Here is a 57,671-nt window from a genome sequence, read left to right on the forward strand (position 1 = left end):
TACCGCCTCCGCATCGGCTGGTGCTTCACGCAGAGTTGGCGATAGCAATTGGCTTTGTCTCATTCGAAATCTCTCCTTTATGTCAAATGTGAAGCGTATCGCTGTATTCAGATGAAAACAAAAAAACACATTCGTCAGGGACGAATGTGCTCGTGGTACCACCCTATTTTCACCGGCGTACCCAAATACTCCGGCTCTCGACGTTATAACGGAAACGTTCCGGCGATGAGTACTCGTTTGCTTACTGGATAAAAAGCGCATCACGCCTATGGCATAATGCCCTATCCCTTTCCTCGTCGCAGCTACAAAGTAGGAAGTCGCACATCATCTGCAGGAACCTCCCAACCTATGGGTTCCCTCTCTGGATCAGCCAAACATGCGCTTATGTCCTTGATCATCGCTGTTAATTATAAAATTAAAAGCCAGTGTATCATTAATGACCTGTACTTATCAAGCAAGAAATAAAGTTAACATGTTATTAACCTGAGCGCTTAAACAACAGCAAGTTAGACACAAGATAAACAAAAAAATGAATGGACCAGACAATCGCCCGGGGAGACGATTGCTGATCCATTCAAAGAGTGGGGTTGGGTAAACATATATGTCATAAGAAGCGGGGGCTTCTTCTATGACTGCTCTCCTGTCGCAGCTGCGACAGATTCTTCGGACTCTGCCGGAAGATGGTGATGCACGATATCATAGATCGTGACTTTGAATTCAATAATGCTGTCATCCGCTTTCTCACGGCGGGCATGACCTTCCTTGAACTGTTGGCTATTGACCCAACCTTCAAAGGATTCCCGATCCTGCCAGACGGTACGCACGACATATTCGTCGTACTCTTCGGATTGAGTGCTCGTCATAAGCTCCAGACTAACAAAGCCTGGCATATGATGAACACGCTTGGGCTTCGCAAAGCGCTGCTTCAGATGATTCCCTTCACCCTTACGGGTACGGAGTCGGTTAGTAACGGCGATCATGTTGGGTTCCTCCTTCACAAGATGAGATTATACAGACGAGACGGCTATTGGAAATATATAAGGACGTGTTTGTTCTTGATGGATACGAACTCGTATACGAAATACTTGCTCAAACATCTCGGCCGTCATCACTTCATTCGGCGTGCCGCTCTGAACGATGCGGCCGTCCTGCATCACAATCATGCGATCACTATATTGGGCCGCTTGATTCATGTCGTGCAGCACCATGATAATCGTCATGTTGAGCTGCTCATTTAAGCGATTCATCAGCTCGAGTACCTCCAACTGATGCGCAATATCCAAATAAGTCGTCGGCTCGTCAAGGAGCAGCACTTTCGGTTTCTGGGCAAGCGCCATTGCAATCCAAGCGCGCTGCCGCTCTCCGCCTGACAAGGAGTCCAACTGGCGATCTGCCAACTGTGCAAGCCGTGTCTCATGTATCGCCCATTCAACGATGGTCTGATCAGCCTCCGAGGAGCCTGCCAGCAGACTCCTGTAAGGATGTCTGCCATACTGTACAAGATCACGTACCGTCATTTCCGATAAATCAGGCTGGATTTGGGTAAGCATGGACAACATTCTTGCAGCGTCCCGCCCCTTCATCTTTGCAATATCTCTCCCATTCAACATGACGCTTCCCTGATGGGGAGTCATAAGCCGAGCCATAATCTTAAGCAAGGTGGACTTGCCGGAACCGTTTGGTCCGATAATGCTTATCCTTTCACCTTGTTCTGCCTGCAGCGAGACCTCGTGAAGTCCAAATTTCTCAGACAGCCTATAACCAAGCTGATTGACATTAAGTACGCCCAAGGATGCCGCCTCCCCGTCTCAATAAATATAAGAAGAACGGTGCGCCGACAACAGCCAGCAAAATACCAACCGGCAGTTCGAGCGGATCAAACCAGCTTCGTGCCGCCGTATCTGCAAACACGACCAATGCCGCTCCGCCTAGAGCCGACACCGGCAGCAAGTAACTGTAGTTGTTGCCTACGATGAGCCGCACCATATGCGGTACAACTAGGCCAACAAATCCGATAAGACCAGACACGCTTACCGCAATACCTGCTAACAACGTGCTGATAAAAATCAGGAAGAGGCGGCTCCGCTCCGTCTTCTGACCAAGCAGCTTAGCTGCATCATCACCAAGTATCAGTATATTGGCATGACGCACCGCGAATATTGACAGCACGATTGCGACTGCAAAGTATGGAAGAATCATCTGAAGATGATACCAACTTACACCGCCCAATCCACCAGACAGCCATGGCAATACAGCCTGAACTCTGTCGCTGTACAATTGCATTACACCGGAAGTCACCGCACCTGCCAACGCATTGACAGCTACACCGGCCAGAATGATGCGCAGCGGTGAAGCACCACGCTTCCACGCCAAGCTGTATGTCACCATAACGGCGATAAATGCACCTATGAAAGCCGCCGCTGGCACCAAATATATCATTTCAGGTAATATCAACATAATAATGACAGCCATTAATCCTGCTCCAGCCGACACACCGATAATTCCCGGATCAGCTAGCGGATTACGCATTACACCTTGCATAAATGCACCCGATACAGACAGTGCCATTCCAACCACAACTGCAAGCAGTGTACGCGGCAAACGGAAATTCCATATGATCTGTTCCTCTGTAGACGGTTCTCTATTCACCAGCACGGCCCATATGGTACGTACCGGAATGGAAACCGCGCCGGTCGACATGCCGTACAAGAACGCCGCAATCAGAAGCAGCAGCGCGACTATAATTGCTACTAATCGCTTCCACCTGCGTGGATCTTGACCAAGGGCACTTGTTCCGGAAGCTTTACTCGCTTCCAGTTCGGCATTCATCGTAAATCACTCCGCTTCTTTTAAATGAGTCGCCAGCACTTGCAAGGAGTCAAAAATCTTGGTACCTGGGTTCGTGCCAAACAAGTGAGAAGGAAGGATGACAATATGATCTTTCTTCACCGCAGTCAGGCTGCTCCATGAAGCATTTTTGCTAATCTCTGCATCAAATGCTTTCTTCACCGCTTCAGGATCGCCATGTGTGATCAAGAAAACGACATCCGGATTGGAAGCGATGACACGCTCTGCGCTCAACTGTGCATATCCCGACATCTTCTCCATTTTAGGAAAATCAGAAGCTACATTTTTGCCACCCGCTCTTGTAAGCAGATCACCAGGCAAAGAATCCGGCATAGCAGCAAGCAGTGTACCTGGAGCACCATAGACGATCAAAGCTTTCTTGGGATTGTCTTTGTTAATCTTGCCTGCAAGCTGCAGCTTCACATCCATCGCTTGTGCGGTCGCTTTGGCTCTCTCGGACTTGCCTAACAATTGGCCAATCTTCAGCACGCTTTCCTTAATCTCATTAACCGATTCGGAATTAGTTAGGAACACTTTAGCCCCTGTCGCTTCGAGCGCCTTCACGTCCTTCACGTTTAGGCTCTTGCTGCCGATAATAAGCTCGGGTTTCAAGGCTGTAATTAGCTCATAGTTAGGCGTGTGTGCCGATCCGATTACAGCTGCATCAAGTACAGCTTTTGGAAGCTTAGTATTAGAAGTTTTCGGACGTCCGACCAGATTGCCGCCAAGTGCAGCTACGATCTGTGCATCTCCTGCCGCGAGCGTGACAACGCTTTTTACAGGCTTATCAAATGTTATTGATCGCCCTGCAAAGTCTGTTACTGTAATCTTCGATACCGTTGTTGTTGGCGCTGCAACTGCAGCCGTGCTTAAAGAAGAAAATACAAGAATCGCAGCAAGTGCGAGCTTAGAAGCTGAGCGATTAAATACACGTAACATAAATGACCCCTCCTAGAAATATGAAATAAGGAATAGCGGTAAAAAAAAATGAAGCTGCTTGTTCGATTCGCTCTCGTGCAGAGGCTAAAATTACAAAGTTTGTTTATCGATTCGTATTCGAATCATAACCTGCTGCTTATGTAAAATGCCTATTAACTATAATGACAATCATTCTCATTTACAAGCTTGATCATAAATGATAATGAATATCATTGTCAATAAAAATAGTTAAACACTTTTTATTTTTATGGGTGCCTCATCGACACTTTCACCGAATCACTAGTCCCCTCTGTCCATGTACGAACACGATGTATAGTAATGCGGCGGATACCATTATGAGAAGTGTAGGCACTTCCCCCTTGAATAATAGGTTAATAATGAGCTATACTACTACTCAACTAAATGATAATTAAACGGCCTATGAAGAGCATCCAACTCGGAGGCGTTTTCGTCAAGGAATCTCATTCCCTAAGTTTACCGGCACCGCCCGTTACCGCGGAACCAAAGTGGATTGAATGCATTTGCATTCGGTCAAGTTGGGTGGCACCGCGAGCAAGCGCTCCTCGTCCCATACGGATGAGGGCGCTTTTTGTATTTTTTTAGACAAAGGAGTGCGGTGCAGAATGTTAAGCATGGATTGGATCAAGGAATATCAAGACGAGGTACAAGCGGTGGCCCTTCATAAAGGAATCGATGTATCAATATCGGAAGTGCTAGCGGTGTATGAGCAGCGGAAACAGCTGCAGATTGAGGTAGATGATCTGCGTCAAGTGAGAAATCAATCGTCGCGGGAAGTTGGAGCCTATATGCAAGCAGGAAGACAGGAAAAAGCCGAGGATGTCAAACGGCAGGTTGTCCGTATTAATGATCAGTTAGCTGGACTAGAAGTCGCCTTGCAAGAGGCCGAACAGCAATTGTCGGCACTGATGCTGCTTGTACCAAACATCGTATCACCAGATACACCGATTGGGCGCTCAGACGCCGACAATGTGCCTGTGCGTCATGTCGGCATTCGCCCTGAGTTCGACTTCGCGGTACGGGATCACGTGGAACTCGGTAATCTCCACGACATCGTAGATATTCCAAGAGGCGTCAACACAGCGGGAAGCCGCAACTATTATTTAAAAGGTACAGGGGTGATGCTTCATCGCGCCGTGCAGCAGCTTGCGCTCGATTATTTGGTGCAGCGCGGCTTTACCTTGATGGACGTGCCGCTGATGGTTCGCGGGGAAGCTCTGGTGAGTACGGGATTCTTCCCATTGGGCAAGGATCAAGTATATCGGATTGCCAATGAAGACAAGTGGCTGGTAGGCACATCGGAAGTACCACTCGTCTCTTGCTATGCTGACGAGGTCATTGAGATGAACAAGCCGCTTAAGCTTGCGGCAGCTTCCACCTGTTTCCGCAGCGAAGTGGGCTCTGCAGGCAAAGACGTCAGCGGGCTGTACCGCGTGCATCAATTCGCCAAAGTGGAACAGGTTGTGCTCTGCGAAGCCGATCCCGAGCTTTCCGAGCAGCTGCTGCAGGACATCACGCGGCATGCTGAGGAGATTCTTCAGCTGCTGGAGCTGCCATATCGTGTGATGGCCGTCTGTACAGGCGATATGGCGCAGAAGACGTATAAACAGTACGACATCGAAACCTGGATGCCAAGTCGGCAATCGTATGGCGAGACACATTCAGCGTCGAATTTGCATGACTTTCAAGCACGGCGAGCCAACATCCGCTACCGGGATGCCAAAGGGAAGCTGACATTTTGCCACACCCTGAACAATACAGCGGTAGCGACACCGCGCATTCTGATCCCGTTGCTTGAAAATCATCAGCAGGAAGACGGCTCAATCCGGATTCCGGATGCCTTGCAGCCCTATATGCACGGCTTAAAAACGTTAGTTCCTACTCTCTAAATACAAACTAACAAGCCTTTCACCTTATTTGTTGGCAGATGCTCCGATGTAGTGGCCACAGAGCGTTCAAATGATCGTATCTCTGGCCCTTCACGTGCGGCAGCTCCGCGATGGAGGGAAGGGCTTGTTAACCACTCATATCAAATTACTTGACACTTGCAGGTTCCTTAAACGCAAGCAGCTGCTTGCTATACGGTTCGTGCCAACCCGCAGCTATTTTTCAGACGTCCATGATCTTAAAATGTTACTTCTATTCTTAGTTTTTTGGGAGATCTTGTTTAAGCACCTTTTATGCTCTGTTTCATCGGGATGGGGTTACATATAGTAGATTATAGGGAGTTGGGAAACGGGAATAAACAGAAAGAAACTACAAAAAAAGGCCTCGATAATTATCGAGACCTTATTCAACATCCTAACAGAACGGAAATTATAAGTCTATATTTTTCTGATTCGGCGTGGCACAATGTCATTACGTTGCGCAACGGAAATGACAACAAAACATAGGAGACAGTCAACATGTCAATTCCGGAAAAATGTAAACACTATATCCAAAACACGTCAATTGGTGATCAGATTACACAATGGCAGCTCTTGCGTCACTGGTCTTTATCTGAAGTATATCGGATCAAGCTGGCGTCAGGCGGTTCGCGGATTATAAAATGGGGAGGCAGTGAAATGGCCCGTGAGGCTGATGTCTATATTCAACTGCTGGCACCGCTGCATATCCGAGTTCCTCATCTATATGATCATTGGAGCAATACCTCCGGTGGCCTCATCCTTATAGAAGATGCTGGCACGTATGACCTGGAAAAGCAGCCTGAGTCCGAGCTGTTCCTGGAAGCCGCAAGAGAGTTAGCCAGACTTCGTGTATCCTCCATCAAGCATCTGGAGCTAGGCGCCGTTCCGCTGCACGTTCGCCAGAAGTACGATATATCAGCGCAAGCTTTTATCGATCAATTATTCGAATTGCAAACATATGATGATTTCCAATATAATCCATCTCTTGAGTGGGCTGCCAATACATTTCCCACTAAAGTGAAAGAGCTATATGCTTGCATGCCTTATGCTCTTGTTCACCACGATTATTTTCCAAAAAATCTGATTGTTCAACATAACAGAATTCTCGTAATCGATTGGTCTAATGCCTATCTCAGTCCTCATCTTGGCGATCTGCATGGGCTCATTCAAGAAGCACAATCACGATCAGGTGTGAGCAGAGACCACATGCTTCATGCCTATACACATGAACTACAGCAAGGTGGCTCAAACTATGCTTGCTCGCACATTAGCATCGATGAACAGGTTGACCTCGGTGGCTTATGTTGGTATATTCGAACACTGCATTGGCTGATCCATAGGGGGAAGGACATCATCCCCGGTTCTATCGAATGGATTCCTCCACTTCTCGACGATCTGTCACTGTTAGTCCAACGGATGCAGTTAAAGTGATGGTTTTACGTAACATGTAAATCACGACGAGAATTACGACTTCGTAATTGAGTAGATCAGCATAAACCATCTCAATCTACTCAATTACGTTCTCTCAACTACCACTATTGCAGTAACAGAAGCCAAATTTAATGTGCACGATTACAATTGTTGTATCCTTAGGATTTTCCTAATGCCGTCTGAGTGATAAGACAAGTCAATACATAGGTTGTATTCAAATTGTTTCAATGCTTAACATCGTATTGTATTTTGATAACGAGTGACTAAGTATGCTTATAACAGATTAGCAGATGTCATACTTCAATAATTAATTCTACTCTATTCACCAACTATACTGTCTCATTCAGAACCAGTTCAATCACGGTGTCGTGCTTATCTGGAAGCTGGGTCGACGGCAAATTTATAAACAAGCAGTCTTGAAATACTGCCTGATTCGTTCCGTTCCACGGAGTGGTAATGTTTACTTCGGAACCGTCAGCCAGTATGCGGGCCGTACGGACTCTGCCTGCAAGCCCAGGCAGTGCGATCGGGCCTATGCCGCGTTCTAAAATGTGCGCGTAAAGCTTGTTGCCACACTGCGTATACCGCCCCCACTCCGGCTTCTCGATTGAAGATGCTGCGCAGCCATAGATGCTGTCACTATTATGCGCCATCCATTTTCCTACTTCCGACAGAACAACTAGCGACTCCTGTGGAATCTCGCCGTTCGCATTCGGACCTACATTAAGCAGCAGATTGCCGTTCTTGCTGACGCATTCCACCAGACCGCGAATAACTTGGCATGGCTGCTTATAATTATGGTCATGCGCATGGTATCCCCAGTGATCATTTAATGTGATGCAAGCTTCCCATGGTACTACTTCCCCTGCTTCATTCCGAATGCCTTTAGCTGGCAGGATCTGTTCTGGCGAGAAAAAGTCACCCGCATACATTTCTGGGTTCGCTGATAATAGATTGCCGCCTAATCTGTTATCGATAACGATATCAGGCTGAATGGAACGCATCATGGTCACTAATTCTGTAGCGCGCCATTTCTCGCCTGTCATCTGCTCATAGGAAAAATCAAACCACATAATATCGACTGTACCGTAATTGGTCAACAACTCTCTCACCTGGCCATGCATATAAGTCGTATAGCGGTCAAAATCTTTCTGCGCTTCAGTCGCCTTATACGCCTCATTGCCGCGCAGCGGATGGTGCAGATCATCATAAGCAGGATAATCAGGGTGATGCCAATCGATGAGTGAATAATAAAGGCCTACCTTTAAGTCCTCGGCGCGGAATGCATCCACATATTCACGGATCAGGTCACGGCCCGCTGGCGTATTGGTTGCTTTATAGTCCGTTAGCTGAGAATCGAACAAACAGAAGCCGTCATGGTGCTTCGTTGTCATGACGGCATACTTCATGCCCGCTTGCTTCGCCGCCCGTGCCCACGCTCGCGGATTGTATCGTACCGGATTAAACTCTTTAAAATACGGCTCATAGTCCTCATTTGTTGTGCGTTCATTGTTCCGTACCCATTCGCCGCGCGCCGGAATCGCGTACAATCCCCAATGAATAAATAGGCCAAAGCGGTCATGTGTGAACCATTGTGTACGCTTCAGATGTTCTGTTGTCATTATTAGGCACCTCTTTAAGTGGATGTTGTTTTCTCTATTGTAGGGGGAAACGTTTATAATACAGATAGAGAGAACTAACTCCTTTTTGCACAATACTAACTTGTAACGGGCGGTGGGTCTTATCATGAACAGCGGGCAACAGCAAAATTCATTTTCTCCATCTGCATCTAAGCAGGTCGATAAACGGCTTCCAACAACATCATGCCAAGATAGGAAGCGTGTCGATTCCTCCAACAAATTTGCGCTGCTGAACAGTTATATGACCAACGTAAACGTGTCCGTACTGGAAGCCCTGTACACAACTTGTACGAATGACTGGCAAGAGTTGAACTTTATACCTGCCTTTAATCGACTTTATCTGATCTGCGAAGGAGAAGGCAGAATCGAGATCGGGGATAGAAGTTACTGGCCTGTTCCCGGGCAGCTCGTTATCATGCCAGCACATGTCAACCAGTCTTACACGACGATTAATGAGCATCCTTATAGCAAGTATTGGTGCCATTTCCAGGCACTCGTCGGTGATCGTCACCTGTTTCAGCTTATGCAGGTTCCCTACTGCATAACGTTAGCACCTGAACGTTGGCAGCAGGCATTGCACACATTTCAGATGCTAACGCATGTACATCGTACTGCTGGCTGGACAGCTGCATTCCGTACACAAGGACTCCTGATGGAGCTGCTCAGCCTATATTTAGAGGAGGCAGGCTTTGAACAAGTTTCCCTGCCCGTTTCCGCTGCCGTAGAAAAGATTAACGAAGTGCTCCATTACATCGAGAATCATCTTAACGAGAAGATTAGCGTACAGCAGCTGGCTTCGCTGCTGCATCTGCATCCGAATTACTTTATTACTTTTTTCCGAGAGCAAATGGGAGAATCCCCAATCCAATACATAAATCGGGTGAAGGTGTCACGAGCCCAGCAGTTATTGCTGACATCGGATCTGAATGTGTCAGAGGTCGCAGATTTGATTGGTATGGATGTGTATTATTTCTCCCGATTGTTTAAACAAAACACCGGCTTCACACCAACGGCTTACAAACAGCAGCATGTAATATTCAGCTCAGATACGGTGCGATAACTACATGCATCGGTATAGTCTTATGCTAGAAGAGTGGACTTTTATATACTTGTAGACACATTCAGGGGAATCGGATATACTTGGCTACAATTAGCATATTATAGTTTCAAATTTTGCTATCTCTTATTTATAGAGTTATCCTCTGCTTGAAACACTATATATAAGTCCCTTCCCTACAGTAATCTCCCAAAATATATCCTGTTGAACTCTAACTATCCCAACTATCCGATCATATACGTCCTGAATTGGAGATCAACTTCATTCAATATTCCCTAAACTTATTATGAATTTCTTTATAACCCTAAGGTTATTTGTTCAACGCCCAAGACTAGACTGACATGTCCTCTCGATTCCTGTACACGCCTTTTCACGTTTGATATGTTGAATATTTATTCTCCTACTACTTGTACAATCATCCCACTTTACATTGTTACGTCACAGCATTAAAGAATCGTAGCCTTACACTCACTTCATGTCGAACTAGCTTTTTTTTTGCAAGATCATGTTGACCATTTGTCAATTTGGAATAGGTAAATAGAACCAATTTAATGTAATCCACACCATTTTGATAGTAATATATGGATTACTAAAAAACACGGTGGTAGAATAAGATTGAATTTTAAACATCTTGTAAATTAAAGGAAGGAGGGTCATAATAGCTTTCGTTTTACATAAGTGTGCGATAACAATTAAATAACTAGAAAAGAGGAATGCAGATTTGAAAAACAAACCGATCTGGAAAAAGACGCTTCTTTCTCTCTCTGCTACACTGTTGGCAGCATCGCTGTTCCTGCAGCAATTTGCATTAGCAGCCCCATCAAGTACTTCCGGCAGCTTATCCATTCCACTTGACTTGGCGAACCGCCTGGATACCTCGGCTCTCTCCGGTCAACCATCCGTGTATGTCTCACCCAAATTGAACACTGGTTCAGACAAGCCTGTTCGTGTCATCGTTCAATTAAGCGGACAACCCGTGTCGGTCGGCAAGTATGCCGCTGCTGAGGGGGTAAAGAATCTTGCTGCTGAATCGACGGAAGCCGCTATTAATCATCAGCAGCAGTCGTTGGTCGCCACAGCCAAGACTAACGGCATCGACCTCAAAGTCAACTACACTTACAACACCGTGCTAAACGGAATGGAAATTACCATTCCCGCATCTCAGATTCCAGCACTGGCCAAGCTGCCAGGCATCAAATCCATCCATGAGAACCGTACATACTACTCGATTCCTGTACAAGAACCTCTCAACTTTGATATTAACAATCCTAAGTTTGAAATCCTCCCACTAAAACATATTGGCGCTGATGTAGCCTGGTCACAAGGTTTGACAGGCAAGAAGTTAAAGGTCGGCGTTATTGACACCGGTGTCGATTATTTACATCCTGATCTAGCCGCTGCCTACAAAGGCGGCTACGATTCGATTGACAATGACAACGATCCGTACGAGGGAATCCCAATAAGCCCACAAGATGATCCAAAACATATTGGTTATAGTGGCAGTTACCACGGTACACATGTAGCTGGTACGATTGTCGGCCGTGCTGCCAACAAAACATCGGATATTGTACAACGTGGTGTTGCATATGATGCAGATTTGTATGCTTACCGCGTCCTAGGTCGCAATGCCGAAACAGGCCGGGATTCGGGATCTTCTGCTCAGGTCATAGACGGCATTGAGCGTGCAGTTAAAGATGGTGTTGATGTAATCAATTTATCTTTAGGTGCTGATGTGGACAAAGACCCTCTCTCACCAGATTCGATTGCTATCAATAATGCAGTATTAGGCGGAGTAGTTGCCATTATTTCCAACGGTAACGCCGGAGATAAAGGACCTTATTATTACTCCGTAGGCTCTCCTGCAACTTCTCAACTCGCTATATCTGTAGGCGCGACTACAGTGGATTCTGTGTTCTATAACACAACTGTAACTGAATCGGTATACGGGCAAACGCTACCGCTTAACATCATGTCATGGACGACTGGCCAAGAAAATTTCAATCAAATCCTTGGAACACAACCAATTGAAGCGGTATATGCAGGTTTAGGACATACTTCGGACTATGCTAATATTAATGCTAATGGCAAAGTTGTATTTGTATCTCGTGGAAATTACTCTTTCGTGGAGAAAATTGAAACAGCTAAAAAATTTGGGGCCAAAGCCATTATCATCTTTAATGGAATTAATAAAGGAAATAATGCAGATTTATCCCCATCCATTCCCGATCGAGACGACTTTGCTAAAATATATGTAGGAGATGGATTTAATTACATTCCTACATTCGAGATGCAAGGTGCACCAGGACGTGCTCTAGCTGTAAAGATACTTTCGAATCCAGGCAAACCATTTACGTTCACCTTTGGCGCATTCAACAAATCCATCATCCCTGGAGATCAAGTTACAACCTTTAGCTCCCGTGGACCAAATGCAGATGGACAACTAGGCATCAAGCCTGATGTAGCTGCCCCAGGAAATAACATCTTATCAACCATACCTGCTTACGCAAAAGCCATCCCTAACGCGTCATATAATCAAGCTTATGGTCGTCTTAGCGGAACAAGTATGGCCGCTCCACACGTAGCAGGCGCAACTTTACTTCTGAAACAGTTGCATCCTGAATGGACTCCATTTGATATTCGTGCTGCTTTAGCTAACACAGCAGACGGGATCAGTGATGAGAAAGGTACTCGTTATGATGTCTACTCCCAAGGTGCTGGACGCATCAGTGTATCACAGGCGGTATATACACCTGCCGTACTCCAAACTGTCGAAAACATTACCATTCTGGACAAAAATCTGAATCCTGTATCTGTCACTAACTATGGCGACAACGCAAGCTTTGGTGTTATGCAAGCGGGGGAAGCTGCCAAGACCATTGCACTACAGTTAAAGAATACCTCCTTATCTGCAGTTCAATATCAAGCTTCCGTTCAGCTTCATCCTCAAGTAACATCTGATCCTAATGCTTCAATCCCTACTCCAGATGTGAATCAAATCGATGTGAAGCTGGTTGGACTTGGCAATGGTGATACGGTAACCGCTAATGCAAATTCCGTGCAGCCGTTCTCCATTCAATTAGCGCCTAAAGCTACTGCCGTAGCTGGTGTCTATGAGGGCGAGATCGTACTGAAACACGCTACGCTTCCAACGTTGCATTTACCATTTGTAGTACATGTCAACAAAGGAACACCTAACGGATTTGGTTTATACGACTTAAGCTTAAGCAACAAAATTATTCAACCATACGGTGTTGATAGCACTTCCACCACAAAAGTAAATGTAACATTAGGTGCCAAGACCAAACTTATCATCTTAAATGCATACGGAATTAACGATGAGTTGATTGGGGAGTTAGGAGCCTACGGAACACTAGACAGTAAAGGTCAACTAAACATCATTCAGCCGCAACTGTTCACCTTCACTGGTATTGATGGTTCATACACCGACGGCCAAAAAGATGCCAATGGGAACCTTATCGTTAAATATTTAAAAGAAGGTACTTATAAACTTGAGGTCCTTGCTCCAAAATTAGATGCCAATAATGCCTATGTTTACAATGAAACCGGGCAGCAACAATTCCATAGTGCTTATACTGCTTTCGCAGTCAGATCTTATACAAACCAGCAGGTTCAAGGTACTGTTGATAAAGCCCTCCAGCAATTTAAAGCTACAATTATTAACACCACAACTACGAATCGTCCAGTACTTGGGTTCCCGCAAACACCAAGAATTAAATATGCTGTGACGAAAAGCTCTCATACTTCTTACATCAATAGCCAAGGCGTACTCAAAGCATTACCTAGCAGCGGGTCTGTGACTGTTGATTTGACGGTCGCTATCTTCTCAGACGAATTAGCCTCCTACAAAAAAGAAGCCATTGTCCGTGTCATCCTTACTTCACAAGGTACGGGCAGCAGTGGCGGCTATTATGGCGGCGGAGGTACGACGACTACTGATAATAACATCAACAGCAGCACACCATCTGTAGCGGCTGTCATTAATCAAGGACAAGTCAGCCAAGTCGTCAAATCTACCACTAAAACAGAAGGTACGGTTGTAACCGGAACGATTTCAGATTTCGACTTAAAAGCAGCACTGGAAAAAGCTCCGAAATCACCTACAGCTGTCATTATAAGCGTCACTGCTGACACTTATAAGCAGCAAACACGAGTGGTTCTGACACCTGCACAGATCAAGCAGCTTGTAGAAACACAAATTGGCAGTACCGTTGTAGTCAGCAATGGAACCCAATCGATTGCCCTGCCAGTAGAAGTATTAAAAGGACTCGATAAAGACGCAAGTGTAAGCATTGAAATAAGTTCCGCAGCAGATAAACAGGCGAAGCTTAAAGAAATGTTCCCTGAGGCTCAGTTTGTTGGTACGCCAACTGCTTTTGCCGTCAATGTCTTAAAAGGGAGCACATCCACACCAATCGTCATATCTGCTAAGCACTTTATCAAGCGTGCCTTTATTGTTCCAGGAAGCTTGGATACGACTGGCGCATTGTTCCTGAAAAATGATACAGGTGCACCGATTCCGGCGTTAGTTACGAAGAATAGCGATAATACAACAATTGTAACTATTAATCACCCTGGCCTCGGCACTTATGTTGCCGCCTCCCGTACAGTGAATTTTAACGACATCACGCAATCTTGGGCGAAATCTCGGATCGAGTCACTTGCTGCCAAATTCATTGTAAACGGCTCAACAGCAACAACTTTCTCACCAAAGAAAGATGTGACTCGTGCTGAATTTGCTGCTATGTTGGTTCGTGCACTGGGGATTGAGTCCCAAGCAGATGCACCATTCAAAGATGTCAAAGCTACAGCTTGGTACGCTGAAGACGTAGCAGCAGCTTATGAAATTGGGCTTATCAACGGTGTGAACAAATCCACCTTTAACCCGAACGCCAGCATTAGCCGTCAAGATCTGGCGGTTATCTTGGCCAGAGCTGCTGCTCTGCTGCAAGTACCAAAGAGCAATCCATCCAAGCAAGCCTATGGAGATGCCAAGGTAATCTCCGGTTATGCGACGAACAGCATTAAAGATGTAACGGATAGCGGCTTGATGAAAGGTGAAGACAAAGGCGGCGTATCTTACTTCCGTCCTGAAGCACCAACGACACGCGAAGCTGCGGTGTCCGTCCTGTTCGCCCTGTTGCAGCAAGGTAAGTTTATTAACTAAGCGTAGTACGTAAAAAAGCCCCTTATGACGTCATCGGCTCGTGAGAGCCTAGAATGATATCGTAAGGGGCTTTTGTATTTCAAATATATAAACTCATCACTTATTCTTATTTATTCGCATTAAAACTTACCTTTCCCTTTTACAATGTTCCAAACCTCACTACAATATAATGGCCTAGCTATGACGCCATCCGGTAGTCTGAACATAGAAAAGAACTGTTCTCTCTTTTCATAGTATTTTTGTTTACTTTTCATTACCTGTATCTCGTTACTAAAATCTAAAGATTCATGTAATTTCATATCTAACACATTCATTCCCAGTAAGATTCCAATATTTCTACACAATTTAATTGCTTTTTCAAATGTTCCTTCCGGATTACAGACAGCAAATCTTACTGAAATCTCATCAACCTTTTCCGACTTCACACCTGAATTAATTTGTATTTCTATAATGCAAGTTTCATCCGCATAAGAATAATAGCATTCTGGATCATCATCAGACCAACTCTCTTTAGATGTGTATGAATTGACATTCAACATGGATTTGAGTGCATTTGTAACATTTGTAAATAATACTGAATGACTACTATATGTTTCCCATCCATCATCGGTAAGTTTAACCATATTTTCTTTTGGGTATATAAAAAAATTATAGGATTCCACCCCCATCTATCTTCCTCCTGCTCCGTATACTTGATGAAATAATTCATCAGGCGTTACTTTCCATATGATTGTTAAGGTTTCTTCAGCGAGCTTACATGTAGCCTCACCCGTTCCCTTATTTTTCCTTACTTTCCCATTATATCAATTTTCTTGACGCTCTGTTAAAGTTGCCACCTAATACTCTGTCATATGCTTCATCATGCTCCAGATGATTTTTGCAAGCCTTTGCATGCCATATCTAAGGGTTTGATTCTTGGTTTTGCCTTCCACTAGCTTGTATTAGTAATACTTGTAAAATAATAAATTACGTCACTTCTTGTTATCGCCTTTAGCGACTTGGATGTGCTGAATGGCTAGGTAGGGGGAGAAGGTATTCAGTACCCGTCTTCCCTACCCGACAAGCAATAGCTAAAACAGGCCAATGATGGTCGCATCTGACGATAATCGACCTGCTCAATGTAAAGAAATAGTGTTATTTAGATTATCAAATTCAAGCATTGATGTGCGTTCAAACGTTTGGGAGAAATCTTCACTCAGGTATTACATGGATAATATGTGTTATTAGTTGAATGATGAGTTCATTCGCCCCAACCACCCAAAAATGAAACCTTGAAAGGCACTAAGCCAATCAAGGTCTCTCAAGAAATTACTCTAATGATGAAAACTCTAATAAATCTGCTTTTAACTCAGCTAACAAATCATCAAGGTTCGTGAACTTTTCGGTCTTTACTGACAGCGTATTTTCACTTTCAATCTCAACAGTAAAAAAATCGTAAGTGTAGTCTGACAAAACTGAGATGGAAGCCATAAAATTTTCTTTGCTCAGGGCATATTCCAATTTTGCATCCCCGTACAAAACCTCGCTTTCAATTACGATACCTTTATCCAAAGAATCAATAAATTTCGTAATGTACTGCTTCAATGAATCAAACATCTGTTTTCACTTCCTACTCTACTTTTTAGTATCGACAATTTTAATATTAGTACCAACAGGATCAGGTATCGTTTGTCCTCATTGTAATAGTACCGATGACGCGCATTGGACACCGCACGCTCTACCATAAGCCCATCGCCGTTATAGCTGTAGCTCGCTGTACCTTTGGCTCCAATCGCCTTGGTCAACTGATTCTTCTTATTGTACTCGTACTGCGCTTCCTGAATTGGCAGTTCGCGGCTGCTCTCCAACGTCAAGCGGTTGTAACGCCCGTCATACGTATAATGTTCATTAAACTCACTTGACGTCTTCACCTGATCCAGCGGCGTATAGCTGAACTGGGTGACATAATTTTTTTGCTAATAAAGAAAACCTTGAGAGGTTGTCTAAGACTGACCATTCAAGGTTTTAAAGTTATACAAAAGCCATTTTAGATATAAAATATCTTTGAATTGTGACCTCATAAACAACTTTAGAGATGCACACTCCTCATAAAGTTTACTAATATATCATTATATTCTTTCCTATCCTCTTCATTTGACCATTCTAAACTTGGAAGCCTCATATTGATCTTCTTTAGGATCATTCTGAGTTTACATAAATCCTCAAATTTAGTTAAATTAACTGAATAAAGTAATTCTAAAACCTGACCATCATACATATCACCAGCAATCGGGTTTTCATCCAATATATCCATCTTTTTTTATTGCAATTTCAATAAAAACATTTTGTAATATCATCCTACAAACATCCGTTAAGTCAACTTCCTCCTCAGTTTTGTCAATTAATCTGTTATACCAGTTATCCAATGCATACTCGGTTTCCACTGTCTGTTTTTGTTGATTCAATAAATAAATATCTTTTATCGTTTTATTCATTATTTTACACCTCCAAAAGGTTCAAATAAGTTTTCAATCTTAATCAAATTCTTATTTGCCTTATTCAAAGCATTTTGTAGTGTTTTTCTTGTGATATCTGATAAATTAGGATTTTGGAGCGAACCTTCTAACCCTCGTTTTATTTTACTTAATCCCTTGAACAAATCTCGCATCTCTTGTAGATGGTTCCAATATCCTCCCTCAGGTTTTGGAACAGGATTTCCCTTCAGGTCTCGTAAAGTTTCCGAAAAATCCATTCCCGTAAGATGCTTATTAACTATATTATCTAAAGTTATCAGATTTCTTTTTTGGGCCCGTGATAAATCCCCTAAACCTGACGCTCTTGGTGCATTCTTATAAAAACTAATAAGATTAGGCTGTCCATTCTTCCATTTTATCGTTGTATTCGCTGCTGGAGTACTTACTTTGATTGGATAGTATCTTCGCACTGCTAATATTCAAGTCCGTAATCTGGTTCCGATTGTTGTACAGACCACTTACCGTCAAATTCACGTTGCTTCCCGATTACTTCACCACATATCCTGTTTTCTTGTTCGGATCGTTAATGAATATTGAGTACATTCGGCATTGGATAACCACTCTCTCAAAAGAAAAGCCATAGAGAGCATAAAATCCCGCTATGGCTTTCACGACTATTTCCTTGCTTCAAGAATGCTACTTTCTCTTTTTCATGTAGTTTTATTAAAATTGAATGATTGTCCTGTCTGTTTATCTAAATTTCCAGCCATGGCAGTCACTTCACAACTAGGTGAAATGTCGAACATTTAATCAACATGGAAATTAATACTTTTCTACTAATCTAATTTTACATACCACTGATACACATATGGGAGTTCTTTATCAAAAACAACAGTTCCTAACCATTCATCCTCATCTTGAAATACAAGTACTCTTTCATTAGGAATTAAACTCAACTTAATCACTTCTTCATGTGATAATCCCGGCTTGCTTGGTCCAAAGTAATTAAAATTGCAATCGATTTCAAGCCTTTTCATGTTAAATCTCCTTAACTTATCTCCATTTATTTGGTACTATTTTGAATAATTTAGATAGCGCTTCAGCTTGCTCTCTTGTCATGGGTGGTATTTGGTGGAATGATGGAACCATGTAAAGAATTATATTTTGTTGGATCTTTAATTACATCCCAACCCATACCAGCTTGTTTCGGTATCGTCACAGATGTTGTGCGGCTAAGCGGTCGTAAGAAATTAATTAGTGATTGATTATTTCTAAATTGTCCTAGTAAAGAAAAAACCTCGAAAGACATGGTGTCAATCAAGGTTAATTAAATGCTCGTTTACGAAAGGATCTCAATAGATTAACAGTAAATTAAAGACGATTCTTATTAACGCCAGTAATAGTCTCAAATAAATATATTCTTAAAGAATACTAAAAAGATTGTTTATGCAAAATATTCATTAACTATATTAGTTAATATTTCTTTTTGAAAGTATGACTCGGCTAAATAATCTATAAAAAACTCTTCCACTTCAGTAATTTTGAATTTACTTAAATAAGCAAAAGCCAAAAATAGCAAATCTGAATGTGATTCAGTAGAGTAATAATAAGGATCATTTGTAGGGACGTCTTGGAGCACTCAAGTACCACACCTGTAAAACGCGCATCTCCATGATTAATAATTGCTTGTAATATGGTTTCTAAAATCATAGAATTATCTTCTCTAAAAATCTTAGTGATATCTTCAAAAGTTAGTACTTCAAGGATTATTTTTTTGCTTTTCGATTGCGTATAATTCCAATGTTGTTCTTTCATCTTCATAATATTTTTCCCAAAATCCATCGAAAGACCAGTTTTCTGGAAGTATCCTCAAACAACCTTGGTCCTGAACCACTGCCCAGCCACTCGGCAATTTACCCGATATGACCTGGAATAGAGTAGAAGGATATGGGACAACACTCCCATCATCTTTCTCGATCCTATATATGATGTCACCTCCTAAATATCTAGAATATAAGGAAGTCTCTCCATCATAAATCTCGATGGACAGAACAATATAACTTTTATTCAGCGTTATTCCTTCATATTTTTTTCTTCATTAAGTACATGCTCGACCTTCAACTAATCCCCACCTTTTTTTATTAAATGAGAGACATGCATGCTTATCTTCTCTCGTCTCCCTAATAATTTATTTTAATAAAAATTAAGGATCATTTGTTTCAGATAAATATATGATTTCTCAAAACCTTAAAGACAAAGGAAGCAAATCCATTTGACAATAAAATGAAGATAAGGAAACGTGTATTGCTGTCCAAGATTTCCTTTTTGGAAAACTTTTCATATTGAAATCGTCTTTCATTAAGTCTGTGACGTTTTGTTTTTACTCTGTCTGATCAGGATCAGCTTTTTCTCTGCCAGTCTGGAAATTTTGATAAAACTTTAAGAAAACGAAGAGACAAAAACAGGTCAATCATGATGGCACATATCCATAATACACCTGATTGTCGCAACAAAATTGCGTCAGTTGGGTTATACAATTCATGCTTTTTTTTGTGCGTACAAACGAAATAACCGTTTCATTATACGGGTATTCCGTGGGTTAGATATGTTATTGGTTGAATGATGAGTACATTCGGCACTAGGTAGCCCTCTCCAAAGAAAAGCCATAGAGAGCATAAATTCCCACTATGGCTTTCCGAACTATTTTCTTGCTTCAATGATACTACTTTCTCTTTGTGATGTAGTTTTATTAAAATAAAATGATTGCCCTGTCTGTTTATCTAAATTTTCAGCCATAGCAGTTACCTCGCAACTAAGTGAAATGTATCGTGCCATCCAAAGTGAAATGTCGAACATTAGGTCATTAAATACTTCTTGGAATGAATCAGTGGTAGTTGCTCCAAGCAAATATTGATAATCTGGCCAGTCTTTACTATTCTGTGTGTTTCTTAATTCAACCTCAAAGCCTAAAACCTCAGAATAACCCACTAAATCATACGGCTCATCGTCCATATTTTCATATCTAAAATTAGGTATATTTAGTCCTTCTTCTATTTTTGAGCCTAAGTCTTGTAAAGAACCTTCGAATTGAATAAATACATGTGAGTAAGCACCATGAACCTTATCTGTAATCTGCATGTTATCCTCCTATTTACTTGATGGCTTAAACTTAATTGAAAAACCCTCTTTATTGGGCTTAAGTCCTTCAAATCCCGGTGTCTCTGAGAGAATTTTTCTAAATTCGGGATTGGCTTTTAGACTATTACCAAACTTCTTGAACAAAATATCACTTTCAATATAATAATCAATATCATACTTCTTCAAATTAATTGGTTGGCCAAATGTCGGTTTATTTGGATTCCCAACAGTACCAGTCTTAAATGAACCTGTATAACCTGCCTTAATGTTCGGGTCAATTTCTCGAAATTGTTGTAAAAGATGTTTTTCAGCAAGTTGGTCTAGTTTCGTATGAAGTTCAGAAAGTTTAGGATCACCCTTCCCCTTATAAAAACCAATAAGATCAGGCTGTCCATTCTTCCATTTTATCGTTGTATTCGCTGCTGGAGTGCTTACTTTGATTGGATAGCTACTAATCCCTCCGCCATTACTATACGATGAATAAGAGGTAGACGGTCCTGCTCCTGCCCTGCCGAATCCCCCTCCGCCGCAGTTGTGCGTCCAGATCCGCAAGTCCGTTACAAAGTAATTGTGGTACCCCTGCACTCTGAAATTATATACCTTTGTTGGTTCTTGATGCACCGTAATGGATTCAATCGGGTATTCTTTGCCGTCCCTGTCTACTAATACATCCTCGACAACTAAGTCACCGGCTTCCACCCATCCTTTGCCTACAATCCAGAACGGATGCTCCTCTGTTGTCGTAATCTTTTCTTGTTTCACTTCGATGACATATACTTCATCGGCTGTGCGATTAAAGGTTTCTTCCACGGCTTTATACGCCGCCTCACCTGTTTCCTCGCTTTTTGCTAGTACCTTGTCACCGACTTTGATATCCTCAATGGCCTTTAAGCCCTCATCCGTTTGAATCTGGGTTCCTGCTGAGAAACATTTAAAACTACAATTTATTTTGTTCTCACCTTCAGGGTCCACACCATTTAACGGATTGTTCTCCACATACGTATACCGATTCAGCGTATCTGGCTCTTCGATCTTGCCCTGGTTCTTATCCTCGCTTATAAAACGGCCCATGCTTGGGTCATACCAGCGTGCTCTTAAGTATTGCAGGTCTGATATCGAGTCCCAATACTCTCCCGCATATCCGAAAATGTTCGATACTGTTTCTTTACTTTCCAGCGGCAGACCCCAAATATCGTAGCGATATTCATTTAACTTGGAGCCCTGCTCGTCCGTCAGAGCAACGACATCTCCATGCCCATTGAGCTGGTAGTACTGTACCTTACCGCTTGCAGCGTCCTGTCGACCAATAATCGCTCCATTGGTATCGTAAATGTACACATAGAGGATACGCGGCTTCCCATCTGCTTCGATCACAGCTTCAGCTACGATCCGTTTGTCCTCATTGTAATAGTACCGATGACGCGCATTGGACATCGCACGCTCTACCATAAGCCCATCGCCGTTATAGCTGTAGCTCGCTGTGCCCTTGGATCCAATCGCCTTGGTCAACTGATTCTTCTGGTTGTACTCATACTGCGCCTCCTGAATCGGCAGCTCACGGCTGCTCTCCAGCGTCAGGCGGTTGTAACGCCCGTCATACGTATAACGTTCGTTAAACTCACTTGACGTCTTCACCTGATCCAACGGCGTATAGCTGAAATGAGTGAGATAGTTATTTTCATTACGATACTGAATATTGCCATTTAGATCATATTCATAGGAAAAATAGTTAACTACTTGACCACTTTTCCGATGCTGTATCAAAATTAAACGTCCGTTGTCATACTGCATATTACTCGAAAATGCACTGGCCATCGCTCGGCTCATCACGTCGCCATTTTTCCAGTAGCTGTACGTAACATGAGGTGTGCCTATTATGCTTGAACTGCTTATGCTCAGATCTGTCACCCGATTTCGACTGTCAAACTGCCCTCTAACCGTCATATGAAAGCCCTTGCTTATCTGCCGGACACTGTACCCCGTCTTTTTTCTCAGATCGTAGCTATTTGCAAGATGTACCCCATCTGGGTATTGAATCTCCGTCAAATAACCGGATTGTAGCTGATAGTTATAACTTGTCGTCCCCGTCTGGTCTACCATACTCAAGCGTTTGCCTTCCGTATCATACGTGTACTGCACAATCAGATCCGCTGTTGCGGAACGAAGCAGGTTGTTCATCGTGTCAAATTGCTGCGTTGTCGCTACGCCTGCTTTGTCCACATATTGAACCACGTTGCCATTGGCATCATACTGGTATTTCTCCACCTGACCTGTCCCATTTGTCTCTGTGATTACTCTGCCGAGTTCGTCGTAAGCTTTGGTCACCGTTTGGCTGCCCGGGAATTGCAGCTTCGTCACGTTGCCAAGCAGATCATAGGTGTATTGGATCGTCTCTTGGCTGGCATCTGTTACCCCCGTTAACTCTCCTAACGAGTTATAGGCATAAGTGGTCCGGTTGCTGTTGCCGTCTGTAAGAGCGGCTATTTTCCCGATTGAATTATACTCGTTACGCACCTCGGGCTTGAAGGTCTGCTCCTTCTTCACCCACACCTCTTCCGCCACAAGGCGCTGCAAGGGATCGTAACGCTTCAGCTTTTGGTTTGCTTCCGCATCTGTGTACAGTTCAGTAAGCTGTGCATCATCGTATTGCACCGTCTCTGACGTCTGATCCGCATACGTGGTCTGTTTGATGCGACCAAACGCATCATAGCTGTACCACGTCCGGTTCCCATAGGCATCATCCTGCCACAGCAGACGACTTGTGCGCTCGTCATAGCCATACTTCACTTCGCCCAAGCCTTGCGTCTCTTTCAGTTTGCGACCCAGTGGGTCAAACCAAACCTGTTGGACTTCACCTAACGTATTTTTAGCCATGATGTGATTCGTGCTGTCGTTGTACACATAGCTGGCCTGCGCTTGGTTCGGCATCGTGACAGATGTTGTACGGCCTAAGCGGTCGTAGGTGTACGACGTGGTCTGATTAAGCCCATCTGTGTACGCAAGCAGGCGTCCAGTCAATGGATCGTACTGCGCTTTCTCCACAACTACGCTTTTTCGCCCATCGGCATTGGTCACTTCCACATCCTGCTGCGTAAGGAACGCATGCTGATACTCAGGTCCATACTGATATCGGAATACGGTCGGCTTGCTGCTGTTATTGGTAGTCACCTTCGTCACATTGCCAAAGCCGTCATATTCAAAGTTCCTGTGACGCAGCAGTGGTCCACCCTCGGCATTGGCATACGTCTTCGACTCGATCACTGAACCTTGCCCGTTCCGTACATAACGGGTTACGGACTGCTGGTTTGCATCGAACTTGGTCGTTACCGTTTGCGGCAAAGCAAAGGTTGAGTCGTAAGTCGTAACGGTGCTGGCCCCCATGTTGTTGGTCTCACTCGTGATGTTGCCATTACGATCATATTGACGGTTGACCGTCAAAGCAGGGCTTTCTGCGCCGCTGATTCGCTTCTTGGTCACGATCTGAATCGGATTGGGATTGCCACTTGCTTCGTCATACGCTTGCTGTGAGATGTGCTGGGTGGTGCCTGCGTCTTGAATGTTTTCCAAGTTGTAAAATCGAGTATTTCCGTCGTTCCACAACTTTTTATATTTAAACGAAGTTGTGAGCAATCCGTCAGTCATCGAAGTGGAGTACATTCTGTCACCATAGTAGGAATAAGGATCTGATTCGTATTGGAACGTATGATAGTTGCTGACTACACTCTGAAGATTTACATACTCGATTATATCTTTACGTTCTATTATTCTGTATTGAAGCTGCTTGGTGGCACTACCCAATTCTCTAATGAGAGAATCATAAGTAAACTCTGTCTTTGCACCAGTGGGATGATGAATCTGCTTGATTAATGCAAAGTCATTCCGTGTATCTGGCTTTTTGGTTCCTACAACTGTGAATTTTGACTCCCCAAAGTGATAAGAATAATAGGTGTTTCTTTCCATTACATCCTTAACAGACTGCAAATATTGCAGATCAGAAGCACCTGGTACCCATCCCTTTTGATAGGTAACACGATCTATCCCATTGCTCACCACAATATCATTAGTTCCATATAAAAACTGAAGTTGTTGCCCGGTACTGCTTAATACTTTGAATAGTACATAATCTCTTCCAGCTAATCTATAGTAATAAAAATCAAAAAAGTTTCCGTATGCATCTTCTTGGCGTAATAGCTCTCCATCATAGGAAAAGAAGTATTTTGTTCCATTTTTATATAGAAGTGCATATTCTGATCGAACATCATTGACTATTTTACTGGTGTCTTTTGTAAAACGCACATCGCCCCATGGATAATTTTCAATTTGATCATTTCCGTTTATTGTATACACAGAACCACCAGGCATCGACACATACTTGTTATATCCACTGGTTTGAATATAGGGAATATCCCATCTCCACCCTTTCCCTAAGGGCATGAATCGATCCAGTTTCCTAGGCGTTGTCCATGAATCATACGTTATTCCTAACCTTTTCATATCATATATGTAGTAAGCTGAAGAGCTTCCCGTTGGATATAATTCCAGGAGATATTGTTTACCCTCGAACGAAGTGGAAAGATGGGTGATTTTCTTCGTTCGATCCGCGTATTTCTCCTCCATAATGGCATTTAGGTCATCATATCGTCCCCCCACCATTTGAGCGTACTCTTTAGGGGCTTCTCCAACCAATTGATTGTTAAAATACACATAATTCGAACTGGTTCCATATTCAAATAAATACCTCATACCAACGCCTGGTTCCAATACATATACTTTGACATTCATCAGTGGACTGAAATAAAGACCATCCAACCATGTCTGAGTTATATTTTTATCATAGAGTTCAGCCGCATTACTGTTATAGGACCTCGTTAATTTGAATGAAAAACCATTACGACTCGGAATCCCGATATCTGTTACTTTCAAGTTTAATGAGCCATCCTGCATTGAAATATCTTCCACACCAGTACTCACACTATAGGGTGCCTGATCCAGTTTGACGTGTTGATTTTTGAGAGCCAGCTCATCATAGCCGCTGCTCGTCAGACTACGTTTGGCACGCCCATACACGGACCCCGTCACGCTATGGAGACTTTCCTTGTCCCCATAGACATTTCCTGTCACACTCGCCCATGCATCTCCTTCAAGTAACAGATTAACACCAACTACACCATACGTTACATCCGTCACCGTAGGCGGCACATACAGCTTCCCTTTGCCGGGAAACAGCTGCTGCAGCGTACCCAGCAGTTTAGCCGCGTCACTGTTTTTGTCGAGTGCAGCGCCTACATCCTGTAAGCTGTACCCGGCGTTCAGCATTTCAATAATATTGGATGGTGATACCTTATATTTCGCTGCCAGACTATCAATGGTGAGCAAATCACTTTGTTGCTGATGTTCCAGTGCCGTAACTGTTTGCTGGTTGCTCATAATCCCAGGTGATAGGATTTCTAAAAAGAATATCATAATGAGCATTACTGAAATCCTCTTCATTACATTTGCCCCTTATCTATTGAAATTTCACAGAAATGCTCTAATTTATTGATACAACATTTCCATTAGCATCATATTTAATATGATAGACTTTTCCTTGCGAATTTTTTACCATTATTAACCTTCCATTTTCATCATAAATATATCCACTACCAGCATACATAGTCTTAATAAAAACAGGGCTTGAAAATGATGAAATTTTGTCGTTTTTCCCAACAACTCTTACTATCCAACTGTATAGTGTTTCATATTTTAGAATGTTTGGTGGTATCTTATACCTATTTTCAATAGCTGATATGACACCTGAGTCATGTACAACTTGCCCGTTACTATCTTTAATAATTACTTGAAATTTTGATTGGACATCCTGTGTCACAGGGCTTGTAAAAGCCCAATTCAGAATGGGGTCAATCCCCTTTACTAGCTGAGGACTAGAAATATTTACACTACCCGGAAGCAACTTAGACGGAGCATACGGAACGTTAGGGACATACGAAACTATAAGGTTAGCATCACTCCAATTATTGTATATTGGTTGACTATAATTTCCCACAGCCATCCCATTGTTAACTCCTGTATCCAACCACCTTTGGACAAGATCCTCCAAATTATTAACAGGCTCGAACGTAAACGATAAAGGGTTATTTTGAATATACGGCCAGTCTTTGTTGATAGACCCAAGCAAAATGTGTTTCTCTGTCATAAAACTAGAAGCGTTAACAGATAAAATAACAGAATCTTTTGGAATGCTTGATATATCAAATTTGATGACTCCAGTATAGTAGCTGAACATCTCATATCGTACTCCATCAATAATTGTAAATCTAAATGAGTTACCTATAGTAGGCATATCAGTGTAGACGAATTGTGCCCTTGAGCAACCAAAGGATGGACATTTAGTCCCTTCTATTTCATCTACTATATGGTGTCCACTTTCCCTTTTTGCTATAGCTAATGTCGACTTAAAAGTGACTGGGTACTCCAATTCACTTCCTTCATCTGTCACTCTTTTGATAAAAGTTTTATTCTTTTGTTGTTGAATCTTAAGGGGAAAGACATCCTTTTTGATTATTGCATCTTCTAAGTGAGTATCTATGGGTAGATAAGTAGTAGGTTCCTCATATTTCTTAACCATTTCTACTAGTGAGAAGTTCTTAGGTGAGGAGGAGGGCGACGTTAACTCATTAGCTTCTTGCATGCCATTAGGTGGCTTTCTTAAAATCACGTTAGTTTCCCGCCAAATATTAGGCGAAATTACCTCAAAAAGGTTTAAAGGATGCATATTTTCTACAACATTAGCAGTATTTTTGGGAACAGACTTTGGTCGTTCTTCTATGTTTGTTGTCCCATTTAGTAAATCTACTTCTTGCCCATATACATATGAATGATAGGACCAAAATAATATGATTACACAAAGAAATACATGTTGTAGTAATTTACTCTTCATCACATCACCTAACTCCTTTTAAAATGCTTTGTAATAATTTTGAATATACTACAATTACGGATAAATATTTGTCGATATTTGTAATTTATTTTTTTGATTTAAATCAATTTTCACAGAAAAAACAATGTAATATAGTCTGGATTAGATATCAATGTAGTTTAGATAACAATTCTAATTAAATAGTATTTAGAATTATTTTAGACTGGGCATTATTGGGGATATTTCAGTACAATAAAAAAGGGAGTGCTTAGGTCTCCCTAAACACTCCCTTTATCGTTTTGATGTCCTGATGAATCCGATCATTTTTGAGGTTTCCCCAAAAAATCTAGATGCCACAATCTCTCAGCCCTATAACTCCCATCCCCATCGACCATTGACGACTACAACTTCCCGCCACGCTCCAGCCAATTCGTTGGGAAGAACGAGCCGACTCGAGTCCCTGCCTGCTGCTCAAGTGCACGCTTATAAACATATTCCCCTAACGCAATATCCAGTATGCCGAGGCCAAAAGCGCTATACACGACAGGCTTGCTCTGCTCCCTTGGACGAACATTGCCAAGCAAGATGTCGCCGATCGTGCAGCGAATAAATGCACGGTCCCCTGAGTGCTGCTCGGCCAAATGGACAGACGTCTGCGCTCTGCAGCAATGATCCACATCGTCGACGATATTGTCGACGGACAAGATTGCCTCCGCGCTTATATCCCGCAGCGACGTGTGCAAAATGACGCTGTCCGGCGAGCACATAGACAGATCATGGATGTGCGGCTGTACTGCCGTGGTCGCCAGCGAGATCACCTCCGCCTCTGCCAAGATCGATGTCATATCCGGCTTCAGTATAATTTCAATATTGCCCGCATATTCCTGGCATTTTCGTTTGAACTGCTCAGCTCTTGCGGAATCGACATCGTAGACGTACACGGTGTGCACCTCTGGCCTGACGCTCAGCAAGAAGCGGAACGTCTCATAGTTAATCAACCCGCAGCCGATCATCCCCACGGTGTGGAGGGGCATGTTTTCCCACAAGCGATCTGCTGCGAGAGCCGCACCTGCCGCCGTACGCTGTGCGCTAATCACGGAGCTCTCCATAATCGCCTTTGGCCGACCATTCTCCATTGCATTTAATATAAGTGTCGCGGACGCTCGCTCAAGACCTTGTTGAATGTTATTCGGAAAGGAGGCGATCCATTTCAGTCCAGCGACGTTGAAGTCTCCCCCAAGATAAGCCGTTAGCGCAATTATACGGTCCCGCTCCTGCTTCGGAAAGCGGAGAAAAGTAGAGTGAGGCAGTTCACTATCACCGAGACTGTGCGTTTGATAGGCAGCTTGGACAAGCTTAATCGTTTCCTGTTCATGACCTTGCAAAATATCAACAATCTCGTCACCTGTCAAAAGCACCATTTGCCCTTGTTCGATCGCTACACTACTCATCGATTTGTACCCCTTTTAAATGTGATTGGACCCACTCTTCCGAATAAACCGTATCCATATAACGCTCACCGCTATCCGCTAATATCGCCACACAGGTAGAATTGTCGCTAATTTCCGCTTCAAGACGCTTAATCGCCATAATAATGGCTCCAGAGGACCCGCCTGCCAAAATAGATTCCCGCTGCAGCAGCAAGCGGCAACCCTCCACACATTCCATGTCTGTCACATGCACCTGCTGATATTCCATGCCTGGCTGGAATAGCTCTGGTACTCTGGCAGCACCATGGCCAGGAATTAATCGTTTGGCCCTTCCTTTGTCACCGAAAATCACGCTGCCTTGCGCATCCACCGCCACAATCTTCGTATTCAGTCCGTGCTGCTGAATATACTCAAAGCACCCTCTGAACGTCCCGCACGTACTCACGGATAGGAACAAATAATCGATTTGGCCATGCAGCACGGTCATAATCTCATTCATGAGATGACGGTGTGCTAACGGGTTGTCAAGATTGGCATATTGGTTGCACCAAAAGCTGTTAGGCGTGTTTTCCTTTAGCCAGCTAACACGATTAATTCTCGCTTGCAAATACTCACCCGTTACAGGATCAGGCTCGTTAACCATATCAATGATCGCGCCGTATGCTCGGAGCACCTTGATCGTCTGCTGATTTGTCTTCGGGTCAAGCACGCAAATAAATCGCAGTCCCAAGTAGTTAGCCAACTGGGCCAGCCCTACAGCAAGATTGCCAGAGCTTGATTCAATAATGGTGGTATCTTCATTGATGTCGCCGCGTTTCCACGCTTCCTTGATCATGCTAAGAGCGGTGCGATCTTTAATACTTGAGCCTGGATTGTACATTTCGAGCTTGCCGTACAGATTAAATCGGTTTTGTGACACAATACGCTCTAACTTTAAAAGGGGGGTATTGCCAATTAATGATAGAACTCCATTGTCCGGAAATGCACGCGCTTCTATTGTATTTACCATCCTTATCATCACTCTCCACCTGATATGGCCTCTCTGGATTACACTCGTGCTACCATTTCTTTGCGACTGTCAGACACTTCTACCCAATAACGTTCTTTGTGAAATGGGTACGTAGGCAGCGGCACCCTATAAGGCCTTGCTCTCTCGTATAGCTGGTCCCATTCCACTGTTGAGCCAGTCGCCCACTGCTGAACCACTTGTTCAGCAGTTAGCTTCGCAGCAGCTCCTGCTGCCTCGGCTTTCTTTCCATCGATGTGGTCTGTCCACTGCTCAGTCTCAACATCTAGTGCTTGAACGGTACCTCTGTAATACTCGCGTTCATCCATTTTTCCCTGGGCAAACCCTAATAACTTGCGATGAAGTTCATCCAACCCAGCTGCCGTTAGACCAAGCCGTTCCTCGAATTCTTCCCTGCCGGATTGGAGTGTGTAGGCTATATCCATCAGCCTGTATGGACGTTCCTTCACTGTGTTGTCAATCCGATTGGCTCGTTGTGATGCTTGGTCTGACAGGCTGTCCTGCAGAAGCGGCTGAATAAATGCGGCCAAGTCCGCAGCATATTGGCGCAGCGATCGCTCGCTTTTGGCCGACAGCGGAATGGCATATTCTCGCTTAGTGTGGTTATCACTCTCAGCTGGTTCCTCCGCGTATAGATGCTGCTTGTTGAAATGTTCCTCTACAATCGCATGGGCGATCACCCCGCCGCCGCCGAAAGAACTAATCCCTGCTCTTCTTGGCTTGCGCTGGCCAAGCGTGTCCAAGGTGTCATGCCATGGTGTATTCTCTTGAATGACGTAGAGCGGGCTATCTTCCAGCTCCAAATAAGGATTCAGCTCTTGAATATTAACATTGGCCGGGATGATACCATGCTGCATGGACAATACAATTTTGAGCAAACCTGCCAGCCCACCTGCCGCTTCCATATGCCCAAGGTTGGATTTGACGGAGCCAATGCCACAAGCAAAAGAAGCTTTCGCTTCAGATGATCCACTTTCCAACGACTCCTTCATCGTTTTGCTCAGTGCATTAACTTCTACAGCGTCAACCAGGCTGATCCCAGGCCCATGCATTTCAACATAGCCGAGCGAACACAAATCGACGGAGTGACGCTTATAGGTTTCCTTGATCAGATCAGATTGAGAAGTAGATTTTGGTGCAGTGAATGCGCTGGATCGACCGATGTGTCGTGTCGTGCACCCTCTAATCACAGCATGGATATGATCATGGTCGGCGATTGCTGCCTTTAATGGCTTTAAGACTACAGTAATGACACCTTCTGATCGGACATATCCATCTGCATCCTTGTCAAATGTTTTGCAGCGGCCGTCACTGCTCAACTTGCCCAGCTCATCAAACACTGTAAATAATCGCGGACTTAGTATTAAATTGCTTGCTCCGATGATCGCTGTATCACACACGCCGCTGCGCAAGGCTTCCACCCCCCGGCTTAGCGCCGTAAGCGAACTGGAACAGGCGGTATCTACCGCTTCGCTCGGACCCGTAAGATCAAAGTAATGAGAGATCATGTTCGGGATCAAGGTTCGCTCCATGCCTGCTGCGGCATGCAGATCCAGATTGTGCCCGCTTTCGCGGAGCACGTCCATATAATCCGTATAAGCCACAGCCATAAATACGCCAACTTGGCGAGTAGACAGCTCGGACATCTTGTATCCGGCATCTTCTACTGCTTTCCAAGAGGCCTCCAGCATAAGGCGCTGCTGCGGGTCCATCTGCCGTGCTTTTTCTTCAGGCACACCAAAGAAACCGGCGTCGAATTTATCCACATCGGCGATAAAACCACCCCATCTGGCCTTTGTATGTTCGCCGGATACTTGGCGCCAATCCCATCTATCGGCAGGAATCTCCGTAATAACATCTACGCCGCCAACTAAATTGTTCCACATCTCTGACACGTTACGTGCACCTGGTGTGCGAGCATCCATCCCGATAATGGCGACAGCCGACTCCATCCACTCTACGTCCAATTCGTCCGAATCTACTGCTGCTTGCTTACCAGCATCATGGAAAGGAACGGCTTCATCCCTGTGGAATGTTGCCGATGAATCATTTAAAATGCGATCGGTGCTCTCTGTACAATCGGTGTCGAGACTTCCCTGCTGCCATCGCTGCAATAACTCGACATAACTGGCGGTTAATTGCTCCTGATAGTTGCTCAGCAAATAATGAATGATACCCGTTGTCGTAGCAAAATCAAAAAACTGCGGTGGAGCAATCCGAATCCCGTACAATTCATCCAGCTTAGCACTCAGTGTAATAAATTTGATCGAGTTAAAGCCGCTCTCAATCAGATTGGCTCGCCTATCTAAATCCGTTACCGCCAGGTTCATCATCTCGGCAATCACAGCTCCAACATCCTGTTCGAGCCAGCCTTGTAACAACACTCGAAGCTCTTTTTCGGATGGCATGACGGGAGTTGAGATCGCCTCCTTAGCTGCTGCCTGATGACTGAGCATCTTTTCAGACTGGCTGCTTGCCCCGTTTCCAGTATTCGGCCATTCCCTATGGCTAACAGCATCGTTAGAAACAGTACCGCTTTCACCTTTCGTTGCAGCTGAAGCATGCTCTTTAGACAGTTTTAACGCTACATCGACTCCATATTGATGCCCAATGTCATTCAATGTGTTGGCGGTTAGCCAGTTGCGATCAATCTTGCCGTTAGCAGATAACGGAAACTGCTGCAGCCGCAGCCAGACAGCTGGCACCATATATTCTGGCAATGCTTGGCCCAGTATTCTTTTGAAGGCCTGATGCCCATCCGCAGAGGATGAAAATGCAGTCTCGGCATCCGCAATCCAAAATGCAACCAGCGTCTTGTCCTCCAGCGCCTCGCCTTTTGCCACTACAACCGCCTCTTTGATCCCTGCTAGCTTCTGCATAGCGGCTTCAATTTCACCAAGTTCAATCCGGAAGCCTCGCACCTTCACTTGATAATCAATTCGCCCGTGGTACTCAATATCTCCGTTGGCCAAATATTTGGCACGATCTCCCGTACGATACAGCCTCCCTCCAGGCTTGGCGGCCAAATGATCGATCAGGAAAGCTTGCTTTGTTCGTTCAGGATCATTTAGATAACCACGCCCCACCCCTTCTCCGGCAACATACAATTCACCAGTTACACCGATTGGTACCGGCTCCAGATAACGATCCAGTATATACAGTCTCGTATTTTGAATCGAGCGACCAATAGGCATGATGGTACGATGCTCCTCTGGCGGAGCATACAGTACATAGTGAGCCACATCGTCCGAACATTCTGTTGGGCCATAGGCATTCATCATTGGAACGTGAGCATATCGTGCGAACCATCTTACGCACAAATTAGGCGGCAATGCCTCGCCAGTTACAATCATCCACCTTAGACTATGAAGCTTGGCTGTCAGGTCAGGTCTTGCCTGAATGACATCAAGCACAGCATGAAGCAAAGAAGGAACCATCTCCAAAATGGTCGTACGCGCAGCAGCGATGACATCGAGAAATGGAACGGGATCCATCACAAGCTCATCCTCAACGATTCGAGTCGTCCCTCCCACTACGATAGCGGAGAGAAACTGCCATACCGAGATATCAAAGCATTGAGAAGCATTTTGCACAACTACATCGCCTGGCCCAAGGGACAAATCATTTATTTTGGCAAACAAATGATTTAACATGCCCCGCTGCTCCACCATAGCCCCCTTCGGTTTACCCGTTGAGCCTGATGTGTAAATAACATAAGCCAGATGATCCGCAGACACGCGTATATGTGGATTACGACATTCTGATTGTTTTCCGTACAACTGTTTTATAGGTAACATAGCAAGCTTCATTTGATTCGCCTCTTGGATAAGAGGTTTTGATTTGTCTGAGGAAGTAAGCAGGACTTGGGCATCACTGTCACGGATAATACCAAGATGTCGACTTGAAGGATGCCGTGGATCAAGCGGAATGTAGGCAGCGCCAGATTTAAAAATCCCGAGCATCGCAATCAGAAAATCACAGCCACGATCCTCCAAAATGCAGACCCGGTCATCGGGAACCACGCCTCTCGTAATTAATGCAGTCGCCACTTCGTTCGAATATCGATTTAATTGCGCATAAGTAAGCGACGTATTGCTGTCAACAACAGCTACAGCATGAGGTGTTCGTTCAGCTTGCTGCTCAAACAGCTCATGTAAGCGGAATTCACGAGGATAAGACGCTGCCGTATCATTCCATTGCACAAGCTGACGCGTCCGCTCAGCGGCACTTACGATTGGGAGCTTGCTAATTGGCAGGTGCGGGTTGTCCGCGATGCTGTGAAGCAGTGTTAAAAAGCTGTCTGCCATGCGGGATACGGTATCACGCTCAAACAGGTCGGCATCGTAACGCAATGCTCCTGCAAAGCGCTCACCGAGCTTCGTCATGACAAGCATCAGATCATTCTGTCCTTCTTCGCTTGGCAGATCAAATGGAGTCCACAATGCTGTGCTGGTGCTGTTCGCCTGCTGCGCTTTGCGGATATCATCAATAAAAACAAACATGACTTGCAGCAGCTGCTGCCGGCTCGGATCAGGCTTCAGCCCAAGCTTGTCCAACAGCAGGGCAAATGGATACTCCTGATGCTCCAGCGCTGCCAGCACAGCCCGCTTCACCTGGCTGGTAAACGAGGCGAACGTCGGCTCTCCCGCACAGTCCGCTCGAATGACGACGGCGTTGATGAAGTACCCGACTACACCAGCCCATTCCGGCTTTGTCCTGCCTGTTGCTGGCGTGCCGACAATCAGTTCTTCCTGACCGCTATAACGGTGCAGCAGCACTAGATAAGCGGCGAGCAGCGTAACGTACAGGGTGCTGCCTGTCTCCTGCGCTGCGGCTGATAATCTGCCTAGCAGCGCGGAGTCAAGTTCAAAGGCGACGGAATCGCCATTTCCTCGTTGAACTGGCTGACGAGGATAGTCCACAGGCAAATGTATCGACGGAAGCTCACCGGAGAGGCGATCACACCAATAAGCAGCAAGCGACTCGCCTTTAGGCCCTGCCAGCATCTGATGCTGTTGTACTACGAAGTCCTCATACTGGCAGTCAAGTGGAGGCAGAATGACTTCTCTGCCTGTCAGTTTTGCACGATAACAAGCTTCCAATTGCTCAACAATCAAATGGTACGACCACGCGTCCATAATGATATGATGTGCTGTCAGCACCAGACAGCAATGATCATCCATTCGGAACAACTCCGCACGAAACAAAGCGCCTCGTTCCAGACGAAACGGCTCCTTGCTGCGTCGAGTCATCTCTGCTCGGGCTTGTTCGACGCTGAATGCCCGACAATCGTAGGTTTGCCACCATACACGATGTTGGTTATGGATGACCTGCAGCACATCAGGGCCGTCGCTCCGAAAAGTGGAGCGTAAAGCAGGATGCCTCTCCGTCAACTGTTGACAAGCCTGCTCCAACGCATGTTCGTCCACTTGTGAAGTCAATCTTAAGCCAAGTACTGTGTTGTAAGCTGTACTTTCCGGGTAAAATTGATGCATCATCCACATCGCTTGCTGGGCTGGCGACACAGGTGCCAGTTGAAAACTATTAGCACTACCCGTTAGCTTGGTGAACTCTGGCCGATAAGCAAGCAGCTCTGCCCGCATCGACTCTGTCATGACGCCGCCTTCATCGCTGTAGCGCAGCCTGCCTTCGTCTACTTTAAAGGCAATCCCTTTCAGCATCAGTTCATGAAGCAAGGCAAAAAACCGCATATGGCTCCTCCTTTTTCTTATAACTCCATCCATACTGCTTCATCTTGCTTCTTTTCTTTTTGGCCCGGAACACCGTATTCTCTCTGCTTCATTTGATCCATTCGAGGAACGTTATGTTCTACATCAAGCCATTGCCTACGTTCCGCGCCACTGGAATGCTCTGATGCAACAGCTTCAGTCTGTTTAATGGCAAGTTCATGATTAACGCCTTCCAGCAGCTGAATCAGCTCACGCGTATTCAAGCCATCCATAAGTTGGACCATCGTGACCTCAAGGCCAAAATCCTTCATTATCATATTTTGGATATGGATCGCCACCAGCGAATCGAGGCCCAGTTGGATAAATGGCAGTCCCTCATCTAACAAATTTACAGACTGATTCGACTGAATGCCTATGCTGTGCCTAGCCAGCAGCTCGTAGACATAAGTCCTTGCATCTGTAGAAGCATGGTGAGTTGGCGCTTGGATTTGCTGAGTTGGAGCCACATCTGCTGCTGCATAACGCACCCAATAGCTCTCCTTTCTCAACGGATAGCCTGGCAGTCTCAATCGCACAGGGCTGGAAGAGCTGTTAGTATACTGCTCACGCCAAGGAACAATGCCTCCATTCACCCAGGTATTGGCTACATCAATTAGATGCTTGAAATCGTTCGGCGGCAAACCATCTCGTAGACTTTGTGGTCCCTGCCAATGAAGAGACGTTTTAGAGTATGCAGCAAAGGTAGGCGCAGCTGTGGGATATGATCCTATTGAATTTGTGCCAGTGTTCAGTGAGTCTGAGGTGTAAATATTTGGAGTGTCTGCAGTTGTAAGGCTTGTATCGGATACATGCCTTTTGGTAATCACATGAGGTGAGGTCTGATTGTTCAAATAACTTTCCAAGCCTAACAACAGATCGGACACGTGAGCAGCGATGATCACGACACGTTCCTTCATCGGTTCCCGTCCAGTCTGAAGCGTATAAGCCAGCGATTTTACCAATTCGGGGTTATCATAGCCTTTACTGCTAATCCATTTTCGAAGCATATTGGCATATCGTATAAGTCCATCTGCATCTGGAGCAGACAGAGGAAATACATATTGTCCAACAGATCCAGCATTCCTTGCATTTGTGGAACGTCCAGCATCTGCCGCATTCATGGCAGCAACATGTGAAGAGGATAAAACGTTACCTGCGACCATTTGCGTGGCAACCTGCGACAGTACTTGCGTTGAGCAGGCAATCTCCTGAGCTGAGGATACATATTCTTCAATAACAAGATGGGCGTTCGTGCCACTGAACCCAAAAGAGCTCACCGCAGCACGTCTTGGTGCAGACGCAGCAGTATTCCATGGCCGCAGCTGCGTATTTACATAAAACGGACTCTCGCTCAACGTAATGTGGTCATTTAAAGCTTCAAAATGAATTGTCGGTGGCAGCAGCTTATGCTGCATCGAGAGAAGGACTTTAATAACACCTGCTGCTCCGGCAGCCGTCAACAGATGACCGATATTACTTTTAACCGAGCCAAGGGCGCAGTATCCTTTCTTTTGCGTGTAGGTCTGAAAGGCAGCTGTCAACGCTTCGACTTCGATCGGATCACCTAATCTTGTGCCTGTACCGTGAGTCTCGACCATCGTAATCGATTCAGGATCAATGCCAAATCGCTCGTATACATCACGCTCCAGCTCACTTTGAGATTGACCGCTAGGGGCTGTAATCCCGTTTGTTCGGCCATCCTGATTCACCCCCCACCCGCGAATGACACCATAGATAAGATCCTCGTCCCGTACAGCATCCGCCAGACGTTTGAGCAGGATGACGCCAACGCCTTCACCTGGCACAAACCCATTTGCCCGATTGTCAAACGTAAAGCAGCGTCCGTCCGGCGACAGCATGCCTGCCTTGCTTGTCATAATATGCATCGCGGGATTTGTCAGCACGCATACGCCGCCTGCCAGCGCCAGATCGCTATCCCCCAATTTTAAGCTGTTGCAGGCTTCCGCAATCGCAACCAATGAGGCAGAACAGGACGTGTCTATTGCCAAACAAGGACCTTTTAAGTTAAGGAAATAAGAAATTCTGGCGGGCAGGATCGCGATAGAGCGTCCTACAAGTCCGTATGCGCTCATCCCTTCATTGCCCATGAGATGATCGTAATCGTTCACGGAGCAGCCTGCGAATACGCCGCAGCGGCTGCCAGCCAAGCTGGAGGGGGCTATGCCAGCGTCCTCCAGACTCCGCCAACAATGCTCCAGGAACAATCGCTGCTGCGGGTCCATAAATTCGGCTTCGGCAGGAGACAATTGGAAGAAATGCGGATCGAATTGGTCCGCTTCCTCCAATACGCCCATCCACTTGGAGTAGCTTTTGCCAGGTGTCTTGGGGTCTGCGTCGTAGAACGACATATCCCACCTATCCGCGGGCACTTCACTTATGCAGTCGCGTCCTTCCGCCAGATTGCTCCAAAATTGCTCCATCGTGTTCGCCTGTGGAAACTGCCCGGACATCCCAATGATGGCTATGGCATCGGAGTCTCGCTTAAGGCGGGCTGCTCCATCATTGCTCTCATCATAAGAATCACGTATCGGTCCAGAAGGCTGTGGGGAAAGTTCGCGTCCTAGCTTCGGTTCTGTTGTAGACACTTGCTTGTGCAACCATTTCGATTCCGGTATAGAGTCTTGTATCTCTTGACTCAAATCTTGCCTTGCATCTTGTGCTGATACAGGCCCTTCCGCTAAACGTTGTTCCTGCCTCGAGGCCTCGCTAAGTCTGTGCTTAGCCTCCGCCAGACTAATATTTCCCTCCTGCAGAGACCGTAAGATCGCTTGTGCGTTCATTTATCTCCCTCTTTATCTGTCAATTTAATACTTTAGTTGCCAAATAACTGTGTGATCCGTTCTTTAACTTCTGCTTGATGAATCGTCTGTTCGTGCATTTCGATCTCCTGTTGGATGACCTCTGAGAGCTGCTCCCGAATCGCCCTTGTCAAATGGTGCTTCAAGGTCAGCAGCGATGCTCGTGGCTTCAATGCCATATTTCGTGCCAGCTCCAACGCCTCCGCCAATACATCCCCTCTTGGTACAACGGGAAACGGAACGCCGCGACGCTCCAGCTCGCCCCCTCTATAAGCGCTGCCCGTCAGCAGCATTTCGCTGCCGAGCGAATACCCCAGCTTGTACGGCATAATAAAGGTAGCGCCCATACCTGGCGTAAAACCGTATTTCATGTAATTGGCTGTGTATACACTTTCTCTACTTAACACCACAAAGTCGGCAAAGAGTCCCATCGACAATCCCCCGCCGATCGCATGTCCCTGCATAGCTGCAATGACTGGAACCGGACATTCCAAGGACAGTTGAAATACGGATGCATCTGTAAATACGGCCCGGCCTGCATGGATGGACAATAATCCTTCCTTCGTGCCCCCAGATGAGAAATAGCTGTCATATCCCGTCCAGATCACTGCACGACAGCGCTCGTCCGCCCCGATAAGCCGAAATGCCGCTTGCAGCGAAGCGGTCATGTCAGGGGTAAGCATGTTTTTATGCTCGCGGTCTTCCATCTGCAGCAGCATGATTCCAGGTTCTATCTCTTTCATTTGAACGATTGATTGTTTCATAACTGGCGTTCGCTCCTAGGATTCCCATGGAAATAGTCCTGTCGCGGCATAACGGCTGATTCTTTCACGAGTTGAGGGGTCCGCAAACATCGTTTGATTGGCCCTAATCGCCTCTGGCTTGGCAGCTGATATGTCATCACGAAGCTTGGACATGTATAACTTGTAATTCACAATACCTTCCCTTGATATTCGAGTCAGCCGCGGGATGTGCTTGCGCAACAGCAGTTCACTGTCGGGTCCAACTGCATCAGCAAGCCCCCACTCATACGCTTGGCTTCCACTGATTGCTTGCGTGGATAACGTTAAGTAGTGGGATCGCTGGTAGCCTATGCGGCGAATGAGAAAAGGCAGCACACATGCCGGAAACAAGCCAAATAGCATTTCCGATAAACTGAACTGCGCCGAATCTTCTGCAATAACCATGTCACAAGCTGCTGCAAAGCCCACACCACCCGCATTCACCTTTCCTTTTACATGTGCAATTGTGACATACGGTCCGTTGGCAAGTTGTTCCCATAACGCATAAAGGGGGGCAGCTACATCGAGAGCCTCTGACCCTGCCGCATCATGCTCGCTTACATGCTGAAAGTCGGCACCAGAACAGAACACATCCGGCAAACCTTCCAGCACAATGACCTGGGTATGATCACCGCAATTAACCAGCGCGTCCGAACATTCGAAGATCATAAGGTCATTAATCGAATTGTCTGCATCTGGCCTGTACAACTGGATATATGCCACTGGACCTTGATGACGAATGCGGATGGTCTCGTAAAGGCTGCTCATGTGACATTGGACCATTTGTACACGCGGTGATAATCGCGTATCTCATCAAGCACGAGTCGCGGTGCCGTATGCCTGATCACGGCCTGTGGAATAAACAGCGGGTCGAGCTTGGCGTTGCGTGTGCCGAACTTGACAATGTCGCTTGCTTGCAGCACGGCTTCGTACTCATCCATCGCGAGTGAATAACGCGTCGATAATTGGCGGCCAATTGCCAGTTGACGTTGTCTCTCCTGCCCTTCAGGTGTCACGACACCACTGAAAAATTCAGCGCAGCATCCTGATCCGTAAGAAAAACAGCCGATTCGTTTCGGCACGTCAAAGTTGCCTTGATCAATTGTGCTGGTCAGCGCAAGAAACAGCGTGGCCCCCATAATGTTGCCGACTCGCTGACAGTAGTGCAGGCCAGGAAGCACACGCTCTTCAAAGTCCTGCTCAATCTCGGCGGACTTTGCTTTGACCATCTTGCGCATCATCGTGCGATGGGCGCCTTTGACCATGCCACCAAAAGGCGTATGATATGCCATGTAATCAAACGTTTCCCGGTAATGAACTCCGCTTACCCGACGTTCATACTCCAGATAAGTTTGCTCACAACAATCCAGATAGGAGAGCAGCGATAAATCCGCATTTCCGGCTTCACTATCCGGTACTGGTCGGCAAGTATCCATGACCTCATAGCCATAATACCCATTGGCGCCAGGATCGACCTGAAAGACAACCGGCTGCTCCGAGACGAGCAGTGCTACGGCGCCAGCGCCCCCACTGGGCTCCACAAAGGACCAGTCCGGCGACAATTCATCTCCTTCTTCAACTTTCAAGTAACGAGAGATGTCCGTAGCAACGACCAATACTTTAGCACCCGGCGATACTTGCGACAGCACAAAATTAACAGCCATCTGAAAGCCAGCGGTTCCCGCATAGCAGGCTTGTTTCATTTCAAATAGCCTGCAGTTTCGCGACAGCCCCAAGTAATGGTGAACATAAGTACTGATGGATTTGCCAAAATCGATACCCGATTCCGTACATGTAATCAACATCTCGATCCGGTTCTTTTCAGCTTCGGACATTGCGTCAATTATTGGCTTTGCCGCATTAACCGCAAACGTTACCGGGTCCTCGTACGGGAGGGCAACTGACTTTTCTACCATTAACAAATTTTCAAATCGGCCTGTATCTAACTTGCGATATTTGGCCAGTTCCATCACATTCAGGCTTACCGTACCTCCAAAAGCATTCATTGCTTCTATTCCCGCTGAGATCATCTGCCCTCTCCCTGCTTTCCGTTCATAATCGCTGCAAAATAACGGCTGTGTTCATGCCGCCAAATCCCATGCTTAAACTTAATGCGTTCCGGACTTCATGGTCCATCGACTGATCCGCGACCCAGCGCAGCGCTGGATCAATCGGATCATACAAGTTGCGGGTGGGATGCAGCTTGGAACTCTTGATCTGGAGAAGTGTTGCCACTAGCTCCACGTTTCCCGCTGCACTGAGTCCATGACCTGTAATTGACTTGGTCGCATTCAGATAAGCCTGTTCAAGACCACAATCTCTAATGACCTGTAGTTCAGTCTCATCCCCAATTGCCGAACCTGTTCCATGCGTATTGATATAATCAATCTCGCTCGAATCCACACCTGCGGAGATCAATGCCTTCTGTACGGCACGTGTCTCCCCCTCCGCAGAAGGGTTCGGGTTCCGATTGCCGTCCGCTGCCATGCCCCAGCCAGCGATGCGAGCATAAGCTTTCTGCCCGCGCTCCGCAGCATGCTCCGCACGCTCAAGAACTATCGCACCGCAGGCTTCTCCGTAAATAAAGCCGTCCCGCGAACGGTCAAAAGGCCGGCAAGCCGCGCCAGGATCACCCGCATAACGATCGGAACCCATCGCGCCAAGCGAACGTAATGCCTGGCACTCCAGGTAGGACAAATCCATCAGCGCCCCCAAAGCAATGACAACGTCCGCTTGACCGGAACGAATCACCTCTGCTCCAGCGATTACCGCCGCTTGGCCGCTTGCTGAGGCCCCGCCTACCGTATAGGCAAATCCTTTGATATTGAATTGCTCCGTACATATGCCGCATAAATCACTATCCATAAAAGTAAGTGCGTAGGTTGGCCTCGTGTAGAGCGGCCGATTCGCATAAGTATCATAGGTGAGCAACTGCTCACGCTGCTGTACATTTGAACCGCCAATAATGAGACCGATTCGTGTCGGATTCACATTGTCCAACCGCGCCTCTTCCCACGCTTCCAGCAGTGTGACCAGTGCGGCTTGACTGGTCAGCGATGCACCTCGCCACAACCGCTTGGCGATGCGGTCCGCAGGCAGCATCGGGGCCAACTCCGCCCCGATAAAGCTGCTCTCCTTCTGCCGTCCCGGCCGCTCCATTATGCCAAAAGCATGATCACCACGGAAAAGGGCCTCAGCAAACGCTGATTGCCCTTTTCCTACTGCAGAAGTTATTCCCGCACCGGTGACCCACACGTTAGACGAGCTGCAATTTGTCATAAATCAGATCCACCAATTCACCAATGTTGGATGCGCCAAACAATTCAACACGAGGAATATGCAGTGACAATGATTCCATCGTCATCATTACAATTTCGGCCCGATCGACAGAATTTGCGCCCAGATCCGTCAATCGATCTGTATATTGGAACTTGTGCCCTTCTAATTCTGGCAACAACTCCCGACTATGGTTGATGACAATGTTAAAAATAAGATCCTTGTTCATCTAAACGCCTCCTAATGTCATAAGCAGCTTTTCTGCTTGCTGAATGTCAAGCTTTCCCGCCTGCACTTGCTGCAGCACGTGATCTACAGACGGCTGTGAACCATCATAATCAGATAATTGTGAATTGAGATATGTGGCGAACTCGCGCAGTGTCGGATAGTCGTACAGCTTGGTCGCTGTAACCGTTGTGCCGTATTGACGGTTTACTGCGCGCAGCCATTCAACGCCAACGATCGAATCCAGCCCCAGATCAATAAATTTCACTTCGGTATCAACCTTATCAATAGTTAAATACAAAGCTTCAGCTAGAGTTTCGGTAAGTTCTTGCAGCAGTGAGCCCATTTGCCTGCTTCCTGTTGAGATATCGGGTATGGAGATGCCTGCAACTGATGATGAAATGCTTCGCGTCTCTGATATCGTCTTATGTTCGGCAGTTGTCTGATTCGATAAAGTTCCTGCCTCGGCTTGATGCAATTGATTAGCTAAATAGGAAGCTAGGTCACGTACATTCGGATAGTCGTACACTTTAGTGGCCGCAATAGTGGTGCCATAGCAGCGATTAATGGTACGCATCCACTCTACCCCGATAATCGAATCCAGTCCCATCTCGATAAACGGCTTATCTGTATCGATATCAGCAGCACTCAAATATAACGCCTCCGCTAAGCTTGACGTCAATTCTTGACGCAGCCGCTGTGCGAGCATTGAAGCAGCTTCCGGCGAACTCTTGACAGTGGTCTGATGGAGGTAGCCTTCGTACGTTTGATCCTGGCTCTCCACTGAAGTGAGCGATTCTCCAACAGGTGGTTCTCCTACGTTCGGTAATCTACTTAACCTTTCATTACCTAGCTGTAGTTCACCGTACTGGGGCGAAACAGCTTGCGCGGCAGTCGTTACACCATGGAGATTCTTTTCAGCTGTATAGTTCGACAGCGGTCGCAGCTTTACAGTTGATCTCTCGGCAGCTGATGAATGCTGGACCTCTGGAGGCCTATTGCTGGTAGGCTTAAGTTTGATGCCTGTCGGCTTCGCTGCTGTATGCACTTGAACAGCAGGCGATGGAGCACCAGGCTCAGTCGAAGCAAACGAACGTTGCAAAGCATCTCTCGATGCCGTCTGCTCATACTGACGATTTGACGATTCTGTTCGGAGTGTGTCTCGTTGAATCTGAGTCGTATGACCAACTGCGTCCATTGCTGCTAGAGACTGACCAAGTTGGCTGATCTGAATTGAGGCCTCGGCAGTTGGAAGCCGCTGACCATTACGTTGTGATGCATCCACTGAGTGCTCGTGATGACTATACTGGCCTACGCTCTCGGACCGCGCAGACACGGACTTCCATTGCCCAACCCAATAGTGTTCGCGTGCAAACACGTAAGTCGGCAAGCTTAGTCGCTGCGGAAGGACACTTTGATACATCGGTTTCCAATCCATGTCCAGCCCCCGCGCCCAGATTTCTGCCAGTTTATGATGCTTATCTTTGGCAAACCAGGCCTCAACCGCCAACTTCAAATCTTCGTCTGCGAACAACGAAACCAGATCTTTGCTTCGTTTGGTATGACCTCGGTACAAGCCCGAGATCGATTCTTCCCCTGAAACGTAAAGCATAAGTTTATCGCGCAATTGCTGCACAGACGCGACTACAATGCCAATTCGTTCTTCAAATGCCTGCCGACCTGTCTGCAGTGTATAGGCTGCATTTGCAAGCTCGGAATCTTCCAGCTTGCCTGCATCCAGATAGGTCAGCCATTGAGCAGCCTGATCACGCAAGCGTTCTTCATTCCGCGCTGACAACACAACAACAACCGGTTTCACTTCTGTTGAAGATGTCCGCTCTGTTTTCTGCTTAATTGGCGGAATATACTCTTCAATGACCGCATGTGCATTGACGCCACCAAATCCGAATGAGCTTACTCCCGCGCGGCGCGGCACCACATTGCCATACTCATCACGGAGCGCTGTCCATTCCTGCTTATGCTGTACGATATAAAACGGGCTGTCCTTGAGCTGGATATACGGGTTCACCTCATCACAATGCAAGCTCTGGACAAGCGTCTGATGTTTGATTTGCAGTAGAACTTTGATCACACCAGCAACTCCTGCCGCCAGTTCCAAATGCCCAATATTGGTCTTGATTGAGCCCAGCCCACAATGCGATTGAGTTGTTGCTGGCAGACCACTTTTTTCATATAAGGCCTGGAACGCCGCTTTTAAGCCATTAATCTCGATCGGGTCACCCAGCTCAGTCCCTGTTCCGTGAGCCTCAATGTATGTCACCGTTCGAGGATCAATCCCTGCTTTGCCATACGCCGCTTGCAATAGAGCCGCTTGTGCCTTCGGGTTAGGAGCTGTTAATGATTGCGCACGCCCGCCATGATTAACGGCAGTCGCACGAATGACGCCATGGATCGTATCACCATCCCGTTCCGCCTCATCCAACCCTTTCAGTACCAGCATGCCTACACCTTCACCGCGAACGTACCCGTTGGCAGCAGCTGAGAAGGTCTTGCAACGACCATCCTCACTCAACATTCCCGCTTTGTTAAAGCTGATATGTGGTTCTGGCGACAAGATGGTGTTTACTCCACCGACAATGGCCATACGGCAACTACCATTCTGAATAGCCGCCACGGCACGGTCTAAGGCTACCAATGAACTGGAGCACGCCGTTTCGATCGGTTCACTTGGCCCGTGAAGGTCCATGAAATAACTGATTCGGTTAGGACCTACGGAAGAAACACTGCCGGTAGAAGTGTAGCCTTCAATCGGCAAGCCCGCACGATAGACATGCTCGCTGTATCCACTGCTCGCAGTACCGACAAATAGACCAGTGTCGGAACCTGCCAAGCTGGCAGCTGCATAACCAGCATCCTCCAGCGCCTTCCACGCATACGTCATCAACAGCCGCTGCTGCGGGTCCATCAGCTCCGCTTCTCGCGGTGAGATGCCAAAAAATTGCGGATCAAACTCAGCGATCCCATTCAGGAAGCCGCCCCATTTCACATTGGACTTGTTGGGCTCCATGGCAGGGTCACCGAAATAGGACTGCCAATCCCAACGATCAGCTGGAATTTCGGTAATGCAGTCCTTGCCTTGCAGCAGATTTGCCCACAATTCCTCCAGGTCATCAGCCATTGGAAACTTGCCGCTCATCCCAATAATAGCAACTTGTCCTGGCAGGGCTTGTTGATTAGATGCTGATCTCCCGCCTAGAGGGTCTGCGAGTGCTTGTTTGGCACTTATAAGTGGTCTTGTTTGATATTGTGATACGCCAGACAGGTCAGATGCAGAGGCTCTAGCTGTATGCTCTGTCCCATGTGTATGAGTAGAGCGGTGTAGAGAAGTTGATACGTTTGAGGCGTTCTGTGCAAAGCGTGCACGACGAGGTAACGGAGCTATATCCAGCTCGTCTACAGCTTTCAGGCTCCCAGCTTTGTTTAGCAGCTCTTCGCTCAGTGCTTCAGATGGCAGCAGCAATTGAGCAATCGTCTCGTAGTGTTCTTTAACCATGTAGTCGGCAAAGCTTTGGATCGTCGCGTACTCAAAAAAGATTGCCGGAGTTAGATCCACTTTAAATTGTTCATTTAATCGATTCGTCAGCTCCGTAAATGTAACTGAATCAAACCCATAATCGCTTAATTTTAGCTGTGGCTCAATATCTTGCGGCTTCACCTTAAGCAGTTGAGAGACCAGTCTGGCAAGCGTCTCTTCTATCGCTGTTGTAACAAGCGAAGCATGTCTGCCTGAGCCTCCTGTTTCTCCGCTTGTAGTGGCAGCAACAGCCGTAGCGGCTGCGGCCTCGTTCCAGCCTGACGTCTGCTTGGCGCCACGATCAGTACCCCTCTCATTGCCTGTCATACGCGTTCTCATCTGCGCCAAGTCGCCTTCCAACACGATTAGATGCGGCGCTTGCAGAGATAGCCCATCATATAATGCCTTTATTCCAGAGGCTGTTCGCATCGGAATAATGCCGAGGTGATGACGCAGTCGTTTCTCGTTCTCTACGTCTACCGTCATCCCCCCCTCTTGCCAGAGCGGCCAATCCAACGTTAAGGTGCTGCCTGAGCAAAGCCCAGTCTGCACCGCCTCTGTCCGCAATTTTGCATACGCGCTTGCAAAAGCATTAGCTGCCGCATAATCAGCTTGCCCTGCGTTGCCCAATGCCCCCGCAAGCGAACCGAATATAATAAACAGATCGAGCGGGAAATGTCGACTTGCCTGATCAAGGTGAACGATTCCCATTGTCTTAGCCGCAAAGACCTCTGTCAGTTCTGACGGGGTCTTCTTCAGGATGTAGCTGTCACGTGTTACGCCAGCGCTGTGGATAATACCATTCAACTTCCCGTAACGGGCATGAATAACATTCATAAGCGTATCAACCTGACTGCGATCCGCCACGTCTGTCTGCATATATTCAATCACAGCAAGCGGCGCTTCATTCCTTAATGCACTCAGCTTGTCTTGCACTCGTTCATCAAGTGGAGAACGACCAGTCAGCACCACTATCGGCCGCTCTGCACGATTAAGGATGTCTTTAGCTACAATCTGCCCAAGTCCTCCTGTGCCTCCCGTAACCAAGTAAACCCCTTCGTTTTGCCATGGCACTTTGCCAACTTGATCTTGAGTATTGTGCTCCTTCCATTCCTGCACGTAGCGCTTGTTATGACGATAACGAATATGAAGGTCGCCATGTTGGCTTTGGATGGCATTGACGCTTAACAGATGTGCCAGTTCAGCAAGCGTATTTGCGGATGAGGCTAGATTAGATGCCACCGACTCGGGCTTGTGGTCAAATTCGACTAACTGCCACAACAAACGCGGATGCTCCAAATGGGCCGTTCTCAGCATAGCGCTCAGGCCAGCAAGGAGCTTGCCATCATCAGTGGTTGGGATGACTACTTGCAGCAGCACTTTATCTGTGCCGCCAGCTGTTAACACACGCTGAATATGTTCAAGCAAATGGATAGCATAGTACTGAAAGTTCAGCCCTAAGTGCCGCTCGTCTGTCCGCAACGACAGGCAGGCAGCTCCTGTCATCTGGTCTGTGAGCAGTCGATCGTCTATATCTTCCAGCCCGCAAAGAAGAATATCATGGCGGGTCCACGGTGCTGCATGAGGCGTATGCACAGGCAGATCACTCGCCCGCCATGTTGGTTCATAGACCAGAACACCGACGCCCGCCGCTTCCGCCTTAATTGTTCTGGCTGATAAGCCCAGAAGACGCCATAACACGTTGCCCGCTTCATCACATACGTCAATATCAAAGGTATGTGTCGTGTCTGAGGAAGGTCCGTTTGCGCTGAATCGTGCGATCGCCCACATTGTAGAAGTCGCTGTATCAAACATGTTCAATTCATGTAAAGCGTAAGGTACGGTTAAGGTGACTTGCGGCAGCTCATCCAAACTATCAGTTAACCCCTGTATCAGGACAAGCGTTGCCTGTAAGCTTGCATCCAGCAAGCCTGGATGCAGCATAAAAGGTGCGTCCGCTGCAGACCCAGATTCACGTTCGGGCAAACGCAGCTTGACTATAGCTGCATCTGTTCCTAGAAATATCTGTTCCATACAACGATGTTCTGCTCCATATTCGAGACCAGCTTGCTGAAAAGCTGAGTAATACTGTTCCGTGCTCCAGCGGCTTGGTCTGGTTGTTTCAAGTAAACGCTCCAACTGAATACGCGGTTGTTCGATCTCGGTACCAATCGTCACGCTGCCCTGCGTGAATGACGTCTCCGACTCTTTACCGTATATTTCAAACGCGATTCCGCCATTGTCCTCAGCAAACAAGCCAATATGGATTTCACCCTCATTCCCATTGATGACTATGGGTCTTGTCCATACGACATGCTTAAATGTTAGTCGTCGCTCTTGTTCCATTAGAGGCGCAGCGGCCTCAAATACAGCTGCCCGTACCATTTCCAAGCATGCAGCTGCTGGTAACACGCTGCGCCCGTTTATAACATGATCTGCCAAAAAACCTTCTTCGCCCGTAAAACGGGAACTAAACCGCTGCTCCGTTAAATCAGATGTATTCCGATGTAAAAGTGGATGCAAAACGGTTCCGGCTGCAGTTGGCACTTGCGTTGAACGAGACAGCACTGCATCTGCCTGCTCCACTTTAGGCACCCAGTACTTGTCGCCGGCAAATGGATAGGTTGGCAAATGAATTCTCCTTGGCGAAGAAACATAAAGTGTACGCCAATTCAGCCGAGCCCCTTTCACCCATTGCTCTGCTGCACTGCATAACTCGTTCTGGCTCATCCGACTGCGCAGCTCGACTGGAACAGCGGATTGCATCATCGCACCCTCGCTTCGATAGCTGCTAGAGGGGATTATCCCTGCTACCAGCTCTGTCAGCTTGCGGATTAGTTCATCTATAGAGCTCACAACACAAGCAAGACGCACTGCCATGGCTTCCCTTCCTACTTGCAGGGTATAAGCCAACTCGGACAAGTGAATTTGCTGCTGATATTCGCCGTTCTCCACTACGTGGATTGAACCAGCCTTTGCAGGGCCAGTGGATGCAACCGAAGCCTCATAGATATTGGCAAACTTCTCCCAATCATGTTCGAGCAACAGGTCTACCAACTCGTTAACGGAGCTTGCTTTGTACGTATATACCTCCCAATCTGACAGTTCCCACAACTCCGCAAGCCGCTCGGATAAACGATGACGCAGCAAATGGTCCACGTTCTGGTCTACGAAATAATGCGCAGCATCCAGCTCACTTGCAGCAACATGAAGCAGCTCACCTAACTGCTGCAAGATGTCCGTTTTTACCTGTTCACGCAAGTCGGCCGTTGGCGCCTGGTCGACTCCAGCAGCTTGTTTTGTTAAAAAGTAAAGCAGCTGCTGGGCGCTTGCTAGAAGTCTGTCTTCACTACGCGCAGACAGCGGGATGACTACTGCGCCTTGTTCCCCCCTCGCAGCGTCCGACCTATTGGTTTGAATTCTGCTGGAATTCGGTACATACTCTTCAACAACCAAATGGGCATTACTTCCGAAAGCACCAAAGGAGCTTAGCCCAGCCCGTCTTGAATATATTTTTAGTTCACCATCGATCGCCAATTCAGGTCTCTGCCATGGTCCTCCATCACGCTCCAGATAAAAGGGGGTATCTGCAAACGGTATAAACGGATTCGCATCCTCGGCATGAAGGGACGGGAACAACTCGCCACGCTTCAGTTGCAGCAGCAGTTTCGTTAATCCAGCAATACCTGCTGCCGCCTCCAAATGCCCAATGTTGGACTTGGAAGAGCCGATTGCACAAAATTGCTTATCCTTCGTCCACGCAGAATAGGCACGGTTTAATCCTTGAATTTCAATCGGATCGCCAAGCGAAGTACCCGTTCCATGTGCTTCCACATAACTGATCGTACGTGGATTAACGGCAGACTTTCCAAGCGCCTCCTTGATAACTTCAGACTGTGCAATAGGGTCGGGAACCGTAGCACCGGATGTCTTGCCGACATGATTAATAGCAGAACCCTTTATAATACCGTAGATCGGATACCCCTCGCGCTCTGCCCGTGCAACAGTCGTTAACAGGACAGCACCTATCCCTTCACCAGGCACATAGCCATCGCCGCCTTCACCGAAACTGCGGCAGCGCCCGTCCGAGGACAGAAATTGCGCCTGCTTCAAGAACATATACTTGTGCGGATGCGTGACTAGATTGACACCCCCTGCAAGCGCAAAGTGGCATTCCCCACTGCGAATACTTTCACGCGCTAGGTGAATTGCAGTTAGCGATGACGAACACATCGTGTCCACCGCCATAGATGGCCCGTGCAGGTTAAGGCTGTAAGATACCAAATTAGCAATTGCCGCAGGGCTGTTTCCAAATGACATTGGAACCCCTTGGTGGGCCAAATCTGCGCCAAACAGCTCATAATGACTCCAAAACACGCCTGCAAATACGCCTACCGTATGTTCCCCGCCAGATACGTAATGATGCTCGGCTCGGTCCTGATAATAACCGGCATCCTCACACGCCTCCCAAGCCGCTTGTAAAAATAAACGAGCCTGTGGATCCGTTGTCTCCGCCTGACGTGGTGACATATTAAAGAACAGTGGGTCAAATTTGTCGATGTCATCCACAAATCCGCCGAATTTATAAAAATGATCGACCTCATATCCAAAAGAATGCCCTTCCCATCTATCCTGTGGAAAGCCCGTTACGCAATCACGCTTGGCGAGAAGGTTGCGTTCGAATTGCTCCACATTTCCTGCAAGCGGATACCGTCCGGACAGTCCAATAACAGCAATATCGTCCGGTCCGTAACTGACCTCGATCTCGCTTGTGTCCTCGGAGAAGGAAGATAGAGGTTGGCTCGCATGGTTACCCATAAAGGTATCCTGTATAACCCCCGCCGCTCCATACAGCACAACAGCCTGTACTGTATCTGCCGCAAGCACCGCATCCAACGCCTGTAAGCCTGCCTCGTTAGGTAGCGGTCGCAGCCCGGAAGATGCAAACAGCATCCGTTCCATCTGCGCGTCGATTCGCATGCCCCCATTTGCCCATAACGGCCAATTGAAAGACACAGTTGCCCCATGTCGTGCCCCTGCTCGAACTTGCGCGTCCCGCTGCGCTGCGAACACATCCATAATTGCGTTAGCACTGGCATAGTCCGCCTGGCCGATATTGCCGATAACAGCGGAAATGGAGGAGAACAGCACAAAGAAATCCAATCGTTCTTCGCGACTTGCCTGATCGAGCGCATACAAGCCATGTACTTTAGGGTGAAATACTGCGCTTAGCTCGTCTGTATTTTTACGTACAATGTACTCGTCCCTAATGACGCCTGCACTATGAATAATCCCGTTAACCGTACCGAGCTGATCTTTTATGCGGCTGAAAGCGGCGGTTACCTCTGCATCATTACCCATATCCGCCTGCAGCACGATCACTTCTGAGCCTTGTTCTCGCAGACGCCTGACACGTTCTTCCTGTTCAGGTCCTAATGTTGAACGGCCGATTAATGCCAGTTTTACGGGGAAATGTGCCGTAATATGTTCCGCAACCAGTAGCCCTAGTCCGCCTAATCCCCCAGTGATCACATAAGTGCCGTTTGGCTTGTACGCAAGTTCGGATTGCTCAGGACTTTCTAAAGTGTACGGTTGTTTCCGGTTATAGTGCGGTATAGGCACCCATTGTCTGATATGACGTTCTCTAGTTGTACCTTTATAAAGTACCGTCTCTTCCCCGCGACTAATTGAGTTGGATTCCTGCTGCAACAACTTTATAACCTGGGGCATGGACATCTTCAGCAGACAGTCTACCAGGATCACTTTACCGCCGATACGGGGCTGTTCTAGACTGGCTGTCTTTAACATTGCCTCCAATGCCGCTGCATAGGGCCCTAATTCATCGTCCATATCCGCCACGACCAGGTAGCGCACTTGCTCAGTTGTAAGCTGCTGGAGCTCATGTTGAATATGCTTAAGTGCCTGCTTAAACATGAGCTCGAGACGTGCAGGCACGGTCGTGAGCTCTGAATCCAGCGCCTCCACATCAGCAGCAGCCTCGGCAGATAGCACCGACTGCAGGCTTGTCCGCAGCTGAGAGGCAGCACCGAACAACCATAGCTTCTGCCGCACCCCCGGCTTGACCGACGCTGTACTTCCTAGGTCACCTAAGTGACTATTCGTCTCATTCCAGCCAACAGACTGACTGCTAGGGACACGCTCCCATTGGCGCTTGTACAATAAAAGCTCATGATCCACAGCCTCAGCATGTCCGGATGCGCTATCTTCCCCAGCGCGCTGCTGCTTCATCATATGTGCGTCTGGCAGTGAGGCGGCTGTTGATGAAGTTGATTCTTGCACACGGTCACCTTGCTTATTTGCCAGTGTGGATGCAGCGGCCTTCGGATCTTCATCAACTGAACTGTCAGGATTGGCAGCCTTATCTAAATAACGGCCTTCAGTGCGACCCTCATGTCCATCATTCGATTGCCGAAAAGCTTCGGCATACTGATCCGCCAAATACTCGGATAAGCGTTCAATCGTTGCGTATTCAAACAAAAGCGTCGGGTACAATTGCGCTTCTAGTCGCCGTTCCAGCAATTTGACAAGGCCAAGCAGCTCTGTGGAATCCAGTCCCAAATCGTAAAACCCAGTCTGTGTATTCAGAGCTGTCGGCGCGGTATTAAGGACAACTCCAATCTGCTCCCGCAAATAAGCTTCAGCGAGCAGTAAAGGTTCTTGCTCCTCTACATTCCGCGCAGCGTCTGGGTCTGTTTGTACAGATGGCAGCTCTTTGTCTACAGAAACAGAAAGTGTTTCTCTGCCTGGAGATGGGGCTCGTTCCTGCTCCAATTCCACTAAACGTTGTATCGATTGCAATTCTCGAATACGCTTTAACGTTAATCGTTCAAATTCAACCAGCAGTTCCCCTGCCGCATCGCGAATTTCTAAATTAGTAGAAAATACATCCAGTGCCCCTGACACATTGGCCTCATCTGCAGTTGACCGGTGTGTATACGTATAAATCGTACTTGGCAGCGTCTTATAAATACAGAAACGACCAATCATAAAAGGAATGTATGCTTTCCCCTCATCAAAATAATGACTGCGTTCTCCACTCAGACGGAACGAGTAGCCTGCAAAGGTTGAACCGTCAAGAAAAGCCGGATGAGCATAAAACTTAGAGCGATATTGTTCCGAAAGCTCCCCTAGCTGCAGCTCCATAATCTCTTCTTGTCCACGACGATAAACCGTTCCTAATGTCTTCATAAATGTGTAGTGGTTAATGTCCGCTTCTCGTGCTACGCCATAGACGTCATCCATGTCCCATTTTTGATCAGCCTGGTTCATCATGGACTTGATATCCCTGATCTTATTTGTCTGGCTCTGCTCCTGCCTTGTGAACAAGGTACATTCCATGTTAGCCTGCCATTCAGGCTCTACGACTTGGTCGCCACGTACCTTTCTGCTAGTCACCCGTACTTGAACATGCGTTGGTTCTGGTGTAAAAGTAACGTTGACTTCCTGATCAAACTGCGGTGATGTCACGATAGGCTGAATAAACAAAATATTGCGCAGCTCAATAGCCTGTGTGCCCAAATAGGGCAAGGATAAGCGATATACCATATCCAGTAGCGTTACTCCAGGCAGCGTACGAATCTGATGGACCAGATGGTCCCGAACGATATAGTTGGCATGCGTAACTCGCTGCAAGTAACTTTCTTGCTTTTGCATTTGACTAATCATTAGCAATGCTCCTTACCTCGTAATCTGGACAGGCTCAAAAAATCCTGCAAATGCGTCCTCTTCCACCGTCTCCTGCCCTCGATGCAATTCCTGTTCAACAAGCAGCGGTTGTGGCCAGAATCTTCGTCGGTTAAATGTCACTCTGTCGCCCTTTGGAACCAAAGTGGCGCGCAGTGACTCAGGAATCCCTTCATTGCTGACAATAATGTGTGCATTGTTCCCGCCTAATCCGAAGGAGCTGATGCCAGCTCTCAGCACGTGCTGCTCTGTTTGCCAAGACCGCGCCTCCCTCACCAGATAGAATGGAGAATCATCAAAATTAAACCTTGGGTTTGGATGACTGCAATTTAGCGTTGGGGGCAATTGCCCCGCCGTCATTGAGAGCAGCACTTTAATAACGCTGGCCGCGCCCGCCGCACTTAAAAGATGGCCCAAGTTCGTCTTGACACTGCCGACACCGCAATATTGCTTATTTGAAGTGTATTTGCCAAATACTTGCGTAAGTGCCTTCAATTCAATCGGATCTCCAATCAGAGTGCCTGTTCCATGCGCCTCTACGTAAGTAATGGTGTCTGGATGGATGCCGCCATCCTCAATAGCCGCTTCTATCAGTTCGCGCTGCGCTTCCGGGTTCGGCGTGGTCACACCCATCGTATTGCCGTCATTGTTAATCGCCGTACCGTCAATGACACCATATATTTTGTCGCCATCCGCAATAGCAGCTTGTAATGGCTTCAACACAAGTACACCGCAGCCTTCACCCAACCCAACACCGTTTGCCGCAGAATCGAACGTGCGGCAGCGTCCTTCTGGCGACAATATTTTGGCTGCGCTCAAATCCAAATACATCGACTCGTCGAGCAGTATTTCCACGCCACCTGCAAGCGCCATCTCTGCTTCACCGCTCTGGATGCTGCGCACTGCCAAGTGAATCGCAGTCAACGAGCTTGCACAAGCAGCATCAACGACCATATTAGGCCCCTTGAAGTTATAGATGTGAGATAAGTGGGCCGCTATAAAGTTTTGTCCTGTCGCGACGAGTACATCCTTCGAGGTAGCGCAATATTTACTACCGAAGTTGCTGGTTCGGGTACCCGTAAATACGCCCACTCGTTTGCCCCACAGGTCCCGTTTGCCAAAACCGGCATCTGCAAGCGCTTCGGCGCTGACCTCAAGCCATTGTCGCTGCAAAGGATCGATTTGCTCCGCCAATGCCTCCGAGATATGAAAATAGCTTGGATCAAAATATTCGATCTGCTCCAGAAATGCGCCCCATTTGCTAAGACTCTTGCCTGCTTGGTGCCCACTCGGATCGTAATAGTCCCGCCAATTCCAACGTGATAACGGAACTTCCCCAATGCTGTCTTTGCCAATGCGCAGGTTTTCCCAGTATGCTGCTAAATTAGACGCCTCCGGGAAGTGACACGCCATGCCGATAACGGCAATTTTATCCCGATTGGCGGCGGCCCTCTGTGGTGCGGATGGTAAGCTGAGCTGTCGTATAGAGTTAACGGTTTTTTTGGTGCTAGTCCCCATTTCGGATCGAATATTCATATCTGTTTTTAAGTCTTTATGTGCGGTTATGTTAGGTTTTATGTCTTTGTGCAGGTTAGAAGGGGCTTGAATATTTGCAGTTGTATTTGCTAATAGGGCCTCACGATGATGTTCGATCAAATATTGCGTCATGCTCCCTATCGTTCCTTGTTCGATAAACGCAGCCGGGTCTACAGCTACTCCATGCAAGCTTCGATCCATCTGCCGCACAATTTGCGCCAGCATAATCGAGTCTATGCCAAATTCCTGAAAGGGCACATGACTTGCAAGCTTCGCCGGTTCTGTCTTTAGCTCCTTGGCGAGCAAGGCAGTAAGCCATGCTTCTGTCTGCTTCAGCAGATCAGTATCTGATTCGTGTGTCAGGGAAGATTCCGTATGGGGCAACGCCATCTTAATGGCCTTTTCGTCTGATCGAGCAGAAGCATCGACCATGTAACGATCCAGCAGTCTTGCAGGATTCCACTTGTCCGACTGCACGACTACTGGCATAACAACAGGGCCAATACCGCCTGATACAATCGTGTCCAGCCAATGCAGCCCTTCCTGATTCGTCAGGCTGTACAGGCCTGTATCGTCATAGGCTTTATTTCTCACCTCACCTAGTCCTGTCTCTTTCCAGCTTGGCCATTGTATGCTGACGATTGGGCACGTGGCATGATAAGCCTCTGCGGCATAATCCAAATAAGCATTCGCCATGGCATAATCACTTCTCCCTGCACCTAGCGTAGGGATGATGGCCGATACCGAGGAGAACAATACAAAGAAGCGTAAAGGCTCTGCCCTCAAGCTCGCTAATAACACTTCGAATCCGGTCGTCTTTGGTTCAGCCACCTGCAAGAATACGTCCAGAGGCTTGCGAATAAAGGCTGGATTATCCAAATCCCAGCTTCCCGCGCAATGAATAACACCAGCAATCGAGCCCCACTCGGCGCGAATCGCCTGTACATGCTGCTCCACAAGCTCTCGCTCTGACAGCGGCAAGGCCAGCACTTTAACTTGTGCTCCAAGTTCTTCAAGCTCACAAATAGCGTCAATCTTTGCTTTTGTAGTTGCTGGCAATTCCGTATCCCACAGTTCACGTGGTGGTAGCTCTTCCCTTCCGGTCAACACAAGCCGCTTGACGCCGTGTTGTTCAACATAATGCCGTGCGCAAAGGTAGCCTAGACCGCGTGTCCCTCCCGTAATCCACAACACTTCTTCTTCTGCAAAAGCAAGAGTCCGACTAATTTCATCGACGCCATTACGGGCTGGATCAAGCTGAGCATTAGCACCTAAGCCAGCTGCTCGAACGCTTTCAATTGCTTGCAGCTCTGCTTTGTACCGTACATTCTGTCGATAGCATACCTCTGCCGCTTCCCCACCTGCTTCCAACTCGGCGGCGATGATGTCTGCAATATGCTCTGCTGTCGCCAGCACATCTACATCAACGTGGCGTGAGATTAAATGTCGATATTCGCTTTGCAGCATCCGGCACAATGCTGCACGAGCGGCACCTGCACGATGGATCGACTCGTTTTGCAGCGCCTCAAGCCCCTGCGTAACGCCTAGTAGAATGAGTCCCTTCTCACGGCTTTGTTCTACGGCTTGCTGCAGCAGCGTAATCCCGTCCCATGTATGATCGGTTTCCACCCACGGCCCGCAGCCTGTAACGTCTATCCAGGCACGATATGTATCGGATGCCTGATCCTGTTGACCTGCTTGCACTGGTGATGCACTCTCGCGGAGCAGCACTACTTGATGCTTCGGCAGCTTCCGGCTAAGTATTAAGGCAATATGTTCTGTAGCTGGGCTGGTTAGTACCGCAATTGCCCCATCATACTCCCTCTCTTTAACTAAAGGCTGTGGCACCCACCTTTTCTGGAGGCAGCTCCATTCTCGTGTCTCTGCCGTCTCCAACTCTTCCTCCAGCGTCTGCTCTACCTTTAATAGATTAACCTGAAGCCCTTTTACAGCAAGCTGGCATGTCCCTTCAGAGTCGTACAACAGCATGTCGATCTCAAGCAAATCATCCTGCTCATCCTTGACTTGCCTTTGAACCATGACCCACATATCAGAGGTGCACGCCCCGTAAATATCT

31 protein-coding genes and 2 pseudogenes (2 of these 33 cut by a window edge) are annotated in these 57,671 nt (G+C 46.7%); 4 read left to right on the top strand and 29 right to left on the bottom strand.

What is annotated here, in order from left to right; all coding sequences use genetic code 11:
• The 5 genes from MH117_RS16905 to MH117_RS16925 all read right to left on the bottom strand — a co-directional run.
• Window positions 1-63, bottom strand: the 5' portion of a protein-coding gene (locus MH117_RS16905; protein WP_239330373.1) for a proline--tRNA ligase. It extends 1,680 nt beyond the left edge of the window; only the first 63 of its 1,743 coding nucleotides appear in the window; the start codon lies at window positions 61-63; its stop codon lies beyond the left edge, outside the window.
• A gap of 563 nt (window positions 64-626) precedes the next feature.
• The gene (locus tag MH117_RS16910) at window positions 627-980 is read right to left on the bottom strand and encodes an antibiotic biosynthesis monooxygenase (RefSeq protein ID WP_239330375.1); all 354 of its coding nucleotides are present in this window, start codon (window positions 978-980) and stop codon (window positions 627-629) included.
• 27 nt (window positions 981-1,007) lie between these two features.
• Window positions 1,008-1,790: an ABC transporter ATP-binding protein gene (locus tag MH117_RS16915; RefSeq protein ID WP_239330377.1), complete on the bottom strand. Its 783-nt coding sequence runs from the start codon at window positions 1,788-1,790 to the stop codon at window positions 1,008-1,010.
• Entirely contained in the window at window positions 1,777-2,829 is a 1,053-nt protein-coding gene (locus tag MH117_RS16920; RefSeq protein ID WP_239330379.1) for a FecCD family ABC transporter permease, read from the bottom strand. Before MH117_RS16920 ends, MH117_RS16915 begins: the two co-directional genes overlap by 14 nt.
• Window positions 2,830-2,835: 6 nt before the next feature.
• A complete protein-coding gene (locus MH117_RS16925; RefSeq protein WP_239330382.1) occupies window positions 2,836-3,786 on the bottom strand; it encodes an ABC transporter substrate-binding protein in 951 nt (316 codons plus the stop codon).
• A gap of 623 nt (window positions 3,787-4,409) precedes the next feature.
• Between MH117_RS16925 and serS the strand changes: the two genes are divergently transcribed.
• Both serS and MH117_RS16935 read left to right on the top strand, forming a co-directional pair.
• Window positions 4,410-5,693: a serine--tRNA ligase gene (serS, locus tag MH117_RS16930; RefSeq protein WP_239330384.1), complete on the top strand. Its 1,284-nt coding sequence runs from the start codon at window positions 4,410-4,412 to the stop codon at window positions 5,691-5,693.
• A gap of 516 nt (window positions 5,694-6,209) precedes the next feature.
• Window positions 6,210-7,142 (top strand): phosphotransferase, encoded by a 933-nt coding sequence (locus MH117_RS16935; RefSeq protein WP_239330386.1) that lies wholly within the window; start codon window positions 6,210-6,212, stop codon window positions 7,140-7,142.
• Window positions 7,143-7,471: 329 nt separating this feature from the next.
• Here the strand turns inward: MH117_RS16935 and MH117_RS16940 are convergent, their stop codons facing one another.
• On the bottom strand, window positions 7,472-8,764 hold the full coding sequence (locus MH117_RS16940) for an alpha-L-fucosidase (protein ID WP_239330388.1): 1,293 nt from the start codon (window positions 8,762-8,764) through the stop codon (window positions 7,472-7,474).
• Between the two features lie 124 nt (window positions 8,765-8,888).
• On the opposite strand from MH117_RS16940, the gene MH117_RS16945 reads away from it, so the two are divergent.
• The gene (locus tag MH117_RS16945) at window positions 8,889-9,842 is read left to right on the top strand and encodes an AraC family transcriptional regulator (RefSeq protein WP_239330390.1); all 954 of its coding nucleotides are present in this window, start codon (window positions 8,889-8,891) and stop codon (window positions 9,840-9,842) included.
• A 718-nt stretch (window positions 9,843-10,560) separates the two neighbouring features.
• Window positions 10,561-15,024 (top strand): S8 family serine peptidase, encoded by a 4,464-nt coding sequence (locus MH117_RS26565; protein WP_275444694.1) that lies wholly within the window; start codon window positions 10,561-10,563, stop codon window positions 15,022-15,024.
• A 119-nt stretch (window positions 15,025-15,143) separates the two neighbouring features.
• Here the strand turns inward: MH117_RS26565 and MH117_RS16960 are convergent, their stop codons facing one another.
• The 23 genes and pseudogenes from MH117_RS16960 to MH117_RS17070 form a co-directional block, all read right to left on the bottom strand.
• A complete protein-coding gene (locus MH117_RS16960; RefSeq protein WP_239330392.1) occupies window positions 15,144-15,692 on the bottom strand; it encodes a hypothetical protein in 549 nt (182 codons plus the stop codon).
• Between the two features lie 640 nt (window positions 15,693-16,332).
• The gene (locus MH117_RS16965; protein ID WP_239330394.1) at window positions 16,333-16,620 is read right to left on the bottom strand and encodes a hypothetical protein; all 288 of its coding nucleotides are present in this window, start codon (window positions 16,618-16,620) and stop codon (window positions 16,333-16,335) included.
• Window positions 16,605-16,934, bottom strand: coding sequence for a hypothetical protein (locus MH117_RS16970; RefSeq protein ID WP_239330396.1), 330 nt, complete (start codon window positions 16,932-16,934; stop codon window positions 16,605-16,607). The genes MH117_RS16965 and MH117_RS16970 overlap by 16 nt, the downstream gene beginning before the upstream one ends.
• A 366-nt stretch (window positions 16,935-17,300) precedes the next feature.
• The gene (locus MH117_RS16975) at window positions 17,301-17,498 is read right to left on the bottom strand and encodes a contact-dependent growth inhibition system immunity protein (RefSeq protein ID WP_239330398.1); all 198 of its coding nucleotides are present in this window, start codon (window positions 17,496-17,498) and stop codon (window positions 17,301-17,303) included.
• Window positions 17,498-17,947, bottom strand: a complete 450-nt coding sequence (locus MH117_RS16980; RefSeq protein ID WP_239330399.1) for a polymorphic toxin type 28 domain-containing protein — start codon at window positions 17,945-17,947, stop codon at window positions 17,498-17,500. Before MH117_RS16980 ends, MH117_RS16975 begins: the two co-directional genes overlap by 1 nt.
• Window positions 17,948-18,313: 366 nt before the next feature.
• Entirely contained in the window at window positions 18,314-18,514 is a 201-nt protein-coding gene (locus tag MH117_RS16985; RefSeq protein WP_239330402.1) for a hypothetical protein, read from the bottom strand.
• Window positions 18,515-19,028: 514 nt separating this feature from the next.
• Window positions 19,029-19,319 (bottom strand): hypothetical protein, encoded by a 291-nt coding sequence (locus MH117_RS16990; protein WP_239330406.1) that lies wholly within the window; start codon window positions 19,317-19,319, stop codon window positions 19,029-19,031.
• An 858-nt stretch (window positions 19,320-20,177) separates the two neighbouring features.
• The gene (locus MH117_RS16995; RefSeq protein ID WP_239330407.1) at window positions 20,178-20,615 is read right to left on the bottom strand and encodes a hypothetical protein; all 438 of its coding nucleotides are present in this window, start codon (window positions 20,613-20,615) and stop codon (window positions 20,178-20,180) included.
• Window positions 20,616-20,624: 9 nt separating this feature from the next.
• On the bottom strand, window positions 20,625-26,042 hold the full coding sequence (locus tag MH117_RS17000; protein WP_239330409.1) for a polymorphic toxin-type HINT domain-containing protein: 5,418 nt from the start codon (window positions 26,040-26,042) through the stop codon (window positions 20,625-20,627).
• A gap of 103 nt (window positions 26,043-26,145) precedes the next feature.
• The gene (locus MH117_RS17005; protein ID WP_239330411.1) at window positions 26,146-27,552 is read right to left on the bottom strand and encodes an RHS repeat domain-containing protein; all 1,407 of its coding nucleotides are present in this window, start codon (window positions 27,550-27,552) and stop codon (window positions 26,146-26,148) included.
• Between the two features lie 380 nt (window positions 27,553-27,932).
• A complete protein-coding gene (gene sbnB, locus MH117_RS17010; protein ID WP_239330413.1) occupies window positions 27,933-28,982 on the bottom strand; it encodes a 2,3-diaminopropionate biosynthesis protein SbnB in 1,050 nt (349 codons plus the stop codon).
• The gene (gene sbnA / locus MH117_RS17015) at window positions 28,975-29,970 is read right to left on the bottom strand and encodes a 2,3-diaminopropionate biosynthesis protein SbnA (RefSeq protein WP_239330415.1); all 996 of its coding nucleotides are present in this window, start codon (window positions 29,968-29,970) and stop codon (window positions 28,975-28,977) included. The genes sbnB and sbnA overlap by 8 nt, the downstream gene beginning before the upstream one ends.
• 38 nt (window positions 29,971-30,008) lie before the next feature.
• A complete protein-coding gene (locus MH117_RS17020) occupies window positions 30,009-35,699 on the bottom strand; it encodes a non-ribosomal peptide synthetase (protein WP_239330417.1) in 5,691 nt (1,896 codons plus the stop codon).
• Between the two features lie 17 nt (window positions 35,700-35,716).
• On the bottom strand, window positions 35,717-38,518 hold the full coding sequence (locus MH117_RS17025) for a type I polyketide synthase (RefSeq protein WP_239330419.1): 2,802 nt from the start codon (window positions 38,516-38,518) through the stop codon (window positions 35,717-35,719).
• Window positions 38,519-38,550: 32 nt separating this feature from the next.
• The gene (locus MH117_RS17030) at window positions 38,551-39,300 is read right to left on the bottom strand and encodes a polyketide synthase (RefSeq protein ID WP_239330421.1); all 750 of its coding nucleotides are present in this window, start codon (window positions 39,298-39,300) and stop codon (window positions 38,551-38,553) included.
• A 15-nt stretch (window positions 39,301-39,315) separates the two neighbouring features.
• Window positions 39,316-40,086, bottom strand: coding sequence for an enoyl-CoA hydratase/isomerase (locus MH117_RS17035; RefSeq protein ID WP_239330424.1), 771 nt, complete (start codon window positions 40,084-40,086; stop codon window positions 39,316-39,318).
• Window positions 40,083-41,348, bottom strand: coding sequence for a hydroxymethylglutaryl-CoA synthase family protein (locus tag MH117_RS17040; protein WP_239330427.1), 1,266 nt, complete (start codon window positions 41,346-41,348; stop codon window positions 40,083-40,085). Before MH117_RS17040 ends, MH117_RS17035 begins: the two co-directional genes overlap by 4 nt.
• A 22-nt stretch (window positions 41,349-41,370) precedes the next feature.
• The gene (locus MH117_RS17045) at window positions 41,371-42,597 is read right to left on the bottom strand and encodes a beta-ketoacyl synthase N-terminal-like domain-containing protein (RefSeq protein WP_239330430.1); all 1,227 of its coding nucleotides are present in this window, start codon (window positions 42,595-42,597) and stop codon (window positions 41,371-41,373) included.
• The gene (locus tag MH117_RS17050; protein ID WP_239330433.1) at window positions 42,575-42,823 is read right to left on the bottom strand and encodes an acyl carrier protein; all 249 of its coding nucleotides are present in this window, start codon (window positions 42,821-42,823) and stop codon (window positions 42,575-42,577) included. Before MH117_RS17050 ends, MH117_RS17045 begins: the two co-directional genes overlap by 23 nt.
• Entirely contained in the window at window positions 42,824-44,431 is a 1,608-nt protein-coding gene (locus MH117_RS26725; RefSeq protein WP_481857276.1) for an acyl carrier protein, read from the bottom strand.
• Window positions 44,414-46,840 (bottom strand): annotated as a pseudogene (locus MH117_RS17060) (type I polyketide synthase); the annotation flags it as partial. The pseudogene MH117_RS17060 and the gene MH117_RS26725, both read right to left, overlap by 18 nt.
• Window positions 46,841-46,858: 18 nt before the next feature.
• A pseudogene (locus tag MH117_RS17065) lies at window positions 46,859-54,040 on the bottom strand (SDR family NAD(P)-dependent oxidoreductase); the annotation flags it as partial.
• Window positions 54,041-54,052: 12 nt separating this feature from the next.
• Window positions 54,053-57,671: the 3' portion of a type I polyketide synthase gene (locus MH117_RS17070; RefSeq protein WP_239330435.1), read on the bottom strand. It continues 2,615 nt past the right edge of the window; the window shows 3,619 of its 6,234 coding nt (coding positions 2,616-6,234); its start codon lies beyond the right edge, outside the window — the gene reads right to left on this strand; the stop codon is at window positions 54,053-54,055.

The sequence above is a fragment of the Paenibacillus sp. ACRRX genome (assembly GCF_022346885.1).
Taxonomy (GTDB): Bacteria; Bacillota; Bacilli; order Paenibacillales; family Paenibacillaceae; genus Paenibacillus_B.

Excerpts from the sequence above, each read along its gene's own strand:
- MH117_RS16910 (WP_239330375.1), bottom strand. The coding sequence starts at position 980 with ATGATCGCCGTTACTAACCGACTCCGTACCCGTAAGGGTGAAGGGAAT.
- MH117_RS16920 (WP_239330379.1), bottom strand. The coding sequence starts at position 2,829 with ATGAATGCCGAACTGGAAGCGAGTAAAGCTTCCGGAACAAGTGCCCTT.
- MH117_RS16925 (WP_239330382.1), bottom strand. The coding sequence starts at position 3,786 with ATGTTACGTGTATTTAATCGCTCAGCTTCTAAGCTCGCACTTGCTGCG.
- serS (WP_239330384.1), top strand. The coding sequence starts at position 4,410 with ATGTTAAGCATGGATTGGATCAAGGAATATCAAGACGAGGTACAAGCG.
- MH117_RS16935 (WP_239330386.1), top strand. The coding sequence starts at position 6,210 with ATGTCAATTCCGGAAAAATGTAAACACTATATCCAAAACACGTCAATT.
- MH117_RS16940 (WP_239330388.1), bottom strand. The coding sequence starts at position 8,764 with ATGACAACAGAACATCTGAAGCGTACACAATGGTTCACACATGACCGC.
- MH117_RS16945 (WP_239330390.1), top strand. The coding sequence starts at position 8,889 with ATGAACAGCGGGCAACAGCAAAATTCATTTTCTCCATCTGCATCTAAG.
- MH117_RS16960 (WP_239330392.1), bottom strand. The coding sequence starts at position 15,692 with ATGGGGGTGGAATCCTATAATTTTTTTATATACCCAAAAGAAAATATG.
- MH117_RS16965 (WP_239330394.1), bottom strand. The coding sequence starts at position 16,620 with ATGTTTGATTCATTGAAGCAGTACATTACGAAATTTATTGATTCTTTG.
- MH117_RS16975 (WP_239330398.1), bottom strand. The coding sequence starts at position 17,498 with ATGAATAAAACGATAAAAGATATTTATTTATTGAATCAACAAAAACAG.
- MH117_RS16985 (WP_239330402.1), bottom strand. The coding sequence starts at position 18,514 with ATGAAAAGGCTTGAAATCGATTGCAATTTTAATTACTTTGGACCAAGC.
- MH117_RS16990 (WP_239330406.1), bottom strand. The coding sequence starts at position 19,319 with ATGGATTTTGGGAAAAATATTATGAAGATGAAAGAACAACATTGGAAT.
- MH117_RS16995 (WP_239330407.1), bottom strand. The coding sequence starts at position 20,615 with ATGCAGATTACAGATAAGGTTCATGGTGCTTACTCACATGTATTTATT.
- MH117_RS17000 (WP_239330409.1), bottom strand. The coding sequence starts at position 26,042 with ATGAGCAACCAGCAAACAGTTACGGCACTGGAACATCAGCAACAAAGT.
- MH117_RS17005 (WP_239330411.1), bottom strand. The coding sequence starts at position 27,552 with ATGAAGAGTAAATTACTACAACATGTATTTCTTTGTGTAATCATATTA.
- sbnB (WP_239330413.1), bottom strand. The coding sequence starts at position 28,982 with ATGAGTAGTGTAGCGATCGAACAAGGGCAAATGGTGCTTTTGACAGGT.
- sbnA (WP_239330415.1), bottom strand. The coding sequence starts at position 29,970 with ATGGTAAATACAATAGAAGCGCGTGCATTTCCGGACAATGGAGTTCTA.
- MH117_RS17020 (WP_239330417.1), bottom strand. The coding sequence starts at position 35,699 with ATGCGGTTTTTTGCCTTGCTTCATGAACTGATGCTGAAAGGGATTGCC.
- MH117_RS17025 (WP_239330419.1), bottom strand. The coding sequence starts at position 38,518 with ATGAACGCACAAGCGATCTTACGGTCTCTGCAGGAGGGAAATATTAGT.
- MH117_RS17030 (WP_239330421.1), bottom strand. The coding sequence starts at position 39,300 with ATGAAACAATCAATCGTTCAAATGAAAGAGATAGAACCTGGAATCATG.
- MH117_RS17035 (WP_239330424.1), bottom strand. The coding sequence starts at position 40,086 with ATGAGCAGCCTTTACGAGACCATCCGCATTCGTCATCAAGGTCCAGTG.
- MH117_RS17040 (WP_239330427.1), bottom strand. The coding sequence starts at position 41,348 with ATGATCTCAGCGGGAATAGAAGCAATGAATGCTTTTGGAGGTACGGTA.
- MH117_RS17045 (WP_239330430.1), bottom strand. The coding sequence starts at position 42,597 with ATGACAAATTGCAGCTCGTCTAACGTGTGGGTCACCGGTGCGGGAATA.
- MH117_RS17050 (WP_239330433.1), bottom strand. The coding sequence starts at position 42,823 with ATGAACAAGGATCTTATTTTTAACATTGTCATCAACCATAGTCGGGAG.
- MH117_RS26725 (WP_481857276.1), bottom strand. The coding sequence starts at position 44,431 with ATGCTTTACGTTTCAGGGGAAGAATCGATCTCGGGCTTGTACCGAGGT.